General features: G+C 57.2%; 55 protein-coding genes, 1 tRNA gene and 1 pseudogene (2 of these 57 running past the window's edge). 26 read left to right on the top strand and 31 right to left on the bottom strand.

Features of this window, described 5'->3' with window-relative positions; translation table 11 throughout:
• Positions 1-1,216: the 3' portion of a leucine-rich repeat domain-containing protein gene (locus ACQY4M_RS02530; RefSeq protein ID WP_428540402.1), read on the top strand. The gene continues 53 nt to the left of window position 1, outside the view; 1,216 of the gene's 1,269 nt are visible here — the last part of the coding sequence; its start codon lies beyond the left edge, outside the window; the stop codon is at positions 1,214-1,216.
• 27 nt (positions 1,217-1,243) lie between these two features.
• On the opposite strand, the gene ACQY4M_RS02525 is transcribed toward ACQY4M_RS02530, so the two are convergent.
• From ACQY4M_RS02525 to ACQY4M_RS02490, 8 genes are all read right to left on the bottom strand, one after another.
• Positions 1,244-2,734, bottom strand: coding sequence for a replicative DNA helicase (locus ACQY4M_RS02525; RefSeq protein ID WP_428540399.1), 1,491 nt, complete (start codon positions 2,732-2,734; stop codon positions 1,244-1,246).
• Between the two features lie 149 nt (positions 2,735-2,883).
• Positions 2,884-3,561 (bottom strand): orotate phosphoribosyltransferase, encoded by a 678-nt coding sequence (locus tag ACQY4M_RS02520; RefSeq protein WP_428540397.1) that lies wholly within the window; start codon positions 3,559-3,561, stop codon positions 2,884-2,886.
• Between the two features lie 100 nt (positions 3,562-3,661).
• Positions 3,662-4,702, bottom strand: coding sequence for a dihydroorotase (gene pyrC, locus ACQY4M_RS02515; protein ID WP_428540394.1), 1,041 nt, complete (start codon positions 4,700-4,702; stop codon positions 3,662-3,664).
• A gap of 79 nt (positions 4,703-4,781) precedes the next feature.
• On the bottom strand, positions 4,782-5,126 hold the full coding sequence (locus tag ACQY4M_RS02510) for a hypothetical protein (RefSeq protein ID WP_428540391.1): 345 nt from the start codon (positions 5,124-5,126) through the stop codon (positions 4,782-4,784).
• Between the two features lie 56 nt (positions 5,127-5,182).
• The gene (locus ACQY4M_RS02505) at positions 5,183-6,169 is read right to left on the bottom strand and encodes a phosphoadenosine phosphosulfate reductase (protein ID WP_428540388.1); all 987 of its coding nucleotides are present in this window, start codon (positions 6,167-6,169) and stop codon (positions 5,183-5,185) included.
• A 278-nt stretch (positions 6,170-6,447) separates the two neighbouring features.
• Positions 6,448-7,068: a LysE family translocator gene (locus ACQY4M_RS02500; protein WP_428540385.1), complete on the bottom strand. Its 621-nt coding sequence runs from the start codon at positions 7,066-7,068 to the stop codon at positions 6,448-6,450.
• Between the two features lie 233 nt (positions 7,069-7,301).
• Complete coding sequence (locus ACQY4M_RS02495) at positions 7,302-8,519, bottom strand: acyl-CoA dehydrogenase (protein ID WP_428540382.1); 1,218 nt, start codon at positions 8,517-8,519, stop codon at positions 7,302-7,304.
• Between the two features lie 90 nt (positions 8,520-8,609).
• Positions 8,610-9,638, bottom strand: coding sequence for an AbrB family transcriptional regulator (locus ACQY4M_RS02490; protein WP_428540379.1), 1,029 nt, complete (start codon positions 9,636-9,638; stop codon positions 8,610-8,612).
• Positions 9,639-9,732: 94 nt separating this feature from the next.
• Here ACQY4M_RS02490 and ACQY4M_RS02485 point away from each other — a divergent pair, with 94 nt between their 5' ends.
• Positions 9,733-10,644: an AAA family ATPase gene (locus ACQY4M_RS02485; RefSeq protein ID WP_428540376.1), complete on the top strand. Its 912-nt coding sequence runs from the start codon at positions 9,733-9,735 to the stop codon at positions 10,642-10,644.
• 30 nt (positions 10,645-10,674) lie between these two features.
• Here ACQY4M_RS02485 and ACQY4M_RS02480 read toward each other — a convergent pair whose 3' ends face one another.
• Positions 10,675-10,836, bottom strand: a complete 162-nt coding sequence (locus ACQY4M_RS02480) for a DUF1289 domain-containing protein (RefSeq protein ID WP_428540373.1) — start codon at positions 10,834-10,836, stop codon at positions 10,675-10,677.
• Positions 10,837-10,891: 55 nt separating this feature from the next.
• Between ACQY4M_RS02480 and ACQY4M_RS02475 the strand changes: the two genes are divergently transcribed.
• Entirely contained in the window at positions 10,892-11,914 is a 1,023-nt protein-coding gene (locus ACQY4M_RS02475; protein WP_428540060.1) for an IS110 family transposase, read from the top strand.
• 265 nt (positions 11,915-12,179) lie between these two features.
• On the opposite strand, the pseudogene ACQY4M_RS02470 reads toward ACQY4M_RS02475, so the two are convergent.
• The 3 genes and pseudogenes from ACQY4M_RS02470 to ccmI form a co-directional block, all read right to left on the bottom strand.
• Positions 12,180-12,284 (bottom strand): annotated as a pseudogene (locus ACQY4M_RS02470) (DUF1289 domain-containing protein); the annotation flags it as partial.
• Positions 12,274-12,750: a Holliday junction resolvase RuvX gene (gene ruvX / locus ACQY4M_RS02465; RefSeq protein WP_428540370.1), complete on the bottom strand. Its 477-nt coding sequence runs from the start codon at positions 12,748-12,750 to the stop codon at positions 12,274-12,276. The pseudogene ACQY4M_RS02470 and the gene ruvX, both read right to left, overlap by 11 nt.
• Positions 12,747-13,973: a c-type cytochrome biogenesis protein CcmI gene (gene ccmI / locus ACQY4M_RS02460; protein WP_428540367.1), complete on the bottom strand. Its 1,227-nt coding sequence runs from the start codon at positions 13,971-13,973 to the stop codon at positions 12,747-12,749. Before ccmI ends, ruvX begins: the two co-directional genes overlap by 4 nt.
• Before the next feature lie 224 nt (positions 13,974-14,197).
• On the opposite strand from ccmI, the gene ACQY4M_RS02455 reads away from it, so the two are divergent.
• The 7 genes from ACQY4M_RS02455 to ACQY4M_RS02425 all read left to right on the top strand — a co-directional run bounded on the left by ACQY4M_RS02455 (position 14,198) and on the right by ACQY4M_RS02425 (position 22,028).
• A complete protein-coding gene (locus tag ACQY4M_RS02455) occupies positions 14,198-15,445 on the top strand; it encodes a sarcosine oxidase subunit beta family protein (protein WP_428540364.1) in 1,248 nt (415 codons plus the stop codon).
• Positions 15,445-16,077: a hypothetical protein gene (locus ACQY4M_RS02450; protein WP_428540361.1), complete on the top strand. Its 633-nt coding sequence runs from the start codon at positions 15,445-15,447 to the stop codon at positions 16,075-16,077. Before ACQY4M_RS02455 ends, ACQY4M_RS02450 begins: the two co-directional genes overlap by 1 nt.
• Positions 16,064-16,384 carry a sarcosine oxidase subunit delta gene (locus ACQY4M_RS02445; RefSeq protein ID WP_428540358.1) on the top strand — a complete coding sequence of 107 codons (321 nt, stop codon included), beginning with the start codon at positions 16,064-16,066 and terminating at the stop codon, positions 16,382-16,384. Before ACQY4M_RS02450 ends, ACQY4M_RS02445 begins: the two co-directional genes overlap by 14 nt.
• Before the next feature lie 70 nt (positions 16,385-16,454).
• Positions 16,455-19,466 carry a sarcosine oxidase subunit alpha family protein gene (locus tag ACQY4M_RS02440; RefSeq protein ID WP_428540355.1) on the top strand — a complete coding sequence of 1,004 codons (3,012 nt, stop codon included), beginning with the start codon at positions 16,455-16,457 and terminating at the stop codon, positions 19,464-19,466.
• A complete protein-coding gene (locus ACQY4M_RS02435) occupies positions 19,459-20,013 on the top strand; it encodes a sarcosine oxidase subunit gamma (RefSeq protein WP_428540352.1) in 555 nt (184 codons plus the stop codon). The genes ACQY4M_RS02440 and ACQY4M_RS02435 overlap by 8 nt, the downstream gene beginning before the upstream one ends.
• A gap of 499 nt (positions 20,014-20,512) precedes the next feature.
• The gene (locus ACQY4M_RS02430; protein WP_428540060.1) at positions 20,513-21,535 is read left to right on the top strand and encodes an IS110 family transposase; all 1,023 of its coding nucleotides are present in this window, start codon (positions 20,513-20,515) and stop codon (positions 21,533-21,535) included.
• Between the two features lie 130 nt (positions 21,536-21,665).
• Positions 21,666-22,028 (top strand): hypothetical protein, encoded by a 363-nt coding sequence (locus ACQY4M_RS02425; RefSeq protein ID WP_428540349.1) that lies wholly within the window; start codon positions 21,666-21,668, stop codon positions 22,026-22,028.
• A 196-nt stretch (positions 22,029-22,224) separates the two neighbouring features.
• On the opposite strand, the gene ACQY4M_RS02420 is transcribed toward ACQY4M_RS02425, so the two are convergent.
• From ACQY4M_RS02420 to ACQY4M_RS02370, 11 genes are all read right to left on the bottom strand, one after another.
• A protein-coding gene (locus ACQY4M_RS02420) for an IS3 family transposase (RefSeq protein WP_428539245.1) occupies positions 22,225-23,357 on the bottom strand; the annotation gives its coding sequence in 2 pieces (ribosomal slippage) (positions 22,225-23,105 and positions 23,105-23,357; 1,134 coding nt in all).
• Positions 23,358-23,389: 32 nt separating this feature from the next.
• On the bottom strand, positions 23,390-23,995 hold the full coding sequence (locus ACQY4M_RS02415) for a hypothetical protein (protein WP_428540346.1): 606 nt from the start codon (positions 23,993-23,995) through the stop codon (positions 23,390-23,392).
• A gap of 10 nt (positions 23,996-24,005) precedes the next feature.
• The gene (locus ACQY4M_RS02410) at positions 24,006-25,475 is read right to left on the bottom strand and encodes a dynamin family protein (RefSeq protein WP_428540343.1); all 1,470 of its coding nucleotides are present in this window, start codon (positions 25,473-25,475) and stop codon (positions 24,006-24,008) included.
• Between the two features lie 25 nt (positions 25,476-25,500).
• The gene (locus ACQY4M_RS02405; protein WP_428540340.1) at positions 25,501-26,148 is read right to left on the bottom strand and encodes a tetratricopeptide repeat protein; all 648 of its coding nucleotides are present in this window, start codon (positions 26,146-26,148) and stop codon (positions 25,501-25,503) included.
• Between the two features lie 12 nt (positions 26,149-26,160).
• A complete protein-coding gene (locus ACQY4M_RS02400) occupies positions 26,161-26,778 on the bottom strand; it encodes an AAA family ATPase (protein WP_428540337.1) in 618 nt (205 codons plus the stop codon).
• A gap of 16 nt (positions 26,779-26,794) precedes the next feature.
• Complete coding sequence (locus ACQY4M_RS02395; protein WP_428540334.1) at positions 26,795-27,571, bottom strand: hypothetical protein; 777 nt, start codon at positions 27,569-27,571, stop codon at positions 26,795-26,797.
• A gap of 89 nt (positions 27,572-27,660) precedes the next feature.
• A complete protein-coding gene (locus tag ACQY4M_RS02390; RefSeq protein WP_428540331.1) occupies positions 27,661-28,281 on the bottom strand; it encodes a hypothetical protein in 621 nt (206 codons plus the stop codon).
• A 610-nt stretch (positions 28,282-28,891) separates the two neighbouring features.
• A complete protein-coding gene (locus ACQY4M_RS02385; protein ID WP_428540328.1) occupies positions 28,892-29,440 on the bottom strand; it encodes a hypothetical protein in 549 nt (182 codons plus the stop codon).
• Positions 29,441-29,450: 10 nt separating this feature from the next.
• Positions 29,451-33,251 carry an efflux RND transporter permease subunit gene (locus ACQY4M_RS02380; protein ID WP_428540325.1) on the bottom strand — a complete coding sequence of 1,267 codons (3,801 nt, stop codon included), beginning with the start codon at positions 33,249-33,251 and terminating at the stop codon, positions 29,451-29,453.
• Positions 33,252-33,380: 129 nt separating this feature from the next.
• Complete coding sequence (locus ACQY4M_RS02375; protein ID WP_428540322.1) at positions 33,381-34,532, bottom strand: efflux RND transporter periplasmic adaptor subunit; 1,152 nt, start codon at positions 34,530-34,532, stop codon at positions 33,381-33,383.
• A 370-nt stretch (positions 34,533-34,902) separates the two neighbouring features.
• Positions 34,903-35,349: a hypothetical protein gene (locus tag ACQY4M_RS02370; protein WP_428540319.1), complete on the bottom strand. Its 447-nt coding sequence runs from the start codon at positions 35,347-35,349 to the stop codon at positions 34,903-34,905.
• A gap of 389 nt (positions 35,350-35,738) precedes the next feature.
• On the opposite strand from ACQY4M_RS02370, the gene ACQY4M_RS02365 reads away from it, so the two are divergent.
• The 4 genes from ACQY4M_RS02365 (at position 35,739) to ACQY4M_RS02350 (ending at position 40,307) form a co-directional block, all read left to right on the top strand.
• On the top strand, positions 35,739-36,854 hold the full coding sequence (locus ACQY4M_RS02365; protein ID WP_428540316.1) for an ABC transporter ATP-binding protein: 1,116 nt from the start codon (positions 35,739-35,741) through the stop codon (positions 36,852-36,854).
• A 73-nt stretch (positions 36,855-36,927) separates the two neighbouring features.
• A complete protein-coding gene (locus tag ACQY4M_RS02360) occupies positions 36,928-37,998 on the top strand; it encodes an ABC transporter substrate-binding protein (protein WP_428540313.1) in 1,071 nt (356 codons plus the stop codon).
• 83 nt (positions 37,999-38,081) lie between these two features.
• Positions 38,082-39,380, top strand: a complete 1,299-nt coding sequence (locus ACQY4M_RS02355) for an ABC transporter permease (RefSeq protein ID WP_428540310.1) — start codon at positions 38,082-38,084, stop codon at positions 39,378-39,380.
• Positions 39,381-39,386: 6 nt separating this feature from the next.
• A complete protein-coding gene (locus ACQY4M_RS02350; RefSeq protein ID WP_428540307.1) occupies positions 39,387-40,307 on the top strand; it encodes an ABC transporter permease in 921 nt (306 codons plus the stop codon).
• 9 nt (positions 40,308-40,316) lie between these two features.
• Here the strand turns inward: ACQY4M_RS02350 and ACQY4M_RS02345 are convergent, their stop codons facing one another.
• The 8 genes from ACQY4M_RS02345 to ACQY4M_RS02310 are packed head-to-tail and all read right to left on the bottom strand — an operon-like array spanning position 40,317 to position 47,354.
• Positions 40,317-40,925, bottom strand: coding sequence for a carboxymuconolactone decarboxylase family protein (locus ACQY4M_RS02345; RefSeq protein ID WP_428540304.1), 609 nt, complete (start codon positions 40,923-40,925; stop codon positions 40,317-40,319).
• A gap of 53 nt (positions 40,926-40,978) precedes the next feature.
• Positions 40,979-41,908, bottom strand: coding sequence for an AEC family transporter (locus ACQY4M_RS02340; RefSeq protein ID WP_428540301.1), 930 nt, complete (start codon positions 41,906-41,908; stop codon positions 40,979-40,981).
• Positions 41,909-42,706, bottom strand: coding sequence for an MBL fold metallo-hydrolase (locus tag ACQY4M_RS02335; protein ID WP_428540298.1), 798 nt, complete (start codon positions 42,704-42,706; stop codon positions 41,909-41,911).
• Positions 42,699-43,496 (bottom strand): TatD family hydrolase, encoded by a 798-nt coding sequence (locus ACQY4M_RS02330; protein WP_428540295.1) that lies wholly within the window; start codon positions 43,494-43,496, stop codon positions 42,699-42,701. The genes ACQY4M_RS02335 and ACQY4M_RS02330 overlap by 8 nt, the downstream gene beginning before the upstream one ends.
• Positions 43,497-43,505: 9 nt before the next feature.
• Positions 43,506-44,639 (bottom strand): DNA polymerase III subunit delta', encoded by a 1,134-nt coding sequence (locus ACQY4M_RS02325; RefSeq protein ID WP_428540292.1) that lies wholly within the window; start codon positions 44,637-44,639, stop codon positions 43,506-43,508.
• Positions 44,636-45,259: a dTMP kinase gene (tmk, locus tag ACQY4M_RS02320; RefSeq protein ID WP_428540289.1), complete on the bottom strand. Its 624-nt coding sequence runs from the start codon at positions 45,257-45,259 to the stop codon at positions 44,636-44,638. The genes ACQY4M_RS02325 and tmk overlap by 4 nt, the downstream gene beginning before the upstream one ends.
• Positions 45,259-46,428 (bottom strand): D-alanyl-D-alanine carboxypeptidase family protein, encoded by a 1,170-nt coding sequence (locus ACQY4M_RS02315; protein WP_428540287.1) that lies wholly within the window; start codon positions 46,426-46,428, stop codon positions 45,259-45,261. The genes tmk and ACQY4M_RS02315 overlap by 1 nt, the downstream gene beginning before the upstream one ends.
• A 17-nt stretch (positions 46,429-46,445) precedes the next feature.
• Positions 46,446-47,354: an SPOR domain-containing protein gene (locus ACQY4M_RS02310; RefSeq protein ID WP_428540284.1), complete on the bottom strand. Its 909-nt coding sequence runs from the start codon at positions 47,352-47,354 to the stop codon at positions 46,446-46,448.
• Between the two features lie 214 nt (positions 47,355-47,568).
• On the opposite strand from ACQY4M_RS02310, the gene ACQY4M_RS02305 reads away from it, so the two are divergent.
• The 12 genes from ACQY4M_RS02305 to ACQY4M_RS02250 form a co-directional block, all read left to right on the top strand.
• Positions 47,569-47,658 (top strand) — tRNA-Ser (locus tag ACQY4M_RS02305).
• Between the two features lie 239 nt (positions 47,659-47,897).
• Entirely contained in the window at positions 47,898-48,554 is a 657-nt protein-coding gene (locus ACQY4M_RS02300; protein WP_428539609.1) for an IS1595 family transposase, read from the top strand.
• Between the two features lie 27 nt (positions 48,555-48,581).
• Complete coding sequence (locus ACQY4M_RS02295) at positions 48,582-49,742, top strand: MFS transporter (protein ID WP_428539656.1); 1,161 nt, start codon at positions 48,582-48,584, stop codon at positions 49,740-49,742.
• Positions 49,743-49,766: 24 nt separating this feature from the next.
• Entirely contained in the window at positions 49,767-50,309 is a 543-nt protein-coding gene (locus tag ACQY4M_RS02290) for a YbhB/YbcL family Raf kinase inhibitor-like protein (protein ID WP_428539659.1), read from the top strand.
• Positions 50,310-50,367: 58 nt separating this feature from the next.
• Entirely contained in the window at positions 50,368-51,471 is a 1,104-nt protein-coding gene (locus ACQY4M_RS02285) for an alkene reductase (protein WP_428539662.1), read from the top strand.
• On the top strand, positions 51,468-51,821 hold the full coding sequence (locus tag ACQY4M_RS02280) for a cupin domain-containing protein (RefSeq protein ID WP_428539665.1): 354 nt from the start codon (positions 51,468-51,470) through the stop codon (positions 51,819-51,821). Before ACQY4M_RS02285 ends, ACQY4M_RS02280 begins: the two co-directional genes overlap by 4 nt.
• Positions 51,818-52,828: a zinc-binding alcohol dehydrogenase family protein gene (locus ACQY4M_RS02275; RefSeq protein ID WP_428539668.1), complete on the top strand. Its 1,011-nt coding sequence runs from the start codon at positions 51,818-51,820 to the stop codon at positions 52,826-52,828. Before ACQY4M_RS02280 ends, ACQY4M_RS02275 begins: the two co-directional genes overlap by 4 nt.
• Before the next feature lie 167 nt (positions 52,829-52,995).
• Positions 52,996-53,868: a retropepsin-like aspartic protease gene (locus ACQY4M_RS02270; RefSeq protein WP_428540281.1), complete on the top strand. Its 873-nt coding sequence runs from the start codon at positions 52,996-52,998 to the stop codon at positions 53,866-53,868.
• 73 nt (positions 53,869-53,941) lie between these two features.
• Positions 53,942-54,382 (top strand): hypothetical protein, encoded by a 441-nt coding sequence (locus ACQY4M_RS02265; RefSeq protein WP_428540278.1) that lies wholly within the window; start codon positions 53,942-53,944, stop codon positions 54,380-54,382.
• Entirely contained in the window at positions 54,295-55,440 is a 1,146-nt protein-coding gene (gene istA / locus ACQY4M_RS02260; RefSeq protein ID WP_428541096.1) for an IS21 family transposase, read from the top strand. The genes ACQY4M_RS02265 and istA overlap by 88 nt, the downstream gene beginning before the upstream one ends.
• A complete protein-coding gene (istB, locus tag ACQY4M_RS02255; RefSeq protein WP_428539322.1) occupies positions 55,437-56,168 on the top strand; it encodes an IS21-like element helper ATPase IstB in 732 nt (243 codons plus the stop codon). The genes istA and istB overlap by 4 nt, the downstream gene beginning before the upstream one ends.
• 37 nt (positions 56,169-56,205) lie before the next feature.
• On the top strand, positions 56,206-56,757 hold the 5' portion of the coding sequence (locus ACQY4M_RS02250; protein ID WP_428540275.1) for a PDZ domain-containing protein. It continues 21 nt past the right edge of the window; only the first 552 of its 573 coding nucleotides appear in the window; the start codon lies at positions 56,206-56,208; the stop codon falls past the right edge of the window.

Raw genomic sequence — 56,757 nt, 5'->3', positions numbered from 1 at the left:
GCTGCGGCTGGGCGGAATCAAGGGGCTTACTGTTATCCCCGAGCAGGTGCTGGATGTTGTAAGGCTGGATTCACTTGATCTGGGACGGCTGGAAATAACAGACTTGTCCCCATTGGCAAAAATGCCCTGGCTCAAAAACCTGAACTTGTCTGGAACGCCAGTAACCGATTTAACCCCGTTGGCAAACCTGAAGGCGCTTCGCACTTTGAACCTTAGCAACAGCAAAGTGGTAGATCTGTCGCCCCTTGCTGGACTGGCGGCGCTGCAAAAGCTAGACATCTCGCGCACCGAGATCACCGATATTTCCATATTAACCAAACTGGGCGCATTGGAAAAACTGAACCTTAGCCAAACTGGTGTCACTGACATTTCCGCATTTGTGGGGTTGGGCGCCCTGGAGGAGTTGGATATGCAGCGCGTGGCGGTCACCGATTTTGGTCCACTGGCAGGGTTGGGCGCACTGGAAGATCTGGATATTTCAAGGACGGACATTTCCGATCTGTCGCCACTATCCGGTCTGCCGGTGCTGAACAAACTGGATATCACCGAAACACAGGTCAACGATATTTCCCCGCTGGCTGGCTTGCGAATGCTGGCAACCCTTTCGGCGTCTTTTACCCCGATCAGTGATCTATCGCCGCTGGAAAATTCAAGAAATCTATATGGCCTTTACATCAAGGGAACGCAGGTATCCGACATTTCGCCTTTGGCCGGAAAACCATTTCTTGGCAATCTGGACATTAGCGAAACAGCGGTAACAGACATCAAACCTCTGGCTACAGATGTGGCGATGAAATCTCTGCAAATGAGCAAAACCGGGGTGACGGATATATCGACGGTTGCGGGTATGCCCCTATTGCAAACGCTGAATTTGAAAGAAACGAAAGTTGCGGATATTTCAGCAATCTCCAATTTGGAAAATATCTATAATGTGGATTTAACCGGCACATCGGTATCTGATATTTCGGTATTTGCAGGCAAGCAAAAACTAAGCAGCCTTACCTTGATAGGCACGGCTGTTTCCGACATATCACCCCTTGCCGGACTTGAAAAACTCTACGGTCTTGATCTGACGGGCACTCAGGTTAGTGATTTAAGTCCTCTGTTCGGTTCGCCGAAACTGCGTTCTGTGACGGTGAAGGATATGCCAAATCTTGACAAAACCCAAACAGACAAATTGCAAGAGGATGGGGTTAAACTGCGCGGTCTGGAATAATATGGGTATAGCAGATGAGGGCAGCTTTTAAAAGCTGTCCTCGCCGCCCTGCCACGGTTTGACCAGATTGCCAAAACGGGTGAACTGGCCTTCAAAGCTCAACTCGATATGGCCGATCGGTCCGTGACGCTGCTTGCCAATGATCACTTCGGCCTTGCCGCGCAGGGCTTCCATTTCGTCCATCCAGACCTGCATCTTGTCCAGCTCGTGATCGCCCGGTTTCTCGCGCTCTTTATAATATTCCTCGCGGTAAACGAACATCACCACATCCGCATCCTGCTCGATCGAGCCCGATTCCCGCAGGTCCGACAATTGCGGGCGTTTATCATCACGGTTTTCCACCTGACGCGACAACTGCGACAGGGCGACCACCGGAATGTCCAATTCCTTGGCAATTGCCTTCAGGCCTTGGGTGATCTCGGATACCTCGTTCACCCGGCTATCCTTGGCCGTGGCAGGGCGCACCAGTTGCAGATAGTCGATGAACAGCACATCCAGCCCGTGGGTGCGTTTAAGCCGCCGGGCACGCGCAGCCAACTGGCTGATCGGCAGGGCGGGAGTGTCGTCGATATAAAGCGGGCAGGCCTCAAGCTGTTTTGCGGCTTCGACAAATCGGCGGAATTCCTCTTCGGTCATGTCCCCGCGGCGGATCTGTTCGCTGGGCACTTCGCTGGCCTCGGACAGGATACGCGCGGCCAATTGCTCGGCGCTCATCTCGAGGCTGTAAAACCCGACAACGCCACCATTCACCGCCCCCTCGGTGCCATCATGCAGCGTGCCCTTTTGATAGGCCTTGGCGATGTTATAAGCGATGTTGGTCGCAAGCGAGGTTTTCCCCATAGACGGGCGACCGGCAAGGATCAACAAATCCGAACGGTGCAATCCGCCCAGCTTCTTGTCCATATCGGTTAGGCCGGTTGAAATCCCTGCCAGTCCACCATCGCGTTGATAGGCGGCGTTGGCGACATTCACCGCATCGGTCACCGCCTTCAGGAACGACTGAAACCCGCTGTCGGTTTGGCCCTGTTCCCCAAGCGCATAAAGCGCCTGTTCGGCCTCGACGATCTGCTCTTTGGGCTCCGAGGCAATATCGACCTTGCCCGCCTTGTCCGAAATCTCGCGGCCCAGCCCGATCAATTCACGCCGGATCGCCAGATCATAGATCATCTGCGCGTAATCGCGTGCGGCAAAACCGGAAATGGCAGCTCCTGCCAGACGCACCAGATAGGCGGCGCCGCCCAGTTCTTTCAGGCCCTCGTCATCTTCCAGAAACGCCTTTAGCGTGATGGGCGAAGCAAGATTGTTCTTGGCAATCCGGCTGGCGGCAACTTCGAAAATGCGCGCGTGGGTTGGCTCGAAAAAATGCTGCGGGCCGATGATCGCCGCGACACGGTCGTAAATATCGTTGTTGGTCAGGATCGCGCCCAGCAATTGCTGCTCGGCCTCGATGTTATGGGGTAGGGCATCGCTGATGCCTGCCTCGTCCTGACCTGAATTAATCGGCGCAATTTCGTTCATGTCCCACCTGTCTGTCCCACCGGCAATTGTTTAAACGCACCGCGCTGGCGGCGCAAATTGTATAAATCTGTGGATAGGATGAACTGTCCACATCTGGTAGGTTTCAATATTTAACCCTCAATATACACGAATTTTGGCCCGTTGGCGCGTTATTTTTTTCGCGCATCCTGCCAGACGCGCGGGGCGGACAAGAAGCTTTCGACCTCGCTCAAAGTGGCCGCATCAAAGGCACCGCTGGCTTTGGCCTCGGTTAGAACATCCCACCATGTGCACAGGTGATGCAATGTAACCCCATGATCCCCCAAGGTTTTCCCGGTTTCGGGGAAGATGTCGTAATAAAAGATCACAGCCGTATGGGCGCAGGTGGCTCCGGTTTCGCGAATCGCATCGACAAAAGACAGCTTGGATCCACCATCAGTGGTCAGATCCTCGACCAGCAAAACCCGCTGCCCTTCGGACATGTCACCTTCAATCCGTGCGTTACGCCCATAGCCTTTTGGTTTCTTGCGCACATAGCTCATCGGCAGGGCCATGCGTTCAGCCACAAGGGCGGCAAAGGGGATGCCCGCGGTTTCGCCACCGGCGATATTGTCAAATGCTTCGAAACCCGCGTTACGCATCACGGTGGCGACCATGAAATCCATCACGGTTGACCGGATACGCGGATGGCTGATCAGCTTGCGACAATCGATATAGGTCGGGCTGGGCAGGCCCGAAGCCAAGGTGAACGGTTCAATCGCATTAAAATGCACCGCCTTGATTTCCAGCAGCATTCTTGCGGTCAGGTGGGCGATTTCTTCTTTGGAAGGATAGGTCGAGGGGATCATCGGCAATGCCTATTTTGCGTTTCTTTTTCGTCCAAATATCCCCGCCGGAGGCATAAAACCTTCTTGCCTGCGGCGCGGATATTTATGGAACGGTAATATATCAGCCGGTGACCTGCCACAACAGATCGAATCTGGGGTCGAAAATGGTGACGTCGCCATCAATGGTGGCTAATTTTCTAGGCGCGGGGGCAGGGGTGCCTTTGGTCAGGGTAAGGGTGCTGTCGTTGACAGGCAGGCGGTAAAACGCGGGGCCATGCAGGGATGTGAACCCTTCCAGCCGGTCCAGCGCGCCGTCATCCTCGAACACATGGGCAAGGATCGGCATGGAGTTGGTGGCCGTGAAACAGCCCGCACAGCCACAGGCGTTTAACTTGTTGGTATCCGTATGCGGGGCGCTGTCGGTGCCAAGGAAAAACCGGGCATCCCCCGATGTGGCGGCGGCGCGCAGGGCCAGACGGTGGCTTTCGCGCTTGGCAACCGGCAGGCAATAGTAATGCGGTTTGATGCCGCCGACCAGAATGTGGTTGCGGTTGATGATCAGGTGGTGCGTGGTGATGGTGGCGGCCAGATCATGATCGGCACTTTGCACATACTCCACCCCGTCAGCTGTGGTGATATGTTCCATAACCACCCGCAAACCCGGTGTTTTGCGCCGGATCGGGTCCAGCACGCGGTCGATAAACACAGCTTCGCGATCAAAGATATCGATGTCTGCATCCGTTACTTCACCATGCACGCACAGGGGCAGGCCGGTTTCAGCCATGCGGTCCAGCACGCCGCGTACCTTGTCAAAATCGGAAACCCCCGAGGCTGAATTGGTCGTTGCCCCCGCCGGATACAGTTTCACCGCCGAGACCAAGCCCGAAGCATGGGCCGCGGCCACATCATCGGCATTGGTTTCTTCGGTCAGATACAGTGTCATCAGCGGGGTGAAATCCGCACCATCCGGCAAGGCGGCCATGATCCGCGCCTTATAGGCAGTCGCATCTGCCGATGTCACCACGGGCGGCACCAGATTGGGCATGATGATGGCACGGGCAAAATGGCGCGTGGTCTCGGGCAAAACAGCGGCCAGCATCGCGCCATCGCGCAAGTGCAGGTGCCAGTCATCCGGGCGGCGGAGGGTGATTTGATCGGTCATGATGGCCCCCGATTACACAATCCGGGGCCGTCAAGCTATGGCAAATTTCTTTGTAGGCAGGTTTTTATCAATGCCCCTGTTAATTCCACGCCTCGACCACGTCGAAATTATCCTGTGGGGCAATCATTCCTGCAGGACCAAATCCCAAAGGCAGGCGCGGTTCCTTGCGCTTGACCACCCGCACAACCGGGGCAAGGCGGATATCGAAATATTTCGGGTCATTGAGGATGTCGGATGGCAACCGGTTCTTGGCCAGAACGCGGCGTTTTTGGTATTTGACTTCGACATCATAATCGCAGCCTTCGAATACGCCATCGTTACATTCGTCGGTAAAGCATTTGCGCAGCTCGATTTCGCGGGCCCGCAGCGCCTGAATTTCCTTGCGAACATGGCCAAGTTCGTCGGCCGGCATCTGATGTAACATTTCAATCTCCCTAACTGTGTTCAAAGGGAGAATTATGGAAAATTCTAAATAAATTGCTAATCCAGAGGTTGAAAAGCAACATTTTTTCGGGTCCGCCGAATGTTGGGCAAGGTTTTACCGTCCGATTTTAAACGGGTTTCGATTTTTTCCAACCGTTCTTTGAACCGCGGCGCTTCCACCCGGCTGGCAGCATAGCGGCATAACATCCCTGACATGATGCAACGGTCGTCATCATCCAGATGGGTCAACACGCGCCCAAGGTAAGGGGGGTACTCATGCCGTGCGCGGTACAATTGATGGAACCGTTTTGCCACGTCCCCGTCTTCACAAACGGCGTCGACCAATGGTTTCAGGATATCCATCTGGATCATGGCCTTCATGATGTCGCGGCCCAGAAACCGGCATCGAAGTTTGGTCACATGCGAGCGTGTAAAGAGTGCCGCGTGCATGGCATCCATTTCCTCTTCTGGATCATACAGCAGGAAGACCTGATTGGCGGCGTCCACCATATCGGGGGCAAAACCATACCGGTCCGTGAACGACACCCGACGGCTGGATTTGAAACGGTGGTCCCATTCGGTCACGCGCGGATCCAGTGTGGCCTGCGGGTTGAACACAAGAACAGTGCAGCCGGGGGCCGCAACCGAATATGCCGCCGCCGCATAGCCACACATGCCGGCCCCCATGAAGACCACATGGTCGAATTCCTCGAACAACCCTTCATCCAGCAGCCCGTCAAAATAGTCATAAACAGAGTTGCTGCGAAACCATGTGCACCCTTCGGACAGGATCCCAAGATGGGACCAGCCTTTTTCGGCAATCAATTCGAACCCCAGCGGCATTTCATCCTCTGTGTTTTGGCGGATGCTTTCTATGGTTTCAAAGGTAACCAAAAGGGTCGACGATCCCTCGGTCAGGACCGCATAGTGGTTATTGTCCAGCGGTTTGAAGTATCCCGGTTCTTCGCCAACATCTTCCAGACGGGCAAGCCATTCCTGCTTGTCAGCATCATCTGAACCAGAGGGCGCGCGCGGGTCGTCCATGTTTTTGGGTGTTCCTTAGATATTTTGTATGGCTGATATTCCATTCAAATACGGCGAAAATATGAGGTAAATCGCTTGAAAAGCGGGTGTTTTCCATCCGTTCGTCACCAATTTACTTTATTGGCCCGCTTTGTTGACAGATTGTAAATAGTTGGGTTCGGTCCGCAACTGTTTCAAGACCAACCAGGATGTTAGTGATCAATAATCCGCGATGATTTTCAGGTGTTTACCTATAGTTGAAGCGAAATCCCGTGCGCCAATATACGAATTGGGGGTGATCAGTTCCGTTGCAGGGTTGCCGTTAACGCACCCATTGCAATCAATACCGCACCGCCTGTGCGGTTCACCCAAGTCAGCACTTTCGGGCTGCGAATGCGCTGCCCCAATTGATCCGCCAGCAGCGCATAGGCCAGCGCGTTTATCGCGCCCAGACCGACAAAGGTGGCGAGCATGGTCAGGAATTGCGGCATCACCGGCAGGTCGGCGCTCAGGAATTGCGGGACAAAGGCGAGAATAAAGATGATCCCCTTTGGGTTTAGTGCCGTGACCAACGCCGAATGGGCGAATATCCGTTTGGCCGGTGTTGGTGAGGGGGCTAGCACATCCTTTAGATGTGGCGGGCTGCGCAACAGTTTGATCCCCAAAAACACCAGATAGGCTGCACCGACCAACTTAAGCGCCGTAAACGCCCATGCCGATGTCAGCAGGATCGCCCCCAGTCCTGCCAATGACAGGGAAACCGCGATGAAATCCCCCAGCGCAACACCCAGCGCCGTTGCCACCGCCACACGCCGCCCTTGGGTTAGTGCATAAGACACCACCAGCAGGATTGTCGGGCCGGGAATGACCACCACCACAAAGGACGCCGCAGCAAAGGCAAGCCAGAGGTCCAGCGGCATGGCTTAGCTTATCCCGAAAGCGAATCCTGCGCCGATCAGGATGAAAGGCAGCAGAAACGGGGCAGGGACAAGGGTCAGGATAATCAGACCGATGGTTGGATCAGCTTCCATAATCGGGGCACCTTTAAAACAATTGCAATCAGGCCACAATAAACAGGATCACAAAAGGTTGCAACGGCTGCGGCGTTAACAAAAACAGCATGGCTGTTACAACTGTGATCATATCGCCCTCCTTAGAAAAACGCCTGCAACCCCGTCTGTGCCCGCCCCAGGATCAGCGCATGCACATCATGGGTGCCCTCATAGGTGTTCACGGTTTCAAGGTTGACCATATGTCGGATCACCTGAAATTCCTCGGAAATACCATTGCCGCCGTGCATATCCCGCGCCATGCGGGCAATATCCAGCGCCTTGCCGCAGTTGTTGCGCTTCATCAGGCTGATCATTTCGGGTGCGGCGTTGGCTTCGTCCATCAGGCGGCCAATCCGCAAAGATCCTTGCAGGCCCAGCGTGATTTCTGTCTGCATATCGGCCAGCTTCTTCTGGAACAGCTGCGTTTGCGCCAGCGGCTTGTTGAACTGCTTGCGGTCCAGCCCGTATTGCCGCGCGGCGTGCCAGCAGAATTCGGCCGCCCCCAACACACCCCACGAAATGCCGTAACGGGCGCGGTTCAGACAGCCAAACGGCCCCTTCAGGCCCTCGACATTGGGCAGCAGCGCGTCTTCGCCCACTTCCACCCCGTCCATCACGATCTCACCGGTTATGGAGGCCCGCAAAGACAGCTTGCCGCCGATTTTCGGTGCCGACAGGCCTTTGGCGCCTTTTTCCAGCACAAACCCCTTGATCTTGCCGCCATGGGCCTCGGATTTCGCCCAGACCACGAATACATCGGCAATCGGGCTGTTGGAAATCCACATCTTGCTGCCAGTCAGCTTGTAACCGGTGGCGGTTTTTTCGGCCCGTGTCTTCATGCCGCCAGGGTCCGAGCCCGCATCGGGTTCCGTCAGACCAAAGCAGCCGATCAGGCTACCGGCGGCCAGTCCGGGCAAATACTTAAGCCGCTGCTCCTCGGTGCCATAAGCATAGATCGGATACATCACCAGCGACGATTGCACCGACATCATCGAACGATAGCCACTATCCACCCGCTCGATTTCCCGCGCCACCAGACCATAGGTGACATAATTTGCCCCCAGCCCGCCGTATTCCTCGGGGATCGTGGTGCCCAGCAAACCGGCATCGCCCATCTCGCGGAATATGTTTGGGTCACTCGTTTCATTCGCATAGGCCTCGATCACCCGTGGCTGCAACACGCCTTGCGCAAACTCGCGGGACGCATCGCGCAACATGCGCTCGTCCTCGCTCAGCTGGTCCTCCATCCGGAAGGCATCTTCCCAGTCAAAGCGGGACAGATCGGGGGCATCTTTGGGCTTCAGCGCGGGCGTTGTCATGGCGGTATCTCTCCAGTCAGGGTTTCGCAGGGCCACTTGAAACGGTTTAGGTCAAGAGTCGCAAGGAAAATCATCGCAGTTGCAATGATATTATCGCCGGATCATACGGGCAATCACGGGGGCGCTGATAATCACGATGAATATCCGTAATAAATGATGCGCCACGACAAAACCGACATCAGCCTCGGCCACAATCGCAATCACCGCCATTTCCGATTGTCCCCCGGGTAGAAATGCCAGCATCAAGTCCAACGGATCGCGGTTGGTCAGCAGCATCACCGCCCAGATAACAGCAATGCTGACCGCCGCCAGTATTGCGCAATAAACCAGCCCCGCCCCCACATCGATGCGAATTTCCTTTGCCGTAATCCCCGAATATTTTGCCCCCACAGCAATGCCGATGAAAAACTGCGCCGCCCAGATCATTTCGGCCGGCGGGCGTGACTGGATGATACCGGCAAGCGACAGAATGGCGGCAACAATCAACGGCCCCAGTATCGAGGCCCCGAACAACCCGATGCGTTCGGCCAGTCGCCAGCCGATAATTCCGGCAATCACCATGATCACGATTTGCGACGCGGGCAGGGCGCTGGCCCGCACTCCCGGTGCCCGCGTCAGGTCCAGATCATATAGATGCGCCAGCACAAACGGCACCACCGCCACGATCACCAACACCCGTGTGGCATGGATCAGCGACATGGCCCGCACATCGCCGCCCGCTTCCTCGCCGAAAATCAACATATCCTGCAACCCGCCGGGCATCGCCGAATAGAACGATGTCGGATGGTTAAACCCCATCCCCCAGCGGAAAAACGGATAGCCCGCCATTCCGATCACCAGCACAAACAGCGGGATCAACAACAGGGTTGGCCCATAACCCGGCAATTCGTGCAACAATTTTGGCGTTACGGTTGATCCGATCACCACCCCCAAAAAGGTGCGCATCACCAGCCCCAGCGTGCCCATCCCCGCCAATGGCACCCCGGCCAGCGCAAACAGCAAACACCCCGCCATTGGCCCCAGTAACAGCGGCAATGGCAGATGCAACGCCCAGAACACCGCGGCCCCGATGCTGGCGGCAAATAGCGCTGTGGCGCGGTGTTTCCAAAGGCGGCTCATACCGGGCAACTTGCGTCATTGTGGTGGGTTTGGGCAAGTCTTGCTTGACGGGGGCGTTCTGCCATGCAGTCTATTTAAAAACGAAAGGGCAGTAATGGGCTACGACATAACCTCGATTGACGATGTAACGGCGCTACTGGCCGAGCAGGGCTATATCTGTGGCCGCGATCTGGCAACGGTGGTGTTTCTGGCGCTGCGCCTTGGCCGGCCGCTGTTTCTGGAGGGCGAGGCGGGCGTGGGCAAAACCGAAATCGCCAAAGCCATTTCTGCTGCCCTTGGTCGTCGCCTGATCCGCCTGCAATGCTACGAGGGGCTGGATGCTTCTAGCGCCGTCTATGAATGGAACTTTGCCGCGCAAATGGTGGCGATCCGCACCGCCGAAGCGGTCGAGGGCACGGACCGCGAGGCCCTGGTGGACGAATTGTTTTCCGAACGCTACCTGATCCGCCGCCCGCTGCTCGAGGCAATGAGCCCGCAACCCGGCGGCGCGCCTGTGCTGCTGATTGACGAGCTGGACCGCACGGACGAACCGTTCGAGGCCTTCCTGCTGGAAGCGCTGTCCGATTTTCAGGTCACCATCCCCGAACTGGGCACCATCAAGGCGCCGGAACCCCCCATTGTGATCCTCACCTCCAACCGCACCCGCGAGGTGCACGACGCCTTAAAACGCCGCTGCCTCTATCACTGGGTTGAATACCCCACGTTTGAACGCGAGCTGGAAATCCTGCAAGCCCGCGCCCCCGAAGCCAGTGCGGCCCTGTCACGCGAGGTGGTCGCCTTTGTCCAGCGCCTGCGCACCGAAGATTTGTTCAAAAAACCCGGTGTCGCCGAAACCATCGACTGGGCCAAATGCCTGCTGGCGCTGGACGTGATTGATCTATCACCCGATGTGATCGCCGATACCTTGGGCGCGATCCTGAAATATCAGGACGACATCCAGAAAATCGCCAGCGGCGAAATCGCCAAAATCCTGAACGACGCCAGGGCTTCACTCGATACGCCCTGACTTCTTCTTGCCGAAAATACCTGCCGCAATTCACGCCCGTTTCAATCGCGCTGCCCGTCCGCCACGCCGTTTGACCACCAATGGCTTGCGCCCCTCAAGCTCGGCCATAATCGACGCCCGCTCACCATCATCCATCGCAGACCAGCGCGAGATTTCATCCATGATGGGGTGGATGGCTCCACCCGCCGGCATCGCAATGTGCCATATTGGTGCTGTCGCAAACCAATAAGAGAAGGAGCCATCCACAATGGAGATTACAACACTCGGGATCGATCTGGCAAAGTCTGTTTTTCAGCTTCACGGCGTTGATGCTGCAGGACAGATTGTGCTGATGAAGAAATTGCGCCGCAATGCCGTTCTGGAGTTCATGAGCGCGTTGCCGCCTTGTCTTGTGGGAATAGAAGCTTGCGGTACCTCCCATTTCTGGGCGCGGGAGATTGCGGCGCTCGGCCATGATGTGCGGCTGATCCCGCCCGCCTATGTCAAACCCTATGTCAAACGGCAAAAGAACGACATGGCAGATGCCGAGGCGATCTGCGAGGCCGTAACACGCCCGAACATGCGCTTTGTACCGATCAAGACGCCTGGGCAACAGGGTGTCATGGTGCTGCACCGGACGCGAAAGTTGCTGATCCGGCAACGGACCATGATGCTCAATTCGTTTCGCAGCCATCTGGCCGAATTCGGCATCATTGCGCCACAGGGGCCGCAACATGTCGTAAGAATGGCGAAGGCCATGAAGGACGGAGAGCATGACGACCTGCCGGAGGTCGCGCGTACGGCGTTGCTGGGTTTTGCCCGTCAGCTTGAGACGCTCACCGTAGAAATCCGTTCGCTCGATAATCAGCTGCGTGCCTGGCATCGACAAAGTGCGGTGAGCCAGCGGTTACAGACGATCCCGGGCGTCGGGTTCATCACGGCAACCGCTATGGCCGCAAGCGTTCCGGACCCGGCTGCCTTCGCGTCGGGGCGCCAGTTCGCGGCCTTCCTCGGGCTCGTACCAAGGCAGAATTCGTCAGGAGGCAAGGACAGGCTCGGCCGAATATCCAAAATGGGCGATCCCTATCTGCGAACTCTGCTGGTAAATGGTGCCACATCGATCATTCGCAGAGACGGACGCGACGACAGCGCCACCGGCATCTGGATCCGCAGATTGCTTGATAAAAAGCCCGCGCGTGTGGTCACGGTTGCCATTGCCAACAAAACAGCGCGCATCATCTGGGCCGTGCTGTTGCGCGGAGATGTTTATCGCCGCCCGGCAGTCAACTGACAGGAATCGCAGCGACCGGGATACGGGTTCGCCGCACCGAGTTGCGAGGGCAAAGATGAATGATGATGATCAACGAAAGCCGCCGCCGGGACACCCCGTATCGGTAGCCCGGGCATAAAAGCTCGTCTCCATGATTGGGACCCAGGCGACGCGGACTTCATCAGGGCCAGCGGTCAAACGTACCGCGCCAACAGGCCGAACACATGACCGCAACCGCAATGATCAAAACTTCAAATTAACCCTTGCAAAAAAGGAGCCATCCACACATGCTACGATAACACCCCGTGCATAACCGTGCCTCGGGGTGGATCACGCATATATTGACGCAAGGCGACTGCACCTCGTCCCGTTTCCAGACCTCATCCGCCACGTTTCAAATGCCCCAAACGGTCCATCACCCCTTGCAGGATGTATCCGGCGGCCACATGGTCGATCACCTCGGCCCTTCGCGCCCGCGAAGTATCGGCCTCCAGCAAGGCGCGTTCGGCGGCCACCGTGGACAGACGTTCGTCCCAGAACCCGATCGGCAGATCGGTCAGGCGCGACAGGTTGCGGGCAAAGGCACGGGTTGATTGGCATCTTGGCCCTTCCGAGCCATCCATATTGCGCGGCAATCCCAACACGAATCCACCCAGATCACGCTCGGCGGCGATTACCAGCAGACGGGCTGCATCCACGCCGAATTTCTTGCGCTTGACGGTTTCCAGCGGGGTGGCGACAGTCAGAAATTTGTCCGACACCGCAACCCCGATGGTCTTTGTGCCCAGATCCAGCCCCGCAAGCGCGTGCATTGGCGCCAGAGCCCCTGCGAAATCCTCGATCGCGTCATAGATCATTCAACCACACCGGCCCGCACAGCCGCTGCGCGAATGGTGTCCACGGCGGCGGTATCACCGGCAAAGGCTTCGCGGGCCTTGGCCCAGGCCGTTGCGGCTTTGTCTTTGTCACCCAATACACCTAATGCGCCAATCAGTTGCGCCCATTCCTGCGGGCTGCCACCGTCTGTATCGAGTCGTTCGGACAGTTGCGATACCATGCTCTGGATCATCGCCTGCCGTTCTTCGGGGGTCATATCCGAGGCCGCTGATACGGCATCTGCGTACGGACCTGCCAATGCTGGGGCATTTGCCTGCGGTGGCAGACGGTAATTCACACCTGCAATCGCGGCCGCATCCTCGATCTGGTTGCGAATTGGCCGCACCCATGGATCATCCGGCGCGCTTTCCTCAAGAAGATCGCGCCATATGTTAAAGGTCACATCGGGACGCCCGTTCTGGGCAAACATCAGGCCGGTATAATACAGTGCCTTGCCGTTCTTCGGATCCATCATCAACGCCTTTTGCAACGCGGCTTCGGCTTTGGGGGAAACATAGCCACCGGCAGCCATAATCATAAGATCGGCCAGATCGGCATAATCATCGGCAGTGGCATTTGCCCCCTTGATATCGATTACCTGCTGATGGGCACGGTAAGCGGCGGCGTAATTGCCAAGGGCAGCCTCGTTTCCGGCCAGCAACTCATGCCCCTTCAGGTCATTTGGGCGTGCTGCAACAGCTGTGCGCAGCTTGGCCACCAATTCTTTCTGGCGCGGATCAACCTGCGCGGCCACAGGCGGCACCTGCGCTTCGATTTCGGCCTGCGAGGGGCGGTTCTCGCGGGCCTGTTCGGCCTGATCAAAGCGCAGTTGCAACGGTAAGTCCGGATAGCCGGGCGCCCCGATCTTCTGGTAGATCCCGACAGAAGCGGCCAGCAACACCAGTGACGCCAGAATGGCACCGTATGTCATGGCTTTGGGTGCGCGATGCACATCTTCGGCCACTTGCAACACCTTGTCTGTATCCAGAATCCGGCGCGATACTTCGGTCTTGATCCGTGCGGCCTCTTCCTTGGACACAACCCCGCGTTCCAGATCGCGTTCCACCCCGGCCAACTGGTCGCGGTAAACCTGCAAGTCATATTCGGCCGCCGCCACTCCGGTATCCTGCCCACGCAACAGCGCCAATGCCAGCAACGCAGCAACCACAAGGATAAGCACGCCAATCACAATCCAGAACGCCATAGGGTTTTTCGCCTTTCGTTAAATTCCGCCCCCCGTGTATCGCGAAACCGCCCTGCACAAAAGGGCGAAACCGCCGCAGGCAGATCACAGATCCGACAGCAGGCATAAATTGTGGATATGTCGCATATTTTCCCAATTGTGCCGCAAGCGTGCGTGGCTAGAATTGCCTTGCGTATCAATACTGTGGTGCAGGGGCTGCTTTGCCCCTTTAGGGGATTCGAAATATGAGACGTTATTCCGCATTTGCCATCGCCCGCGAGGCCCTGCGATATCACACCGGTTGGGGCAAGGCATGGCGTTCACCCGAACCGAAAAAATCCTATGACGTGGTGATCGTCGGGGCTGGGGGGCACGGGCTGGCCACCGCCTATTATCTGGGCAGGAATTTCGGCATCACCAATGTGGCCATTCTGGAAAAAGGCTGGCTGGGCGGCGGCAACACGGGCCGCAACACCACCATCATCCGCTCGAACTACCTGCAAGACCCATCCGCCGCGATCTATGAAAAGGCCCGCAGCCTGTATGAAACCATGTCGCAAGACCTGAATATGAACGTGATGTTTTCCCCGCGCGGCGTGATGATGCTGGCCCAGACCCAGCACGAGGTCCGCGGCTTTCAACGCACCGCACAGGCCAACGCCTTTCAGGGGGTTAAAACCGAATTCATCAGCCCGCAGCGGGTCAAGGAACTGGTGCCGATCATGAACATATCCGGCCCGCGCTACCCCGTACTGGGTGCCCTGTGGCAGGAACGCGCCGGTACGGCCCGTCACGACGCGGTGGCATGGGCCTATGCGCGTGCCTGCTCCGACATGGGCATGGACATCATCCAGAAATGCGAAGTCACGGCGGTGAACCAGTCAAACGGGCAGGTCACCGGCGTTGAAACCACACGCGGCACGATTGGTTGCAAGAAGCTAGGGATACTGGTCGCGGGCAACTCGGGCGATCTGGCGCACATGGCGGGGTTCCGTCTGCCGATGGAATCTGTCGCCCTTCAGGCGCTGGTGTCCGAGCCGATCAAACCCTGCCTTGACGTGGTGGTGATGGCCAACACCGTGCACGGCTATATCTCGCAATCGGACAAGGGCGAATTCGTGATCGGCGGCGGCACCGATGCGTTCAACAACTACACCCAGCGCGGCAGCTTTCACCATATCGAGGAAACCATTCGCGCGCTGATCGAAACCTTCCCGATGATTTCACGCATGAAAATGATGCGCCAGTGGGGCGGGATCGTGGATGTGACGGGGGACCGCTCGCCGATCATATCAACCACGCCGCTTGGCAATTGCTATATCAACGGCGGCTGGGGCACGGGCGGGTTCAAATCCATCCCCGGATCAGGCTGGGCCATGGCGGACATGATGGCCAACGGACAACCGGGGCCACTGTGTGCCGAATTCGGGCTGGACCGGTTCGCCGAGGGGCGGTTCATTGATGAAAGTGTCGCAGCGGGGGTAGCTCACTGATGTTAGTATATATCTGGGCCATTACCCGGGCCGCCACCGCGCATCTTTCCTTTGTCATGAGGCTTGGTCTTTGCCCCTGCGCGAATAAAAACGATAACTATGGCAATAAGCGCAAGCAAAGGGAGTATTTTCAAGAATGTTTCCATAGGCCCAGTATATGGCTTGCACCGGTAAATTACAAATTGTTCCAATACCATGGCGATAAGGTAGCAGCGATTTTATCGATTGCAGTTGGTTGGATAAACAATATTAGTGCACTTCTTTTATCGCCTATAACAGAACAATTGGGCTTTGTGATTGTTCTACGAGAACAAAAAAAGTGGAAAAAAAAGGAGATAGCCCAATATCGGATGTTTGTCCCATTTTCGTTTATTCCATTTCTGCTCAAGGTTTTGGCGATAAATCTCGGCTGCTTCGGGATCCGTTTTTTGCATCTGGCCATATTTCAGAGCGCAAAGAATAAAATACCCGACCCACAAAAAGTAAATGAGCACGATAGTATTGAAGATGAAACCTATGATCGCTTCGATGAATTCCATACACGCAATATGGAATTCACGAATTGGTTTTTCAATGCTTTGGAAATGAATAATAATTTTCAAATAATGGAGGTGCGTCATGCTAATCCTTGAATGCCCATACTGCGGCGTATCCGCCGAAGAAACCGAACTCCACGCTGGCGGCGAAGCCCACCTGACCCGCCATGGGGCCGGGGCCTCGGATGAAGACCTGCAATCCTACCTGTTCTACCGCAAAAATCCCAAAGGGGTGCATTTTGAACGCTGGCGGCACAGCAACGGCTGCGGAAAATGGTTCCATGCCGCCCGCTGCACCATGACGCTGGAAGTGTTCGGCACCTACAGCGCCCAGACCACGCAGCCCCCCGCCGACCTGATCAAAAAGATCAAACAAAAACGCCCCGATTGGGAGGGCTACTGATGCCCTATTATCGTTCCCCAAATATCCCCGCCGGAGGCTCCGGCCCCGCCACCATCGAAAGGGCTGCAAAATGAGCACCCGCATCCAAAACATGGGCCGTTTCCTGAACAAAAACGCCCCCGTCACCTTTACCTTCAACGGTCGGTCCCTTGGCGGTTATCTGGGCGACACGCTGGCCTCGGCGCTGCTGGCCAATGACCGGATGCTGATGGGGCGGTCCTTCAAATACCACCGCCCGCGCGGGGCAATGGCCAGTGGTGCCGAAGAACCCAACGCGCTGGTGAACATGGGACAGGGTGCGCGGTTCGAGCCGAACCAGCGCACCACCACCACCGAATTGTTCGACGGGCTGTGCGCCACATCGCAAAACCACTGGCCCAGTCTGGATTTCGACGTGGGTGTGGTGAACAACTATGCCGCCCGCTTCCTGCCCGCCGGGTTCTATTATAAAACCTTCATGTTCCCCCGCGCCGCATGGAAACATCTGTTCGAACCCATCGTGCGCCAATCCGCCGGTCTTGGCAAACCGCCAAAACAGCGCGATGCGGACCGCTATGAACATTTCTATTTCTTCACCGATGTGCTGGTGATCGGCGGCGGCATTGCGGGTCTGCAAGCAGCCCTTGCTGCGGCTTCTTCCGGTGCCAGGGTGCTGCTGATCGAGCAAACCGCCCATTGGGGCGGTCGCGCGCCGGTGGACGGGGCCGAAATTGACGGCAAACCGGCCGAAGACTGGGTCGCGGAAACGCTGGCCACCCTGCAAGCCATGGAGAACGTCACCATCCGTACCCGCACCATGGGCGCTGGCGTATACGATCACGGCTATGCGCTGGGCTATGAACAGATCACCGACCACGCCCCCGATACAGACGCCCCGCGCCACCGGCTGTGGCGGATCAGGGCGAAACAGATCATCACCGCCACCGGCGCGATCGAGCGCAGCCTGTCCTTTGCAGGCAACGATATCCCCGGAGTGATGCTGGCCTCTGCGGTGCGCGATTATCTGGTGAATTGGGGCGTGGCCGTTGGCAGGCGCACCGTGGTTGTCACCAACAATGACGATGCCTACCGCACGGCAATTGCGTTGAAACAGGCGGGGCTGGACGTGCCCGCGATCATTGACGCCCGCCCGCAGGTTGTGGGCGAATTGCCGAAACAGGCCCGCGCGCTTGGCATCGAAGTGCGCGAAGGCCGCGCCATTGCCAAGGTCAAGGGCGGCAAGCGGGTGACTGGCGTGGCCGTGTGCCTGCAAGACGGTGACGGCGGCGCGCGCGAGGAAATCAAATGTGATTGCGTGGCGATGTCCGGCGGCTTTTCGCCCGTGGTGCATCTGTGGTCCCATTGCGGCGGCAAGCTGAACTGGGTTGAGGATCAGGCCCATTTCGCCCCCGATCCCAAACGCCCGCCCACCGGCGATGACGGGCAGGGTTTTGTGTTGACGGCTGGAATCGCCAGCGGTGCGATGGACACACCCGAAGTGCTGAAAGACGCCCATGCAGCGGGCAAATCCGCCGCCAAAGCGGCAGGGTTCACCCCGAAGAGGGCAGGGCCGCCAAAGGCGCGCCCGACCGATGAGGCGCCGATGGCCCCCATCTGGATCATGCCCGCCAAAGCCACGCCGGACCTGCGGGCCAAGATGTGGCTGGATTTCCAGAACGACGTAAAGGTGTCCGATATTCAACTGGCCGCCCGAGAAGGTTACGAAAGCGTCGAACACACCAAACGCTATACCACCCTTGGCATGGCAACGGATCAGGGCAAGCTGAGCAACATCAACGGGTTGGCCGTGCTGTCGGATGCTTTGGGCCAACCGATTCCGCAAACCGGCACCACCACCTTCCGCCCGCCCTATACCCCCATCTCCATGGGCGCGATTGCGGGCGAGGCGCGCGGCGACATCTTCCAGCCCCTGCGCCGTTCCCCGATGCATGACTGGCATGTGGAGCAGGGCGCCTATATGGAGCCCGTCGGCCAGTGGCGCCGGCCCTATTGCTATCCCCGCGATGGCGAGAGCCACGAACAAGCCGTAGCGCGCGAGGTGAACAACACCCGCAATAATCTGGGCCTGCTGGATGCTTCGACCCTCGGCAAGATCATTGTCAAAGGGCCGGATGCGGGCAGGTTCCTCGACATGCTCTACACCAACATGATGTCCAGCCTGAAACCGGGCCGCTGCCGCTATGGGCTGATGTGTAATGAAAACGGGTTCCTGATGGATGACGGCGTAGTGGCGCGGATTGATGACGACACTTTCCTGTGCCACACCACATCCGGCGGGGCCGAACATATCCACGCGTGGATGGAGGAATGGCTGCAAACCGAATGGTGGGACTGGAAGGTTTATGTTGCCAATGTAACCGAGCAATTCGCTCAGGTCGCCGTGGTTGGCCCCAACGCCCGCAAGCTGCTGGAAAAACTGGGCGGCATGGATGTCTCGAAAGAGGCGCTGACCTTCATGGGCTGGGCGGATGGCACCATCGGCGGTTTTGACGCACGGGTCTACCGGATTTCGTTTTCCGGCGAGCTATCTTATGAAATCGCCGTGCCGGCCTCGCAAGGCCGCGCGTTCTGGGATACGCTGCACGCGGCGGGCGCGGAGTTTGGCGCGATGGCCTATGGCACCGAGGCGCTGCATATCATGCGGGCCGAAAAGGGCTTTATCATGATCGGGGATGAAACCGATGGCACCGTGATCCCGCAGGATCTGGGGCTGCATTGGGCGATCTCGAAAAAGAAGGATGATTTCCTTGGCAAACGCGCCCAGCAGCGTCCGCATATGACGGACCCGAACCGCTGGAAGCTCGTGGGGCTGGAAACGCTGGATGGCTCGGTGCTGCCGGACGGGGCCTATGCGCTGGCAGACGGTGAAAACGCCAACGGGCAGCGCAATATGCAGGGGCGGGTGACGTCAACTTACCTTTCGCCCACACTGAACCGCGGCATCGCGATGGGGCTGGTGCTGCACGGGCCGGACCGGATGGGCGAGGTGATCGAATTTGGCCTGGCGGACGGCACAACGGTGGCGGCGAAGATCGTTGATCCGGTATTCTATGACAAAGAAGGGGAGAAGCAGAATGTCTAATGCTGTCAGCGCGTTGCAGGGCGTTTCTTCTGCCGGATATGTGGATGTGCGGGAAATTGGCCTGCAAAGGATGATCACCCTGCGCGGCGATCTATCGATGGCGAAAATCGCCAAGGCGGTCAAGGCAGCGGTGGGTGTGGATATGCCCGCGCAGCGCGGGATAAACCTGAAAGATGGCAAAGGGGCGGCGTGGATGTCGCCGGATGAATTGTTATTGATGGTGGCCTATGAGGACGCCGCTGCGACCGTGGCCAAACTGCAAAAGGCGTTGGGGACCACCCATTCGCTGGTGGTCAATGTCTCGGACGCCCGCGCGGTGTTCACCCTGACGGGGGAGCGGGTGCGCGAAGTGGTAGCGAAACTGTCGCCGGTGGATATGGACACCTTCCCGACGGGCGAAATCCGCCGCACACGACTGGCGCAGGTGCCAGCGGCGTTCTGGATGTCCGGCAAGGATGAAATCACCCTGGTGGTGTTCCGCAGCGTGGCACAATACGCGTTTGACCTGCTGAAAACAGCCGCGGCCAAGGGCGGCGAGGTCTGGTAACCCGCCGCCGTTGTTTGCCTTATTGACCCAATGTCAGATGAAAACCTATCCGCAATTCCGGTGTCAGGGAGGAAACAGACAGATTGCCGGCATCCACACCTCCAAAATTGGCTAAGGATATGTTGCTTTTTCCAGTTTTGACGACAACGGCACTTGCCGACATCTGCCCCTTGTTACCAACATCCCTAAGATATCTTGACGCATGTCAACTTTTCGCATGCAATACCTTAAGACTATGATCATGAGGGCTTTTTCTTGCCTTTACCGCCCGTTATTGGTGTGTAATAATTCCCATGGGTAACAATAGGTTTAGTTATGAAATTGAATAAATGGTTTGCTGGAATTCTAATGGGTTCTTTTGTTGTCGCAACTTCCGCATCTGCAACAACGTATAAATGTAATGTTCGTCTGAATGATGGGGTGGATGGCTCCACCCGCCGGCATCGCAATGTGCCATATTGGTGCTGTCGCAAACCAATAAGAGAAGGAGCCATCCACAATGGAGATTACAACACTCGGGATCGATCTGGCAAAGTCTGTTTTTCAGCTTCACGGCGTTGATGCTGCAGGACAGATTGTGCTGATGAAGAAATTGCGCCGCAATGCCGTTCTGGAGTTCATGAGCGCGTTGCCGCCTTGTCTTGTGGGAATAGAAGCTTGCGGTACCTCCCATTTCTGGGCGCGGGAGATTGCGGCGCTCGGCCATGATGTGCGGCTGATCCCGCCCGCCTATGTCAAACCCTATGTCAAACGGCAAAAGAACGACATGGCAGATGCCGAGGCGATCTGCGAGGCCGTAACACGCCCGAACATGCGCTTTGTACCGATCAAGACGCCTGGGCAACAGGGTGTCATGGTGCTGCACCGGACGCGAAAGTTGCTGATCCGGCAACGGACCATGATGCTCAATTCGTTTCGCAGCCATCTGGCCGAATTCGGCATCATTGCGCCACAGGGGCCGCAACATGTCGTAAGAATGGCGAAGGCCATGAAGGACGGAGAGCATGACGACCTGCCGGAGGTCGCGCGTACGGCGTTGCTGGGTTTTGCCCGTCAGCTTGAGACGCTCACCGTAGAAATCCGTTCGCTCGATAATCAGCTGCGTGCCTGGCATCGACAAAGTGCGGTGAGCCAGCGGTTACAGACGATCCCGGGCGTCGGGTTCATCACGGCAACCGCCATGGCCGCAAGCGTTCCGGACCCGGCTGCCTTCGCGTCGGGGCGCCAGTTCGCGGCCTTCCTCGGGCTCGTACCAAGGCAGAATTCGTCAGGAGGCAAGGACAGGCTCGGCCGAATATCCAAAATGGGCGATCCCTATCTGCGAACTCTGCTGGTAAATGGTGCCACATCGATCATTCGCAGAGACGGACGCGACGACAGCGCCACCGGCATCTGGATCCGCAGATTGCTTGATAAAAAGCCCGCGCGTGTGGTCACGGTTGCCATTGCCAACAAAACAGCGCGCATCATCTGGGCCGTGCTGTTGCGCGGAGATGTTTATCGCCGCCCGGCAGTCAACTGACAGGAATCGCAGCGACCGGGATACGGGTTCGCCGCACCGAGTTGCGAGGGCAAAGATGAATGATGATGATCAACGAAAGCCGCCGCCGGGACACCCCGTATCGGTAGCCCGGGCATAAAAGCTCGTCTCCATGATTGGGACCCAGGCGACGCGGACTTCATCAGGGCCAGCGGTCAAACGTACCGCGCCAACAGGCCGAACACATGACCGCAACCGCAATGATCAAAACTTCAAATTAACCCTTGCAAAAAAGGAGCCATCCACACATGGCCACTATGGCGGCATATCGCCGGTTCTGGTTTTTTCGATCAATGATGATGAAACCGAAGCCATGGTTTATGATGCCTTTATCAAGGAAACATATGACAAGCCAATCGAGGCAAAGATCGTTGTGGCGAATACCAAACGGTATACCCTTAAATGGTCCGTTGCGGTTAAACGGATTCGGATGGGCAGCCGATGCCGCGGATCGACTATCGGGCTACATATCTGAAACGTACCCACCGAATTTCAGTGACGGGGTTTCCTGCCAGATATGACAACCGGTTCGAGGGAACCGGGAAGTGTGCTGTGGCGAAATAATACCGAAACATGCGGCGAGTTGGGGTATCTGGTTTAGATAGCCGATAAGAGGTGGTCCCACTTTTTTGACCAGTCAGCAGCCAGTTTAAGATGGATCAGGGTTTCATTTAGGCTGCCAAACTCATTGGTTTTGTTTTTCTGTCATAGGCTTCATCCGGGGTCAATATTCCGTGGGTGGAATGCGGGCGCTCGGTGTTGTAGTAAGCCAACCATTTCCCGATCCCGGCGCGGGTCTGCGAACCCGTTTCAAATGCGTTGAGGTAAATGCATTCGTATTTCAAGGATCGCCAAAGCCGCTCGATCATCCGGTTATCGACCCAGCGACCTTTGCCATCCATCGAGATTTTCACGTCGGCTTCTTTCAGCGCCTGCGTCCATTCAAACCCGGTGAACTGGCTGCCCTGGTCGCTGTTCATGATATCGGGCTTGCCGTATTTGGCCATAGCCTCTTTCAGGGCTTCAACGCAAAAATCTGCCTCCATGCTGTTTGACAATCTCCAGCTCAAAACCTTGCGGCTGTGCCAGTCCATGATCGCGACCAAATAGAGGAACCCGCGCTGCATCGGAATGTAGGTGATATCTACGCACCACACATGGTTTGGACGATCAATCGTCAGGTCTCGCAGCAGATACGGGTAGATCTTATGCTGCGGATGTTTCTTGCTCGTGTTGGGCGTCTGGTAGATCGGAACCAACCGCATCAGCCGCATCAAACGGCGGACCCTGTGGCGACCACACTTGTAACCTTGGCGCTGCATGTGCCGGGCCATTTGCCGTGATCCATACCACGGCGTCTGCAAGAATTGCTTGTCGATTATTGTCATGAACCGCAAATTTTCAGCACTTTCGCCTTTTGGCTGGTAATACAGGTTCGAGCGCGCCAGAGAAAGTAGCCCGCATTGTCGTCGCACACTCAGATCATGCTCACGGCTCACCATTTTTTGCCTCGCTTCCCGAGCAACTGTTGCGAGGCGTTGGCTAAAAAATCCCGTTCCACGACCAGCTGACCAATCTTGGAGTGCAGCTTCTCAATCTGGGCTTCATCAACCCGATCAGGATCACGGCCCCGTCTGGAAAATGCCGTGGCCATGTTTTCAATCGCTGCTCGTTTCCATGTGCCAATCTGGGTTGGATGCACACCATACTTCTTCGACAGCTCCGCCATCGTCATTTCCTCGCGGATTGCTTCAAGCGCAACGCGGGCTTTGAATTCGGGAGAATGGTTCTTTCGTTTCGTCATTTTGAATCGTCTTTCTCATAAGTCGATCCACCTTAACAACTGGTCCGAATTTCCGCGACCACCTCTCTATTTGCGGCCAAAGGAAAACAGTTTTTTTTTGCCCATGTTTCCTTGGGGGCGCGGGGGACGTATTTGTCCAGTTCGGCCTCGATATCGGCACCTTTGATCAGTTCCTCGCCCGCCTCGACCCGTTCGGCCAGAAAAGTGGCAATGGGGATGATCGCATCCTTGTATTCGGGTTTGGCGAAAATTTTCAGCGCGATATCTTCGAGTTCGAACATCACTGTTTCGGCGTCCTCTTCACCCTTCAACCCCGCGATCAGGCGCGACAGTTCATCCACACGGGCGATGTCGCCGATGCCGCAGGTGTTGCAGGAACAGGCGGTTTCCTCGGCAATCTGCCCTCCGAACAATTCGATCACGCGGATTTCCAGCGCCTCGATAAATGACACCCAGTCGTTGTTATTGAACGTCTTGTCGCTGCTTAAAACCGGCGGGCGGGGTAACATGCGGACCGACAGGATATGCAGGTTCAGCGCGCGGGCGGTCAGGGCGTGGCCTGCCTCGTAAACGGCCAGACGAAAAGCCAGATCGGCGCATTTGCCTTCGGGGTTCTGATGGGATGTTTCGGCATACATTTGCTTGGTCCTAAGTGATCTTTTCGGCCTTTGGCGTGTCGCCCTTGGGGATCGCGGTTTTGCCTGAGGGATCGGCATAGCGGTCGTTCAGGTTCTGGATGTGGGTGGCCACGGTTTCGCGCACGGTGCGCAGATGTTTGCTGGCGCGTTTGCTCCAGCCTGCGGGTTCCACGCGGAAAATCGACTGGAAGGCACCGGCGCTTTTCAGGAAGGCATTTTTCAGGTTCAATTCAACCTGCCCATAGGATTCCGACAGCGGTTTGGCGATGCGTTTGGCCACGAAACCGCGCATCCAGAAATGAAAGGCAAAGGCAAGGATGGCAATGGCCACCAGGCCAACAGTTGCGTCGATCCAGTTGGCTTTGATCCACGCGAAGGTGAACATTTCCAATGATGGCATCCATTTGAAGTAAACCGCCGCCCCGATGGCGGCAGCCACCAGCACGCCCAGTGCAATGCCATCGCCAATCAGCACGCCACGGCGCCATTTCGCCTTGGCGGTGCGCAGTTTGGGCAGCACGTCATGCTCCAATTCGTTCGCCACGGTTTCCAGCACCGAAACGATGCGGTAATTGCGCTGCAGCTCTACTTCGTCCATGCGTTCTTTGATCTTGGCCAGATCGGTGTCGCGTTTGGCGCGGAAGCGTTCGCGCAGGGCTTTATCTTCGATCGGGCTGGCGGCCTTTTCGTTGTAGATGGTGTAAAACTGTCCCGCCGTCAGACCGGCCTGCGCGATGGCACGCTGCCATGCACCCACCACTTCTTCGGGGTTGTCGTCCTTGGCGGCTGTGTCGATCTGGTTCAGCACATAGAGGAATTTCGAGGCATCCGTGCGCGTCACCGTGCGGGCGACCAGATGTTCCAGCGTGTCCTGCATTGCGCCCGGTTCGGGGTGGCGCGCGTCAAAGAACACCAGCACCAGATCGGACAGATCAAGGATATGATCGGTGATGCGCAGGGTCGAGGTGCGCTGATCGTCAGCGTCGAAACCGGGGCTGTCGATGATGATCTTGCCACGGATTGCTTCCTTGTCGGTGGTGCGCAGTTGCAGATAGCTTTCGATGTGTTTGCCTTCGCCCTGGGCCACTTTTTCGATCTCGTGACTGATGCGGTAAAAGGGAAAGCGCGGATCGGCATCAAGGGCCGAACCGGGCAGGGTCTGATTGCCGCCACCATCGGCCGAGCGGTGACAGATCACGGTGAATTTGTCATCCACCGCCTGATTGCCGGTGCTTTGCAATTCATCCCCGACGTAGGCATTGATAAAGGTCGATTTGCCCGATGAAAATGTGCCCAGAACCGAAATCAGCGGCCACCATGAAATCCGCGATGCCAATGATGTTTCGCGGTCCAGCAGGCCGGTTTTATACAGAAGCTTGTCGAATTTGTAATAAGTCGGCAGCACCTCGAGCAGTGCGGGATTTTCAGCCTTCAGGTGGCTTTCCAGACGGGCGAGGCGGGATTTCAGAAAGGTGCTCATATCGGTGTGTTTCCGGTTGTCGGCGTTACTGGGAAAGGCGCTGGCGCAAATCGGTGGCCTTGGCGGGCGCGATGGCCTGCAACACGCCGATCAATAGCATCACTTGTTGCGGGTTGCCATCTTTGATCAGTTGAATGCCGGCCTGATGGTACATTTCCGCCGCTTCCGCATTGCGGCGTTGGGCGTAGTACAGGTTGCCCAGCTCGCCCTTGATGTCGGCGTTGTCGGGGAAATCGTTGACCAGCCCTTTGTAGCGGGCCTCGGCACCGGCCATGTCGCGGTTCCAATAGGCCTGGCGGGCCTGTTTCAGACGGCTTTGCAGGTCGGTGTCGGGTTTGGACGCGGGGGCAGGTGCTGGCGCGGCGGGTTGTGCCGTGGGCGTGACGATCTGCGCGGTTTCGGCGGTGGGGTATTTGGGCGGCTGTTCAGCGGCGGGCGCCTCGGCGACGGGCTGTACGATGGCTTGCGGTTCAGGGCGGGCCACGGGTTTGGGCGCCTCGGAAATCGCTTCGGCCACGGGGGTGCCTGTGGCGGTATCGGTTTGTACGACGGGGGTGTCGTCATCCCCGCCAAAGCCCAGCAACGGCATCACTGTGTTGCGGTTGAAAAACAGCACGGCGGCCAGAATGACGACGATGTAGATGGCAACAAGTCGCAGGAAAGGCATGATCATCGTTTCTATTCCTTATTCATTGTGGATGGCCGCGGCCAGCGCGTCCAGCTCAGTGGCTGCTTTGCCGTTTGGTTCCAGTTCAAACACCGCCAGCCCCTCGGAGAACGAACGGCGAAAGGCCAGTCGCTGCACCATTTTGGCGTCCAGCGGTTTGATCCCCTCCAGCATTTCCAGCACCTCCATCGTTTCGGCGTTTTCACGCGAACGCGGGTGTGGATCGGCGCGGTTGATAAAGGCGAAAACGGGGGGCAGTTTGCCTTTGGGACGGGCCTTGGCGATGATGTCCAGAAATTGCTGTGTGGCCCAGATGTCGGCCTGCGAGGGGGTCACCGGAATGACGATCCGGTCGCTGATTTTGATCGCGGCCTTTAGCGCATCCATGTCGGATAGACCCACGTCGATCAGCCATTCGCCCTTGGCCTTGGCGCGGGTGGGCAGTTTGTGCACCACCTTTAGCGCGGGTTCGATCCCGTCCTCGGTGCGGATGGCCGCCACATCGGTAACTGTGCGTTGCGGGTCCAGATCACAGACGGTGACATCGTGGCCCTGTTCCAGCCGCCAGACTGCCATGTTGAACACAACAGTGCTTTTGCCGGTGCCGCCTTTGAAGTTGGCGTAAAGTGTCAGCATGGTGTGCCTTTCCTGATCAGTTGCCCGCGGGCGCATCTTGGCGTGTCCACCCCTGCGGCACCATAAAGGCGGCGGGGTCAACGTGGCCGGTTTCAATATTTTCCAGACGGCGGATTTCACCGCCGGGCATGTCTTCGCGCACCACAACGCGTAACTCGGGATCGAACCACCAACCGCCGGTGTTGGCGGGTTGATCGGGGGCGGTGAGCTGAATGGTCCAGTGTTCGGTTTTGCGCCCTGCGACGTCCTCCATCGCCTTAAAGGCCATCGACATCACGCGGCCATCGGGGAATTCCTGCCGCAAGGCGCGGCGGCGGGTGGAATCCCACAGGATCACCAGTGGCGGATCCTCCGGTTTAACGGCCAGTTCCCAGCGCTCGACAGAAATGCCGCTAACGGTATCTTTGCCGGTGCGCTTGCAACGGGCCAGCGGTGGCTGGTCGGGGCAGGGGCTGGTATAGCCTTCAGTTGAGGTGGCCGGCACAGCGGGGCCGCGAATTTCGACATATGTTTTTGCGGTAGGGTCCAGCAAATACATGATGCCATCGGCGGGGCGCAGGATCTGGATGACGGGTTTGCCATTTTGTTCAAACTCCAGCCGCAGGTTCTGGCCGGATTTGACGACCTTACCGGTTGTTTCGGGTTGGCCGGGCAGGCCGTGAATGGCGGTTGCGGAATAGGATTGGGGTGCGCTGGCCGTCGGGGCCTGAACGGTTTGGGCCGTTGGGGTCGTGACGCTTGCCAACAGGGCAAACACAGTGAAAGCCGCGCGAATGATGCTGTGCTTTGACATTTCGTTCCCCCATTTGGTTTCGCAGAATAAAAGTGTTGTCGCCCGCCCCGCGCATTTGCGGGGCGAGCGGTTCCTAGACAGGTATCAGCCTAGTTGCTGGCACCGTCGGCAGTGTCTGCTGTCGGTGTCTGCACTTCGGCAGCTTCGCCACCTTCAGCGGGGGCTGCGGGCGGCTGGCCAGCCGGTGCCGGAGCGCCATACGGGCCTTGCGGGCCAGGATACGGACCCCAGGCAGGGTTCCAGCCATTGCCGTTGTAGCCATAGCCGTTACCGTTTCCGTAGCCATAACCCTGACCTTGACCTTCGCCACGGCTTTCGCCCTGACCTTCGCCTTTAACGTCACCGTTAAAGCCAAAGTTGAACGAGCCATTGCCATTGCCACGACCGTTGTTATTGCTGCTGAACGGACCCCAGTTGTTGCCCCAACCGTTGTTATAACCGTTGTTGCCACCCCAAGGTGTCCAGTTGTTGCCGCCCCAACCATTGTTGTTGCCCCATGGGCCCCAGTTGTTGTTGCCGCCCCAAGGGGCCCAGTTGTTGCCACCCCAGCCATTGTTGTAATAGCCGGGAGGGGGACCATAGTAACCGGCGGGTGGGCCGTAATAGCCACCCTGGCCAGGGGCGGGGCCCCAGTTTTGGGCGCTGGCGCCTACGGCCATCAGGCTGCCCAGTCCGGCAGCAAGTGCGATTTTGAATACTGTTTTACGCATGGTGTATCTCCTTGTTATTGTTCCGTTTATTTCTTGAATGTGGCATTGGAACTTGTGCCGGCATCCGTCATTTTCTTATTGTTATTGCTCGTCGTTATTTTCGATTTACTCACCAGAACCCGAACGGGGAATAATTGTTACCGGATGGTCCACCCCAGAAACTGTTGCCGAGTGGTGGCGCGGGGTACCCGCCGTAGCCGCCGCTGTATGGCGATGTTCCCATCGGATAGGCGGGTGCATATCCAACAGGTGGCGGGCCGTAATATGCCGGTGGGCTGGCATATGGGGTGAGAGGGGCGCCCTGATATCCGTAGGGCGCAACATAAGGGGGGCTTTGCGGCGGCACCGACAACTGGCGGTCCAGATCGGGCGGGGCAAAGCGGCTGGGGCCTGCCGGTGCGGTCTGTGGGGCGGGCGGCGCTGCAGGCGGAGCTTCGTAATATTTTGGCTGCGGTTTGGGCGCAGGGGCCGGTGCGGGTGCTGTTTGCTGTGGATAGGGATTCCACGGGTTGGCCTGTGTTGTAATAGGCACAAGGCACAGCACTGCCACCACAGCAGTGGTGGCCGTTTGAAACCGTATATGTGCCCGAAATAGTGTCATTCGTATTCTCTATTGTCTTTGTGGTCGTTGTGGTCTGCCGTAACCGGGTTGGTAGCCATAGCCGTAAGGTGCGTTGTTACCCCAAGGCATGAACCCCTGTGGTCCCCAAGGTTGCCCCCCGTAGCCGTAGTTCTGGCGCGGATTGGGTTGCGCGGGTTGGCCGTAATTCGGGGCGGGGCGTTGTTGGCGGGATTGCTGACCATTTTGCCCTGTGGCATAGCCCGGAAAATACCCCGGTGTGGGTGCTGCGCCATACCCTTGCCGTGCACCTGCCCCTTGGGGCGGTTGTGACCAGTTCCAGCCGGATATGAATGGCTGTTGGGGCGCGGGGGCTTGAGCGGTCTGCTGCTGTGCGCCATTTGGCCGCTGCACCTGCATCCAGTAAGGCATCGGTTGGCTATAGGGTTGTTGTTGTGGACGCATGGCAGGGGCTGGCACCTGCGGGCGGATGATAATCTGGTAGGGGCCGGGAATGGGCGCGGGGGACATAGCCGTTTGCGCCACAAGTGGGCTTGTTGCCATGATCAGGCCGAACGCTGTTAGTGCCGATTTACGCATAAGTCGCCTCCTATTCCTGATTGTCGCTGTTGGGGGTCTTCAGCTGGATACCGCGCCGTCCCGAGGGTTTTGCCTTGCGGCGGGTGGCGGGTTTGCTGGCAGGCTTTGTTGCCGCTTTGCGGGTCGCCGATTTAGTTTTCGGTTTGCTTGCCGCAGGTTTGCTTGCCGGTTTGGCCGCTTTGGGTTTTGCCGCCTTTGGTTTGGCTGCCGGTTTTGCAGTGATTGCCGCTTTACGCGCTGTGGCCGGTTTGGCTGCTTTGGGCTTTGCTGCGGGTTTGGCGCTTTTGGGTTTGGCTGGTTTCGCTTCGGGTTTGACCGGTTCCTGCAAAGGTGTGCTTACCACAGTTGCAGGTGTCGGGGCGGATTTGGGCGTGGCCGGTTTTGTGCGCGTCCCTATAACCATTCGGCCCAATCCACGGGCCAGACCGAACAGGGCCGCACCGACAAACAGAACCGCATCCCACAGTCCGGCCAGTGCCGATTTCGTGGTGCCGATCACGCCCTTGCCATTGCTGTCTGATACATGCAGCGGTTTGGGTGCGGGTTCGGCAGGGGGCATGGGGGCACCGTTTGCAGTCTGCTCGTGGCCCAGTTCCTGCATCGCGTCGGCATATTTCACACACCCCAGCGGGATCACCACCAGCGTCAGCAATGTGGACACCATCCCGCCCATCATCAGCGAAATCGCCATACCCTCGAAGATCGGATCAGACAGGATCACGGACGAGCCGATCATCAGCGCAAGTGCTGTGATAATAATGGGCCGCGTACGTGTGGCACAAGCGTGGATCACCGCGTCTTTGACGGGCATGCCCTCGGCCACTGCCTGACGCGAGAAATCGACCAGCAGAATTGAATTACGCACAATAATCCCCGCCAGCGCGATGAAACCGATCATCGAGGTTGCGGTGAACGGAGCGCCAAACAGCCAATGGCCGGGCACGATGCCGATCAGGGTTAGCGGAATGGGCGCCATGATGATTGCGGGCAGGCGGAAGTTGCCAAATTCCCCGACCACAAGGATGTAGATCATGATCAGCGCCACACCAAAAGCGATGCCCATATCGCGGAAGGTCACATAGGTAACGGTCCACTCTCCGCCCCATTCCAGCGCCGATTGCAGGCTGGTGGTGGGTGGCCCGATATAGTTGGTATCGACCCGCACGCCGTCTGGCGCGGTGTAATCATCCAGCAGGTTTTCCATTTCAAGGATGCCGTAAATCGGTGCGCCCAGACGACCAGCAACTTCGCCGGTGACATATTCAACCGCGCGCAGGTCTTTGTGGTAAACCGGATCATCCACGCGGTATTGTTCAAAATGGCCCAGCGTTGTCAGCGGGATCATAACGCCGCTGGCCGATGGCACCGGCAATTGCCCCAGCCGTCCGAATTCACCGCGCAGTGCAAGGGGCATGTGCAGATAGATAAAGCGCGGCTCCAGCGCGTGTTCGTCTTTTACGTCGCCCAAACGATACCCGCCCAGTGTCATTTCCAGTTGGCGGTTTATCGTTTCGACCGACACGCCCAGCCGCGAGGCCTTTTCGCGGTCAATTACAAATCGCCAGCTGTCAAACGGCATTTGCAGATAGCTGTCGGCATCAACGATGTTTTCGGCCTGGTCAAACAGGCGTTCCACATCGCGGGCCACTTGCCTGCGGGTGGCATCATCGGGGCCGTAAATCTCGGCCACCATGGTTTGCAATACCGGCGGGCCGGGGGGCATTTCCACCACTTCAATCCGTGCGCCCAACTGATCGGCAAGCGGTTTCAGCGCCGCACGGGCGGCAACGGCCAGATCATGCGATGTGCGGTCACGGTCGCCCTTGTCGGTCAGTTGCACCTGAATATCCGCGCCCCATGCGAAATCACGCAGGTAGGTGTGGCGCACAAGGCCGTTGAAATTGAACGGGCTGGCGGTGCCGGTATAGCTTTGAAGGGCGACGACTTCGGGCATTTTCAGCAGTTCGTCGGACAGGCGGGTTACGGCATTGGCGGTGACGGGCAGGGCTGTGCCCTCGGGCATGTTCACCACCACGTTGAATTCCGGCTTGTTGTCATTGGGCAGCATTTTGACCGTGACGGTCTGGGTATAGAACAAGGCAAGGCTGAGGAAAAACACCAGCCACATGCCCAGCCGGAACAGGCGGGCTTTGGCGGGGCTGTCCAGCAGCGGATACAGCATGTGTTCAAAGAAATGGTGCAGGCGTTCGGACTGGCGGTGTTCGCTTTCCTGCATTTTGGCCAGTTTCTTCATCGAAGGTTTGATGCGTTGCGCCAGCCACGGGGTAAAGATAAAGGCGGCAAACAGCGACAGCAGCATTGCAACCGATCCTAACGCGGGGATCGGTCCCATGTATGGTCCCATCATACCGGTGACAAACCCCATCGGCAGCAGGGCCGAGATAACGGTAAAAGTGGCAAGGATGGTCGGGTTCCCGACCTCGCGCACCGCATCGACGCTGCAATCGTCGGAACATTCACCATTCAGCAGCCAGCGGCGATAGATGTTTTCCACCACGACAATCGCATCATCCACCAGAATCCCGATAGAAAAGATCAGCGCAAACAGCGACACCCTGTCGATGGTATATCCCAGAAGCCACGCGCAAAACACCGTTAGCAGAATGACCACGGGGATCACAATCAGCACCACGGTAGCGGCGCGCATCCCGAGGGCCAGCCAGATCAAAAGTGTCACCGCGCCCGTTACCACGAACAGTTTGAAGATTAGCTCGTTGACCTTTTCATTGGCGGTTTCGCCATAGTTGCGGGTGACTTCGACATGCACATTGTCGGGGATCAGACTGCCCTTCAGGCGATCCACATAGGCCAGCACATCATTGGCTACCGACACCCCGTTGGTACCGCTTTTCTTGGCTACGGAAATGGTGATAGCAGATGCCCCGATTGGCGCGCGGTCTATGACTTCATCCTGCCCTTCATGGGCACCATAAGCGGGGCCGGTGTAGTAAGACACAAGGTTGTTGGCGTCATCGGTGCTTTCGGTCACCAGTGCCACATCGCGGATGTAAATCACCTGCCCGTCCTGCGTGCCTATCATCAGGTTTTCAATATCGCTGGCGTTTTTCAGAAATGCGCCGGTTTGCAGCGAAAAGGTGGTTTGCCCCATCTCGACCGTCCCGACCGAACGTTCGGCATTGGCCGAGGATATGGTCTGTGCGATTTGGTCCAGCCCGATACCGAAACCGGCCAGTCGTTCGGGGAATATTTCAACCCGAATGGCGTCGGATCGCCCGCCGGTAATGAAACTTTGCGAGGTGGTGTCGATTTCCTTCAGCCGTTGCAGCACGTCCAGTCCAAGCGAGCGCAGGCCTGCTTCGTCCAGTTCATGTGACCACAGGGTCAGGGTGACGACCGGCACGTCGTCCACCCCTTTGGGCCGGATCAGCGGTTGCGACACACCGGGCGGGATGCGGTCAAGGTTGGACTGGATTTTATCGTTCAGTTTCACCAGCGAAGGGCCCAGCTCTTCGCCGACATCAAACTGCACCGTCACCATCGCGCCATCGCGGTTTGACACGGAATAGACGTGATCAACCCCCTGGATTTCCGACATCAGCCGTTCCAGCGGGTCGGTGGCAAGGGAAGCCACCTGATTGGCCGACGCCCCGTGATACGAGAAGAAAATATCCACCATGGGCACGGAAATCTGCGGGTCCTCCTGACGCGGAGTCAGGATCAGGCCCATAATGCCCAGCGCAAGGCTGGCAAACAACAGCAGCGGCGACAGCGGTGAATTGATGAACATTCTGGCAAGATTACCAGCCAACCCCAGTTTGGGTTGCTTCACGTCATCAGCACCGGACTCCGGTTGGATATTTTGATCCGTAGCTATGGTCTTACCCCTCCTTGTCGGGCGTATCTTGTGAGCGGTGCCGATCTGTCGCCGGTTCCCGCCCTGTATTCATTGCTATGCCTGCTATTCTCCTGAAATCAGATTGGCGGGCGGGTTCAGGATCACCTGTTCACCGCCGTTCAGGCCCGAAACGACCGAAATACGGCCATCGGGCAAAGGGTATCCAACACGCACCAGCCGCAGCGACGGTTTGCCGTCCTCAAGCACGAAAACCGAGGGCAGGCTGCCACGCCAGATCAGGGCCTCGTTCGGGATGGCCTGACCGTTGCGGGTGGGGATGGAGGCGTCGGGCACGGTGACCTCGACATACATGCCGGGGCCGCCGGGGGTGTCATAGGGCAGGTCGAACTTGACCCGCACGGTATGGCGCTTGGGGTCTGCCACCGGAAAAATCTGCGCCACTTTGGCATCAACCGTTGCGCCGCCCACATCCAGACGGGCCGGAACAATCATGCCCTCGGTCAGGCCGGCAGCCAGACGGACGGGAATTTCGGCGTCGATCCGCAGGTAATCGGTAAAGGCATAGGTGACCAGCGGCGTGCCGGGTTGGACGGTGTCGCCCACCTCGACCATTTTGTTGATGATGATGCCGTCAAACGGGGCCACCGAACGGGTGTCGCGCACGCGGGTGTCCAGGGCTTCCAGATTGGCCTGTGCCTGTGCCAGTGCACTTTGGGCCTGATTGATGCCAACGCCACGGGAATAAAGGTCGGCCTGTCGTTCGACTGTGGTGTTGGTGAAACCCAGCGAATCCGAAAAGCCGCGGGTGAAGAACTGGTCAAAGGTTGACGGAATGCCCATGCCGGGGATGCCTGTCATTGAATTGGTGCGGGGCGCATACAGCTCGCGCGAATATTGCATCTGTGCGTTGCGCAAGGCCGCTTCGGCCTGTGCGATCTGCGCCAGTGCGGCGCGGCGCTGGGCCTGAATGCTTTCATCGCCGATCTGCAGCAGAACATCGCCCGCCTTGGCACTGTGCCCTTCGGCACCGGCAAGGAAGGTCACGCGTCCCGGGCTTTGGGCGGTCAGGGTGACCTGTTTAAACGGGATCACGGTGCCGCCCACTGTGGCTTGGCCGCCAGTCGATGTGGTTGAAACGGGGGCGGTTTGATAATCGGTTTCGGATTGGGCCGAGGTCGGGGAGGTTACGATTGCACCCGCACACAACATGGCCAAAACAAGCAAAGATGGTTTTACCCTGTTTGATATTTGCATTGGCGCTCCCCGTTTTTATTGTCTTGGTATTAAGGTGACTAATAATTCCTGTCGCAATCAGACTGATATGGAAAGATATATCGCAAAACGCGCAATATATCAAAATATTCATATGTGAATAGAATGAGCCAAGGGAAACCGACCACTTAAGAAAGCCTGGGAAGGCGCAAACGCAAGGCGGTATATTTAATGAATCTGCCTATTTTATTGACTGAAAAGGAGGGTAGGCCAAAGATTACCCCAATGGACGAGACTCTTAACGGGTTAACTGTGATTTCAATGAATCCATGCATAGATTACCAGAGAATAAATTCGGACGAACACAATTGTCGCATTGAGTTTTGCGGAAATTTCCGAAAGTGATTCGCGCCTAAAACGGGAATGCATTGCCCCACATATAGGACATCGGGTTGGACAGGGCATAGGTTGCCTTGCCGATGTCATAGGTCATCCGGTTCATATTGCTGGCCATGTTCCCGACGGCGCCCGACAGGCCAACCATTGTCTTGTTCATCGTGCCGATGCTCTGGTTCATAGTTTCGACATTTGTTGTCATTGAACCGATGCTTTTATTCATGTTGGCGATGTTGACGTTCATCGTGCCCATACTGGTGCTCATATCGTGCATATCCTTGGCCATACTGACCTGGGTGCCGACCATGGTTTTGATGCTTTCATTCAATTCCTGAATGATGTCGGTCATGGTGAAAACCCGCTGCGCCATCCCGTACATGACCCAGGTGAACACGGCCATAACAACCACAATCAAAAAGGTGGTCAGTCCGATAAAGCGCCCGCTGTTAACACGTCTGTACATCAATAAGTTCCCGCTATGGGGGCGTGTGCGAATACGCCATGAAAGGATGCAAGGCAGGGCCACATTCAGCGGTCCCAAGCCCGAGATATTCAAATACTCATATTATAAAATGCGAATATTGTTAAGTGGTTCTGTTTTCATCACTGGTAAATCGGGACGATTTTGATTCGCGCAATGCAATACTGTGCGCGAATCGTATCGCTCGCAGGGATGTTAATTCAGTCCAAAACAACCTATGCACACGAAAGAACCGGTAAATCTGGTGGTTATGGTCGTATCCGGTCGAATAATTGTCGCCCCCCTGTTGCATTGCTGCGCTGCAACCGGTTTAGTCTTCTCCTGAAGAGTGCAGGATAACCTGCCGGATAGAGATAATAGGGAGCCGCTTTGTGGCCATGACCGACTCGGGTGCAGCGTTCGTCGAATTCGACCGTGTGCAGAAAAGCTATGACGGTGAAACGCTTGTCGTCAAAGATTTGAACCTGCAGATCGCCAAGGGCGAATTTGTGACCATGCTTGGCCCGTCGGGCTCGGGCAAGACAACCTGTCTGATGATGCTGGCCGGTTTCGAAACGGCCACCCACGGTGAAATCAAGCTGGGCGGCGTTTCGATCAACGACATTCCGCCGCACAAACGCGGCATTGGTATGGTGTTCCAGTCCTATGCGCTGTTCCCGCATATGACTGTCGGGGAAAACCTGTCCTTTCCGCTGGAAGTGCGCGGCATGGGTAAAGACGAGCGCGAAGAGAAAGTTAAGCGCGCGCTGGATATGGTACAGATGGGCGATTTTGCTTTGCGTCGTCCGGCACAACTGTCCGGTGGTCAACAACAACGTATCGCACTGGCCCGTGCATTGGTGTTTGAGCCGCAGGTCGTTTTGATGGACGAACCTCTGGGCGCGCTGGATAAACAGCTGCGCGAACACATGCAGTTCGAAATCAAACACCTGCACGAAAGCCTTGGAATCACTGTGGTTTATGTGACCCATGACCAATCCGAAGCGCTGACCATGTCCGACCGTGTGGCAGTGTTTGACGACGGTCGCATTCAGCAGCTTGCCCCGCCCGCCGATCTGTACGAGCGCCCCGAAAACAGCTTTGTGGCACAGTTCATCGGCGAAAATAACAAACTGCCGGGTACGGTTGTGGCGCTGGATGGCGACAATTCAAAAACCGAAGGCAAGATCGCCACGGTGCAACTGGAAGACCGCGCGACATGTGAAGCGCTGGCTGTTAAATGCGGCGGACCAGGGTCAAAAACGCTGGTGTCGATCCGGCCCGAACGGGTATCGGTTTCTGCCGAACCCGGACCAAATTCGACAACCGCGCAAGTACTGGAGCTGATCTATCTGGGTGACCACATCCGCTGCCGGTTGAACGTGCATGGCAACGATGAATTTGTGGTCAAGGTGCCCAATGCGGCTGGCCACAAGCATCTGGTTGTTGGTGAAACCACAAAAATTACATGGGTCGCCGAAGATGCGCGCGCCCTTGATCCGCTATAATTATCTGAATGACAGGGGCGATGAACGCCCGCACATAACAAGAGCAGTTCTTGAAAACTAGGGAGAAAACTACATGAAAAAGATACTTATCCTGACAACAGCCCTGAGTGGCTTTGCCTTTGCCGCTTCGGCAGCAGAAGTGACAGTCATGTCATGGGGTGGCGCTTATACCAAATCGCAAGTCGAAGCCTACCACAAACCTTTCACAGCCGAGACAGGGATCACCGTTAATTCGGTTGACGCCGACAATCCTGGCACACCGATCAAAGCACAGGTCGAAGCAGGCAATGTAACCATTGATGTTGCCGATGTTGAATTCTCGGATGCTGTACGCCTTTGCGACGAAGGCCTGCTGGAAGAAATCGATCCTTCCATCTTGCCTGCAGCCCCTGATGGCACACCCGCCACTGAAGATTTCATTGATGGTGCGATTCAGGATTGCGCCGTTGCAAACATCGTTTGGTCCACTGTTTTTGCTTACAACAAGGACAATGTGAACGGCACACCCACCTCGATTGCGGATTTCTTTGACACCACCAAATACCCGGGCAAACGCGGGTTGCGCAAATCAGCCAAAGCCAATCTGGAAATGGCGTTGATGGCCGATGGTGTACCCGCAGACAAGGTGTACGAAGTTCTGAATACACCTGAAGGTGTTGATCGCGCATTCGCCAAACTGGATACCATCAAAGGCGATATCGTCTGGTGGGAAGCCGGTGCACAACCACCCCAACTGCTGGCTGATGGCGAAGTCGTGATGTCGACCGCTTATAACGGTCGTATCTTCAACGCTGCCGTGGCCGAAAGCCAGCCGCTGGAAGTTGTCTGGGACGGTCAAATCCTTGACTTCGATTTGTTCGTAATCCCCAAAGGGGCACCGAACAAAGACGAAGCGATGAAGTTCATTGCATTCTCGACAGACACCAAGCGTCTGGCAGATCAGGCCAGCTATATTTCCTATGGTCCTGCCCGCAAATCTTCGGGTGCGCTGGTTGGTTTGTATCAGGACGGCAAAACCGAAATGGCACCACATATGCCAACAGCCAAGGCCAATCTGGCAAACGCGCTGGTCAACAACTATGAATTCTGGGTTGACCACGACGCCGAGCTGAACGAGCGTTTCAACGCTTGGCTGGCCAAATAAACACGATAATCGGGCGGCGCTGCAATTGCGCCGCCCCTTTCCAATTCCTTAGGCAAGGCGTATTGCGCAGATCTGGGTGACTTATGGTCGATGCGACGACAAATCCGACAAACACTGGTCTAACCACTGCGGATGGCAAACCGCTTAAGGCGGCGCTTGCCCATGCTCAGGCACGATCGCGCCGACGCGCGTTTTTGCTGGTGCTGCCGCTGCTGCTGTTTATTGTCATTACCTTTATTGTACCGATCGGGCAGATGCTGAAACGCTCTGTCTATAATGAAGGCTTCACTGTGCAGAAGAATCTGGCCACAGGTGAGAAAACACCGATCATGGTCAATCTGGCCAAATGGTTTGACGAAAACCCTGCCGGAACCGAGCCTGATGAAACAGCCTATGCTGCACTGGTCGAAGATCTGAAAGCATTGAAAGAGGTGCGGGCGGCTGGCCAGGCAGGGACACGGATCAATTATGAATTGCCCGGCTCGCGATCCTTGTTCACGCAAGGGGCGCGCAAAGCCAAAAAATTACAACCGCCGTTCAAAGATACCCTGATAGAGTTGAACCCGAAATGGGGCAACCCGAAGCTGTGGCAGGTGATGCGAAGCGCCTCGAGCAATTTTACCGGCACATTTTTTCTGGCGGCAACCGATCGGACAAGAGATGCTGACGGCAACATTATGTCGGTAGATGAAGACCACCAGATTTATCTGAAATTGTTTGGCCGTACGTTTATCCTGTCTGTGTTGATCACAGTTTTGACCTTGATATTGGCCTATCCGATTGCGCATCTGCTGGCCACGTTGCCGCTGCGCTACTCCAACTTGCTGATGATATTCGTTCTGTTGCCGTTCTGGACGTCGCTACTGGTGCGGACGACCAGCTGGATGATCCTGTTACAAAGTCAGGGTGTTCTGAATGACGCGATGGTTGCAATGGGGCTGATCGGGAATGATAACCGCATCCAGATGATGTATAACAAAATCGGCACTGTGGTGGCGATGACGCATATCCTGTTGCCGTTCATGGTTCTGCCGCTTTATTCCGTGATGCGCCCGATCAACCCGTCCTATGTGCGCGCCGCACGAAGCCTTGGCGCGACCAGCTGGACGGCCTTTCGCCGCATCTATTTTCCGCAAACCGTTCCGGGGATTGCCGCCGGTGGCTTATTGGTGTTCATCCTTGCGGTTGGGTATTACATCACGCCGGCCCTTGTGGGCGGATCGGACGGCACGCTGATTTCCAACCTGATCGCCTTCCACATGCAAAAATCGCTGAACTGGTCAATGGCGGCGGCGCTGGCATCCCTGCTGCTGGGCGGCATCCTGATCCTGTACTGGCTGTATGACCGGCTGGTGGGTATTGATAATCTGAAGTTAGGGTAACGTATCATGGCACTTCCGAATTACGCATCCCCCGCCGAAAGGATCTGGCATTACACCTATCTGGTGATTTGTGTGCTGATCTTTTTGTTCCTGATCGCACCGATCCTGATCGTGATCCCGCTGTCTTTTAACGCCGAACCTTATTTTACCTTCACCGAAAAGATGTTGTCGCTGGATCCGACCGGCTATTCGACCCGCTGGTATGATCTGCTGCTAACCTTTGGCATGAACGCCCCCGATGCGCCGCGTGACAGTTCGTGGTGGGCCGATGCCTGGGAAAATGCGGCCTGGATACGGGCGACGAAAAACTCGCTGATCATCGGCTTTTTCGCGACCATTCTGGCGACAGGGTTGGGCACGCTGGCCGCTTTGGGTCTGTCCAAATCCGACATGCCGTGGCGCCGCCCGATCATGGCGATTCTGATTTCGCCGATGATCGTGCCGATCATCATCACCGCGACGGGGCTGTTTTTCTTTTATTCCTATATCCGGATCGGCAGTTGGGGCATTCCCTATTTGGGGATCATTCTGGCCCACGCCACGCTGGGCATTCCCTTTGTGATCATCACCATCACCGCCACCCTTAGCGGGTTTGACCATTCCCTGACCCGTGCGGCCGCCAATCTGGGGGCCAACCCGCGCACCACGTTTTTCCGGGTGATCATGCCGCTGATCCTGCCCGGCGTGATTTCCGGCGCATTGTTCGCCTTTGTCACATCCTTTGACGAGGTGGTCGTGGTGCTGTTCGTTGGTGCGCTGGATGAACAGACTATCCCGCGGCAGATGTGGAACGGTATCCGTGAACAGATCAGCCCGGCCATCCTGTCGGTGGCAACGATCCTTGTGATCATTTCGGTTCTGTTGCTGGCAACCGTTGAACTGCTGCGCCGGCGCGGTGAGAAACTGCGGGGGATATCCCCGCAGTAATTCGGTGTCTTAGCGATGGCCCCAATCATCGGGGTCATCCGAGTTGTTCGGGGACAGGCCGATAACATCGCCTTCGGTATCACACCCCAGCCCCAGCACGGTGCGGTTGGCATAGTTGAAATAGGCTGTCACCTGATTGATCTCGAGTATCTGGCCATCTTCAAACCCGACACTGCGCAGCGCCTTTAAGGCCTCTTCCGGCACCTTCGAGGGCGTCAGTGTCAGCATTGCCGCATACCCCAACGCCATCTTTTCAGCGTCCGTAATCGGGGCCACGTCCACGTCGCCATCCTCGATCGCCTCGCGCAAAGTATCGGCGCGGGCGTCATCGTTCAGCAGGCGTTTCATGCCGGCGAAATGGTGCTCGACGCAGTAATCACATTCGTTCAGTGCCGACACCCAGACACCGATCAGTTCCAGAAACCATTTCGGCAATGTGTTGCCAGTGTGGTGCAGCACATTCTTGTAGATCGCCATATGGCCTTCCATCGTGTGCGGGCGCAGGGAATGGGACATCATGATATTGTCCACATTGTCATCAGGCCCCTTCACACGGTCATAGAGTTTCTTCAGCTTGCCGGTGGCCTCGGCATATGGAACGGTTTTGATCCAGCTCATAATTCACTATCCTTTGGTCCTGTTGCGCGGGCAGGCTAGCCTATGGGTGCAGATTACCCAAGCAATCCCAGCCATACCCAGGCGGTCAATATTGTCGCAGCCGTGGACAGCAACACCGCTGAGGCCGCCACCCGTCGCGCCACGCCATACATGTTGGCAAAGATATAGGCGTTGATGCCGGGCGCCATTGCGGATGTGATAACAGCCGAGCGAAAGGCGTCTTTGGGCAGGGCCAGCGCGGTGCCAAACGACCATGTGATCAGCGGATGCAGCAGCAGCGACACGGCGCTGATATACAGGATCACCCGCATGTCGCCTTCGGGTTTGTAACGCGATAACACCCCGCCCATGCCAAACAATGCGGCGGGCAGGGCGGTGCGTTTCAACAGATCCAGCGCATCGGTGGTGAATTCGGGCATCGGCAGGTGGGTCAGGTTAACGATAAACCCCGCCGAAATGGCCAGTACCAGAACATTGCGAAACATCGCACGCAGCACCGATTTGCCGGTTTGCAACACGCTGCTGCCCCTATTGCGCACCACCTCCATCACGGTGATGCCAAGGCCATAGCAAAACGGCGCATGCACCGAAATAATAGCGAAATTGGCCGCCAGTGCATCCGGCCCATAGGCGCGTTCGGTGATTGCCAGCCCCAGCAGCAGCGAATTGGAAAACAGCCCGATAAAGCCGATGGCAACGCTGTCTTCCCACGGACGGTGAAACAGAAACCGCGCGCCAAACAGGCCGGCGAGGAATCCCGCCGTTGCGCCTGAATAAAAACTGATCATCAGGCGCAGATCGAAACTGGCCCCCAGATCCAGCGTGGAAATGGCGCGAAACAGCAGGGCGGGGATGGCAAAGCTCTGGGCGAATTTCATCAGCCCGTCAATTGCCGCGTCACTCATCCAGCCGCGCCATACGGCGACATAGCCAAGGCCGACAACCAGAAAGACCGGCAGGATGACATCAAGAAGCGCCTGCATCTAGTCGGGAACCGCCAACTGCATCCCGTCATGGGCTGGCGTGATGTTGTCGGGGGTTTCAACTGCCACCGTGCTATAATCCAGATCAATATGCATATTGGTCAACACGGCACGTTTGGGCGCGGCGCGGGTTATCCATTCCAGTGACCGCTCCAGATGCACATGGCTGGGGTGGGGTTTGTAGCGCAGGGCGTCCAGCACCCAGATATCCAGTCCCTTCAGCAAGTCCCATGTATCTTCGGGAATATCCGACACATCCGGCATATAGGCCAGCCCGCCGATGCGAAACCCCAGCGCGCCGATTTGCCCGTGCTGGACGGGCAGGGGGGTCAGGGTAATATCGCCACCCTCGCCGGAAATAATAATATCCCCGACAATCGTGTTCATGTCGCAGATTGGCGGATAGTTTGACCCTTCGGGTGTGATGAACGCATAGCGAAACCGCGCATATAGGTCGTTTTGCGTCGGCATGTCGGCCCAGACGGGCATCCGCTGTTTGGTGTTGAAAACGATCATGCGGATATCGTCAAGCCCGTGCACATGGTCGGCGTGGGCGTGGGTGTAGACTACTGCATCAACCCGATCGATGCCGGTGGCCAGAAGTTGGCTGCGCATGTCGGGCGAGGTGTCGATCAGCACGCGGGTGGTGCCCGCCTCGCCAATCTTTTCAACCAGCATCGAGCAGCGCGAGCGGCGGTTTTTCGGGTTTTCGGGGTCGCAATCGCCCCAGATGCCGCCAATGCGCGGCACCCCGCCGCTTGATCCACAGCCAAGGATGGTTGCCCGCAGTTCAGTCATAGTTGGCCACCTTGGTGAACAGCCGTTCAAAGTTGGCCTGTGTCTGTGCTGCAAAATCGGCGTAGGCCATGCCGAACACCTCGGCCCCCACGCAAGCGGTCAGGGCGCTGAAGGCAGGCTCGTTCCGTTTGCCGCGATGGGGCGGCGGGGCCAGATAGGGGGCGTCGGTTTCGACAAGGATGCGGTCAACGGGTGCGGCGGCGAAAATATCGCGCAATTCCTGCGATTTTGGAAAGGCGGAAATGCCGGACATCGACAGGAAGAACCCCAGATCAAGCGCGGCTTTGGCCAGTTCAGCCGAGGAGGAAAAACAGTGCATGACGCAGGAATAGGCGCCGGCCTTGAATTCCTCGGTCAGTATCTGCGCCATATCCTCGTCCGACGCGCGGGAATGGATAATCAGGGGCAGGCCGGTTTCCCGCGCTGCCGCGATATGGATGCGAAGCGAGGTTTGCTGAATATCCTTGCTGTCGGCGGTGTAGTGGTAATCCAGACCGGTTTCGCCAATGCCTACGAATTTCGGATGATCCGCGAGTGCGACCAGGTCTTCAACACTCACCAGCGGCTCATCAGCCGCGCTCATCGGGTGGGTGCCGGCGGCAAAGAACACCGGCGCGTAGGTTTCCGCAATCGTGCGGACCTGATCCAGCTGGCGCAGTTTGGTGCAGATCGTCACCATGCGCGTTACCCCTGCGGCCACGGCGCGGTCCACCACTTGCGGCAGTTCATCGGCAAAATCGGGGAAATCAAGGTGACAATGGCTGTCGGTTATCTGCGGAATATCTGTCATGCCCTTGCCTTATCCGGCAGCGGTTTTCACTGCCATTGCGTCGATCTTTAGAACCATATCAAGGATCAGCGCAGCGGGGTCAAGGTTCACGGCCTTGCCGTGACGCACCCGCGCGCCCAGTTCCTGTTGCAACTCGGCCCATTGCCGCCCCGCATAGGCGGTCGGGGCAAGACGCGTCATCAGTGCGGCTTCGCCATTTGCGGCCTCGATCATATGCGGACCAGCGATGCCGGTGCGGGCCAGTCGGGCAAGGAACAGGTCCATCAGGCCCAGCAGCAGATCGTACCTCGGCTCTTTGCCCTTGCCAACAATACTTTCGGCCAGCCGCAGGGTGCGGGCGCGGTCCAGTTGCGGCCAAGTGCCAATCAGGTTGACGATTTCCTGATAGGTTTCCAGCCCGTCCAGATTGGTCAGGCGGAACGCTTCGCCCACCGAGCCACCGGCCAAAGCGGCCAGCGCCACAGGATTGCCAGCAGCGGAGGCACCTGCGCTGGTCAGGGCCTCGGCCATATCCTCGGGCGACAGCGGCGTACAACGCAATTCGCGGCAACGCGACCGGATGGTCGGAAGCAGGCGCGAGGGCTGGTGGCTGATCAAAAACAGGATGGTGCGTTCGGGCGGTTCTTCCAGCAGCTTCAACAGGGCGTTGGCTGCGTTGGGGTTCATTTCGTCCGCCGTGTCCACAATCACCACGCGGCGGCCCCCGTCGGTGGCGGACAGGGCAAAGAAATTACGCAGCTTGCGGGCCTCGTCCACGGTGATCACGGATTTCAGTTTCTTGGTCTTTTCATCCCACGCGCGGCGCAGCAGGAACAGGCGCGGTTCCGACAATGCGGCCATGCGGTGGGCGACCGGATGATCTGGGGAAATATCAAGGCTGACGGGTTTGGTTTCATCGCCAAACATCGACATGCCATCATCTGCCGGTTCGGCTAGCAGGAAACGCGCCAGTTTCCACGCCAGCGTGGCCTTGCCCACCCCGCGCGGGCCGGTGACCAGCCATGCGTGATGCAACCGGCCGGAATTATAGGCTTGCAAAAAGGCCGCTTCGGCCTTGCCCTGACCCAACAATTTCGCAGTTTCACGCGGATGCGGGGCACCTTCGATGCGGTCGGGTTCGGGCAGGGCTTCGTCAAGGCTCATGACGGGGCACCGTCGGCAATCTTTGCAATCTCGGCAGCGATCATCTCTATTCCGCGATTGCCGTCGATCACATGGCAACGGGCGGGGAAATCCTGCGCCAATGCCAGAAAACCGGCGCGCAGTTTTTGTTGTAAGCCAAGCCCCAGATCCTCGAACCGGTCCTCGCCAGATTGCCGTGCCAAACCGCGCGTCAGCGCCGTTTCAGGGTCCATGTCGATGATAAAGGTCAGGTCGGGTTCGCGGCCAATCATCAGGCTGTGCAACTGATCGACCACACCGCGTAGGTCAGCGCGTGCAGCGCCTTGATAGACGCGGGTGGAATCCGCGAAACGGTCGGAAACCACGGTTTTCCCTGCGGCAAGCGCCGGTTCAATCGTCTTTTCCAGATGGTCGCGACGGGCAGCGGTGAACAACAGGATTTCGGTTTCCGCCGACCAGCGGTCAGGGTCGCCTTCTACTAGTAAACGGCGGATTTCTTCGGCCCCTTCGCTGCCACCCGGCTCGCGGGTCAGCACGCAATCATGGCCGGCAGTTTCCAAATGATCGGCCAGCAGCCGCGCTTGCGAAGATTTGCCAGAACCGTCGATCCCCTCGAATGTGATGAACAATCCCTTTGCCATCACAACAGGTCCTGTGCGCTCCCGATGGCCTTTTGCAGCAGGATTTTCGAGGCGGTGCGCAGACGGGGCAAGAAGCCCCCGCGCGGGATGTCACGATCAGCCACCAATGGCAGGCGGGCATCCGGCAAACCAGCGCGCTTGATCACCAGTTCGGCCAGCTTTTGACCTTTTTCAATCGGGGCCTCGATCGGGGCTTTGTAGGAAACGGTGGCTTCAATGCCCTTATCAGACAGGGCTGGTACCAGCAGCAATAAATCTTTCGGGGCCACCAAACCAACACGACTGGCTTCTCCCATCCAGACATCGGCTTGTGCAATCATCTTTCCCTGCGGTGCGACCTTCTTTTCGACAAATTGCCGGAAGGCCCAGTTGACGATACGTTCGGCCTCTTCGGCGCGGGCCTGCTCGGAAGGAAGGCCCGTGATTAAAAAGATTATCCTGCGATCACCTTGTTTGGCCGAGCCAACCAGACCGTACCCGGCTTCGGCAGTGTGTCCGGTTTTCAGGCCATCCGCGCCGATATTAAGTTTTAACAATGGGTTGCGGTTGTTTATATTTTGCGGCGCACGCCCGTCAAACAGGAATTGTTTTTCGGAAAATAATGGATAGAAAGTCGGGAATTCGGTGATAATTCGGTTTGCCAGAATAGCCAGATCATGCACGCTCATCCGGTGGCCAGCCTGTGGCCAGCCGTTGGAGTTGGTAAAATGCGAATTGGTCATGCCCAGCTCTTTGGCCCGTTCGGTCATCATACGGGCAAAACCTGCTTCGGTACCATCTGGCGACAGGGCCTCGGCTAAAACGTCCGCAGCATCATTGCCAGATAGCACAATCACACCCCGCAACAAATCCTCGACCCGCACCCTGTCGGATGTATTCAGGAACATGGTCGAACCCTTATAATCCATCGCATGTTGCGATACCGGCAGTTTGTCATCCAGCCGTAAACGCCCGTCCTGCAAGGCCTCGAACACCATATTCAGTGTCATAAGTTTTGACATCGAGGCAGGTGGCAACGGCAGGTCGGCCTGTTTGCTGAGCAAAACCGTGTCGGTGGTGTGGTCGATCACATAGGCAGCCGTTGCCCGGGTATCAAACTGGGCCTGCGACGGTAGGGCCGCCATCAATGTCATCAAAACGGCAATCAGGGGCAGAATGCGCAATTTCATAAGTGGTATCCGTCCGTTTAGTTGCTCACAATATAGGCATCTTTGAAGCCCATAGACTTGACTTTCCTCAGCATAGCAGTCCGCTCCGCACGCTTTCCAGCGGGGCCAACCAGAACGCGCCAGACGGTTTTCCCATTACTGGTCTGTTCTTCGGCAGTGGCGAACAGTCCCACCTTGCGCATATCCTCGATAACCTTGTCGGCGTTGTCCTTGCTGCCGAATGTTCCCAGCTGGACATAGGGTTTTGCCAGTTTGGACGGTGCCACCGCAGGCACGGCTGCAGGTTTCGGGCTTGGTGCGGCGGGTCTGGCAACCGGCTTGCCCTCGGCCGCATCAATCGCGGCAGCGGCCGAAGCAATCGGATCCAGAGGTTTTTCTTCAATGGTCTCCGGTTTCTCCAGTGTTTCTTTGGTGGGCGCGGCCTCGGGGGCAGGTTCCGGTGCAGGTTCGGGCGCCGCTTCCTCTATCTTTTCACGGCGCAAGGCCACAATATCAAGTTTCACGGGCTGACCCGCCAGCATCTTAAGTTCAGATGCCGCATCGGACGAAACCTGAATGCGCGGCCCCGGATTTTCCCGCTCGCGACGGAACAAGGCACCGACAATGGATTTTCCGTTTGCCTCGTTACGTATGATAACACGCAGCGGTTCTTTTACATCCGGATGTGCAACCCAGACCCCACCCAAGGATGGTCGCCCATCCCAAAGCCCGCTTTCGGTTTTGTGGAATAACTCCGGTGCTTCGACATCGCGTTCGACGGATTTTCCCGGCCTTTGGCTGACTGCTGCTGTGCCGTCTGCCTGTGCTTTGGGTTTGAAAGGATTGAATGTTTTGCCATCTTCGCAGCCTGCCAATGTGATTGCCACAGTTGCCAGAATAGTTAGCCGCCCGATTTTTCCCCATGTCACGTCAACTGTTCGTTTCATGCCTTGCCCTCTTTATTTCTGCGCCCTCTACGTGGCGCTCAAATCCGATATTTCGGAAGCCCTACTCGATAATACACGCGTTATTTGACCGCGTTTTGCCTGCATATTAACGATACTGTTGTTTCAAGGGAAGGGCGCAGGTTGCCATAAGCGAATTTCCCCGCCATTTCAGTGCTTTCAGAATCACAAAAGCCGCATTATAGGTCGCCCGGTCGGAGGAGTGGCAGAGTGGTTGAATGCACCGGTCTTGAAAACCGACGTAGGTGAAAGTCTACCGTGGGTTCGAATCCCACCTCCTCCGCCACTTGCCTTCATTAAAACGCGGATATGCCCCGACGCGGGGGTGATTTTCCTTATGTTTCAAAGGGGTTTAGGCCTGGTGACCGAACCCGCGAGAATGCCCGATCACCTCATTACGCTCTCTAATCCCCGTTTCTCTCTATTCGACCGACCTTCGGGGCGTTTAAGGTCGGTCACGAAAACTCCAATAAAACAAGGATGGGGCTGACCCAGATAACCTAAAAAGAGGTTATGATGGGAAGCATGAGAAAGAGTCGCCTGAGCCACTACAAGCAAGACCGTCTTACGGAGCATTTTGTTTCGGGATCGACAGCACGAACAGCAGCCAGTTTGTGTGGTGTAAACCGCAAGACCGCAGCGTTTTATTTTCTACGCCTGCGCGAGATAATCGCCTATGAGCTGGAGGCGGAAAGCCAAGCTATGTTCGGCGGAGAAATAGAAGTGGACGAAAGCTACTTTGGCGGCAAACGCAAAGGTAAACGCGGGCGTGGTGCGGCAGGTAAAATTCCCGTTTTTGGTATATTAAAAAGGGGTGGGAAGGTTTACACCAAGATCATCCCGGACGCCAAATCCGCCACTCTGATCCCGATCATAGAGCGCAAAGTCGTGCCGGATTCCATCGTCTATTCCGATTGTTGGCGCGGTTATAATGTGCTGGATGTGTCAGACTTCCACCACTTTCGCATCAACCATTCCAAGCTCTTTGCAGACCGTCACAACCACATCAATGGCATCGAGAATTTCTGGAACCAAGCCAAGCGCCACATGCGCCGATTTAACGGTGTCCCCAAGGCCCAATTTGGGCTATATTTGAAGGAATGCGAGTGGCGTTTCAACAACAGTGACCCTTCAGCTCAGTTATTGCAGCTAAGACAATGGGTTAAGCGTTACTTGAAGTAGTTATCTGGGTCAGCCCCGAAAACAAAAATGCCGCTGCAGGTCTGGATACTGACCCTTGCGGCCTTCGCCATCGGCACCGCCGAATTCGTTATTGCCGGAATATTGACGCAAGTTGCCGACAGCCTGCATATCTCGGAAGGACAGGCCGGCAATCTGATCACCGCTTATGCGCTGGCCATCGTGTTCGGCGGCCCGGTCCTGACCCTGTGGCTGGCACGCTATGACAAGCGCAAAGTGCTGATCGGCCTGATGGGGCTGTTCGTGATCTCGAACCTCATCACCGCCTTTTCCACCGGATATAGTATGCTCTTGTTTAGCCGTGTAATGGCTGGCCTCACCCAAGGGCCGTTTTACGGGATCGGCGCTGTGGTCGCGACCCGGCTGGTGTCGGATAAAATGGCCGGGCGTGCCGTGGGGCAAATGTTTGCGGGATTGACGCTGGCCAATGTTCTCGGCGTTCCGGGCGGGGCCTGGGTCGGCAATGCGTTTGGCTGGAACACCACCTTTGTCTTTGTCGCGGCCTTCGGTGCCCTGGCTGCAATGTCGATCTACGCCATCATCCCGCGACAAGCTTTGGAGGCTCCCAAATCCCTGGCCTCGCAAGTCGGAGCCTTCCGCAACCCGCAACTGTTGGCCAGTCTGCTGTTTACCACATTAGCCTGGGCCGGGTTCATGACGTTCTACGGCTATATTGCCCCGATTGCCGAACAGGTTGCGGGCTTTGGCCGGACGGACCTGACCTGGATCCTGGTTATCGTCGGGCTTGGCTTGGTGATCGGCAATACGCTGGGCGGCAAGACGGCTGACCTCAACCTGCGCGCTTCGCTGATCCTGTGGCCGGCCGCGATGATTGCAGCACTGATACTTGTCGGTTTTGTCGCACCGTTCAAATGGCCCTTCGTCATTGCCGCCTTTGGCTTCGGGATCGTGGCCTTTGCCAATGTTCCCTCGATGCAGATGCGGGTGATGAACCACGGTGGCAATGCCCCCGAACTGGCTGCAACGGCCAATATCTCGGCCTTCAACATCGCCAATGCGCTTGGTGGATTCATCGGCGGCATGGTTGTGGATTCCCGGCTTGGTGCCGGTGCAATTCCCTTTGCCGCCATTGCCGTACCGTTCATTGGCCTTGGTTTCATCCTCTGGCTGGAACGCAGACCTGCCTTGGCACAATGCCCGGCTGAATAACCTGTAACAGAAAAGGAAAGCAAAATGAAACACTTGAAAACATCTCTCGCCGCACTGGCCCTGGCTGCGGTGTCCACGCAGGCCTTTGCCGGCGACTTTACCCTGACCAGCCCCGACGTGAGCGAGGGCAAGCCCATCACCGCGGCGCAATACTGGAACAATTTCGGCTGCACTGGCGACAATGCCCGCCCCGTCCTGGACTGGAGCGGCGCCCCCGAAGGCACCAAAAGCTTTGCCGTGACCTTCTATGATCAGGATGCCCCCACAGGCAGCGGTTTCTGGCACTGGGTGGCCTATGACATTCCCGCCGGCATCACCCATCTGGATGCCAAGGGCCTGCCCGCAGGTGTCAAGGAGGGCAATACCGATGTGGGCGTTCCCGGCTATCTCGGACCCTGCCCGCCGGTCGGGCGCAAGCACGTCTACACCTATACGGTTTACGCGCTCGACACCGATCATCTGAACCCGCCGGAAAACGCGACCGCCCCCCTGACCGGCTTTTTCATCCACCAGCACAGCCTGGGCACAGCGACGCTTTCGGTGACCGCCGGCCCGCGTTCAGAGTAACACCAGAGTAACACCAGCGGGCCAGATCATTGGCCCGCCAAACCCAAAGGAAAATCCCATGACCGACCTGTTCACCCCTGTAACCCTTGGCCCGCTCACCCTGCCCAACCGCATCGCCATGGCGCCGATGACGCGCGCGCGCACCACCCAGCCAGGCAATGTGCCCAATGTGATGATGGCCGAATACTACGCCCAGAGGGCCAGCGCCGGGCTGATCATCACCGAGGCCACGCAGATTTCGCCGCAGGGTCAGGGCTATTCCTTCACCCCCGGCATCCACACGCCCGAACATGTTGCGGGCTGGAAGCTGGTGACCGATGCGGTGCACGCCCGGGGCGGGCGCATCTTTCTGCAGCTTTGGCATGTGGGCCGGATGAGCCACGAGAGCTTTCACGCCGATGGCAAGCCGGTGGCCCCCTCGGCGCTTTCGCCAGATGCGCAGGTCTGGGTGGTCAACCCCGAAACCGGCGTTGGCGAAATGGTGGATTGCCCCCTTCCCCGCGCCCTGAGCACCGCCGAAATCAAGGACGTCATCGAGGATTTCCGCCGCGCCGCCGCCAATGCCCGGGAGGCCGGTTTTGACGGGGTCGAGATTCATGGCGCCAACGGCTATCTGATTGATGAATTCCTGCGCCGCTCCTCGAACCATCGCACAGATGAATACGGCGGAAGCCAAAAAAATCGCATCCGCTTTCTGGTCGAGGTGGCCGAGGCGGTAGCGGGCGAGATCGGCGCCGAGCGCACCGGCATCCGCATGTCGCCCTATATCACCCAGCGCAACATGGCCGATGATGAAATCATCGAGGTGATGCTGAAGGCCAGCCGCGAACTGGAGCGCATCGGCCTTGTCTATATCCACCTGTCCGAAGCCGACTGGGACGATGCCCCGCAGGTGCCCGAACAGTTCCGCCACGATCTGCGCGCCGCCTATACGGGGCGCATCATCGTGGCCGGCAAATACGATCTGGCGCGGGGCAATGCGATTGTCAGCGCAGGGCTTGCCGATATCGTCGCCTTTGGCCGCCCCTTCATCGCCAACCCCGATCTGGTGCGCCGCTACCGCGAAGACCTGCCGCTGGCAGAGTTCGACGGGGCGACCCTGTTTGGCGGGGATGAAAAAGGTTATTCGGATTATCCGGCGCTTGAAGGGAAAGGTGCATGAGCCTCACCCCCGCACAAATCGCCGCCGGGCGCGCAAATGACCGGATCGGCACCGTACTGGTGCTGGAAACGCCGCAAATGCGCGTCTGGCACCTGCGTCTTGCCCCCGGCGAGACCGCCCCGCCCCACCGCCACGACCGCCCCTATTTCTGGACGGTGCTGGGCGATGGCCGCTCGCGCTCGGATTACGACGACGGGCGCAGCGTCGAGACCACCTACAAGGCCGGAGATACCCGCCATTTCCCCGACCTGACCCCTCAAACCGGCTTTGTCCACAACCTGACCAACATTGGTGACAGCGAGCTTGTCTTTATCACCGTCGAATTCAATGCAAAAGGAGATGCAAAATGAAAGCTGTCGCCCTGAAACACTATCTGCCGATTGACGATCCGCAATCCCTGCTGGATGTCGACCTGCCCAAGCCTGCGCCCGAAGGCCGCGATATTCTGGTCGAGGTCCGGGCGGTGGCCGTGAACCCGGTCGACACCAAGGTGCGCGCGCCCAAGGACGGCGAGGAAAACCCGCCCCGTGTGCTGGGCTATGACGCCAGCGGCGTTGTCGCCGCAACTGGCCCCGATGCGACGCTCTTCAAGGTCGGTGACGAGGTCTATTACGCCGGCGACATCACACGCCCGGGCACCAACCAGCAATTCCACCTGGTGGACGAGCGTATCGTCGGGACAAAGCCGAAAACGCTTTCCTTCGCCGAGGCCGCCGCCCTGCCGCTGACCACCATCACCGCCTTTGAGAGCTTCTTTGACCGGCTGGGGATCGATCCGGACGGGGCAGGTGCTGGCCAGTCGATCCTGATCATCGGCGCGGCCGGCGGGGTCGGCTCGATCGGCATCCAGCTGGCCAGGCGCGCGGGACTTGTCGTTATCGCCACCGCCTCGCGCCCGGAAACCATCGACTGGGTGCGCGAACTGGGCGCCGATCACGTGGTCAACCACTGCAAACCGCTGGTCGAACAGGTGCGTGCGGAAGGCTTTGAAACCGTCGATCACATCGCCATTTTCAACGACATGACCCATTGGGAGGAGGCGGTCGAGCTGATCGCGCCCCAGCATGGCATCGTCACCATCGACGACACCGACAAGCCGATGCCCATGGCCGGCATGAAACCCAAGGCGGCCAGCCTGCACTGGGAATTCATGTTCACGCGCGCGATGTTCAAAACCCCCGACATGATCGAACAGCACCGCCTGCTGAGCCGCGTCGCCAGCGAGATCGACGCCGGTCACATCCGCACGACGCTGGCGCAAGTCCTCACCCCGATCAACGCCGAAAACATGCGCAAGGCCCACGCCCTGATCGAAACCGGCACCGCCAAAGGCAAGATCGTCATCGAGGGCTGGTAACCCCCCGCCCGTGGCCCGCCGCAAACCCGCGGCGCGGGCCACGGGCTGACAATGAAATACCGGATCTGTTTTCACAAGATTTGAAACACAGTAAATGGTCCCCCGAATGCCTGTCACGTCCACTTCCAAGAAGAAGTCTGAATTGTTACTGAAGAAAGAAAGCAGTCATGCCTAAGAAAAATGGAAAAACGAAATACTGTAATACGCTTGATAAACTTGCCAAAATGCACAATCTCCTGAGGCAAACCTTCGGTATTGCAACTGTAGTTTTCATGCCTTTGATGGTAAGCATTTCCCATGCGCAAAATTCTTCTTCGACCCCTGATGTCGGGGCGACAATGGTACATTCAGCGGTAAATGACTCCTGGCATATTGATAAGGATTTCTCGATTACAATCCCTTTTGAATGGGCCGGTGGTCTCCCGGTTGTAAAGGTGAATATCGGCGGAAAAGAGCACAAGTTCTTATTCGATACTGCGGCCCCTACAATTGTGCCGGAAGAATTGGTCAGTCAATTAAACCTTCAACCTGTTGGTGCGCCAAAAAAACTGTACGATTCTGCGGGCAGAGAACTGGACAAAACGCTTTATAGGCTCCCCCTGTTGAAAGTCGGGGATGTGGCGTTCAGGGATTTTGTTGTCGTCACAGGAGATTTCAAGCGTAATTTTCCTTTCTCCTGCCTTGGGTTCGATGGAATATTGGGTTATACTTTCTTCAAGGATCTGAATATAAAACTGGATTATTCGAACCAGAAAATCACACTGTCGGATAACGGGATTCCCCATGCCCGTTCAATCCCGGTCGAGATTAGCTTCGAGCCCGTTCGTGGCCCGTTGATAGAAGCCAACTTTCCTTTCGGAAATGCCTATTTCGAGATTGATACGGGCAAGAATGCAGGCATTCAGCTTGGTGATCCGGCCGTTATTCCCGAATTTGAAAAAATGGGGTACGTTTCAAGGGAAACCCGCGGTACATTTTCAAGCAGTATTGGCGGGGTTGTGAATCGGCGTGCAAAACTGACCCACTTGGGTGGGTTATGAGCGAGTAAAATTGACCCACCTGTTTCGTTAACATCCGCGCAAAATTGTGCGGAGGAAAGAGCAGGTGATATTGATGGAAAGCGTATCGAAGATCCGGCGCTGGGTGCTGGTTGAAGGGCGCAGCATCCGGTCTGTGGCGCGGGCGACGGGACTGTCGCGGAACACGATCAAGAAGTATTTGAAGGACGAGAATCCGCCGAGCTACCAGCGCCATGCGCCGCCAGTTCGGCACAAACTGTGCAATGGGTTTGATCTTCGGCTGCAGGAACTGTTTGATCAGGACTCGAGGCGACCACGCCGGGAGCGGCGGACGGCCCAGAAGCTATACGAGCAGCTTGTGGCAGAGGGCTATACCGGGTCCTATTCGCCGGTTCAGCGTTTTGTTCGTGAGTTGAAGCGCGCCGGGCCTGTTCGGGAGATGCGTTTATCCCGCTGCATTTTGCGGCGGGTGACGCGCTGCAATTTGACTGGAGCGAAGAACGGGTCGTACTGGGTGGTGTCGAGCAGAAGGTGAAGGTCGCTCATTTCCGCCTGTGTCACAGCCGCAAGCCTTTCGTGATTGCCTATCCCGGTGAAGCCCAGGAGATGGTGCTGGATGCTTTCGTGCAGGCGCTGTCCTTTTACGGAGGCGTTCCGCGCAGGGTGATCATCGACAACCCCAAGACCATGGTGACCTACGTTTCGCGCTCGAAGGAGCGGATATTCCATCCCCGGTTCCTGGCCTTGATGAACCACTATGTGATGGAGCCGGTGGCCTGCACGCCCGCTGCGGGCTGGGAGAAGGGACAGGTCGAGAACCAGGTCCAGTTCTTGCGGGGCCGGTTGTTCGTTCCCGAACCGGCCTTTGATGATCTCGAGGCGCTGAACGCGTGGCTGCGTCTGCGTTGCGAAGATCTGGCAGAGCGTCCCCATCCCGAGCAGCAGGATCGCACGATTACCGAAGTGTTCGAAGACGAGCGCGCCGAACTGCGCCCCCTGGGTCGGGCCTTCGACGGCTACGTGGAAAAGACCGTCCGTGTCCGCTCCACCTGCCTGGTTCAATATGCCAGCAATCGCTACAGCGTGCCCTCCCGCTTTGCCGGGCATCATGTGTCGCTACGCGCCTATGCCGGCCGGATCGTGGTGGTCTCCGGTCAGGATGTGATTGCCGAGCACAGGCGTCATTTTACCCGCAATATCAGCTATTTCGAGCCCTGGCATTACGTTCCCCTGCTGGACCGCAAGCCTGGTGCCCTGCGCAATGGCGCCCCCTTTGTGGGCTGGGAACTGCCCGAGGCCATGCATCGGATCAGGGAACATTACATGGCTGGTAAAGGCGGGGATCGGGAGTTCGTCGACCTGCTCCTGCTGGCACAGGATCACGGGATCGAGGTGGTCGAGACGGCCTGCAATCTGGCGGTGGCACAAAACACCCTGCGGCTGCCCGCCATCATCAATCTGATCAACCAGTTGGTGGAACCGGTCATCACACCGCTCAGCGATGCCTGCGCTTATCCGCAGCTGACCTTGCGGCCCGAAGCCGATTGCAAACGCTATGAGACCCTGTGCTCGGCTGAGGAGGTTGCCGTATGAATGCCTTGATCGACCAACTGACAGCCCTCAGGTTGCATGGAATGGCAGCTTGCGCCCATGATCTGCTGTCCGCGCGCAAGCCGCCAAGTCTGACCACAGCGATAAGGCAACTGATCGACGCCGAGACTGTAGAGCGCCGGGTGCGCTCCATCCAGTATCAAATGAGGGTTGCGAAGTTCCCCCATCACAAGGACTTCGCCACCTTCGATTACAGCGCCGCCGCCCTCACCCAGGCCCAGATCGAACCATTCTGCACCGGCCAGTTCACAGAGGAGGCCCATAACCTCATCCTGGTGGGCGGAACCGGCACGGGCAAAACCCACATCGCCATCGCGCTGGGAACGACGCTGATCAACAACGGCAAGAAGGCGCGCTTCTTCAACGCCGTCGATCTGATCAACGCCCTGATCAAGGAACAGGCCGACGGCAATGCAGGGAAGATCATCCGGCAGCTCTCGGCTTTGGACTGCGTCATCATCGACGAGCTGGGCTACATCCCGTTTCCCAAATCCGGTGGCGCGTTGCTCTTCCATCTGATCAGCAAGCTCTACGAGAAGACCAGCATCATCATCACAACCAACCTTGAGTTCGGTGAATGGGTCTCGGTCTTCGGGGATGCCAAGATGACAACCGCCCTTCTGGATCGCGTCACTCATCACTGCAACATCATCGAAACCGGCAATACCTCATACCGGTTCGCCCAGAGTAAACGCCGTAGAAAAAACTAGCCGTTCCGCAAGCAAAGCCCCCAGACGGACTCGCTACATGAAGGCGGCCCGACTGGGGGCTTTGCGCCACAAAGGGGGGGGCAAATTTAAATGCCGAAACCGGGTCAGTTTTAAATGCTCATTGACAGGCGGGGTCAACATCGACAGCCTTAAAGTAACCTATTTGGCGCAGAATTTTTCAATCAGCCCGGGCTTGCCGATCAAATCATTCCCGATCAGTGTGGATAAGAGTGGTTCTTTTTTGGTTGGAAATGATTTCCTAAAGCATTTTACCATCGTTCTGGATTTTCCCAACCAGAAGGCTTTTTTCCAAAACACCAACACGGACGTGGTTAATGATGGTTTCACAGATACGTTCGGGTTCACGCCGTATTGGACAGCAGATCATGGACTTACCATTTCCGCAATTACGGCCAAAACACCGGCAAGTTCTGCCGGTCTGAAAGTCGGTGATCGGATCCTGTCTTTGGACAGGCGTGATGTCTCAGCCATGAAAGCCGACGGCTTTTGCCAATTGTTACGGCATCCTGTGCTGGATAAACAAAGGTCGTTGACCATCATCTATCAGCGGGCCAATGAAAACCCCAAG

Source organism: Profundibacter sp. (assembly GCF_965277155.1).
Classification (GTDB): domain Bacteria; phylum Pseudomonadota; class Alphaproteobacteria; order Rhodobacterales; family Rhodobacteraceae; genus Profundibacter.
Note: the sequence above shows the minus strand (reverse complement) of the source record. Positions and strands in the feature narration are given on the sequence as shown.

Bases quoted from the DNA above. Each gene is read 5' to 3' on its own strand.
- ACQY4M_RS02525 (WP_428540399.1), bottom strand. From the start codon at position 2,734: ATGAACGAAATTGCGCCGATTAATTCAGGTCAGGACGAGGCAGGCATC.
- ACQY4M_RS02520 (WP_428540397.1), bottom strand. From the start codon at position 3,561: ATGATCCCCTCGACCTATCCTTCCAAAGAAGAAATCGCCCACCTGACC.
- pyrC (WP_428540394.1), bottom strand. From the start codon at position 4,702: ATGACCGATCAAATCACCCTCCGCCGCCCGGATGACTGGCACCTGCAC.
- ACQY4M_RS02510 (WP_428540391.1), bottom strand. From the start codon at position 5,126: ATGTTACATCAGATGCCGGCCGACGAACTTGGCCATGTTCGCAAGGAA.
- ACQY4M_RS02505 (WP_428540388.1), bottom strand. From the start codon at position 6,169: ATGGACGACCCGCGCGCGCCCTCTGGTTCAGATGATGCTGACAAGCAG.
- ACQY4M_RS02500 (WP_428540385.1), bottom strand. From the start codon at position 7,068: ATGCCGCTGGACCTCTGGCTTGCCTTTGCTGCGGCGTCCTTTGTGGTG.
- ACQY4M_RS02495 (WP_428540382.1), bottom strand. From the start codon at position 8,519: ATGACAACGCCCGCGCTGAAGCCCAAAGATGCCCCCGATCTGTCCCGC.
- ACQY4M_RS02490 (WP_428540379.1), bottom strand. From the start codon at position 9,638: ATGAGCCGCCTTTGGAAACACCGCGCCACAGCGCTATTTGCCGCCAGC.
- ACQY4M_RS02485 (WP_428540376.1), top strand. From the start codon at position 9,733: ATGGGCTACGACATAACCTCGATTGACGATGTAACGGCGCTACTGGCC.
- ACQY4M_RS02480 (WP_428540373.1), bottom strand. From the start codon at position 10,836: ATGCCGGCGGGTGGAGCCATCCACCCCATCATGGATGAAATCTCGCGC.
- ACQY4M_RS02475 (WP_428540060.1), top strand. From the start codon at position 10,892: ATGGAGATTACAACACTCGGGATCGATCTGGCAAAGTCTGTTTTTCAG.
- ruvX (WP_428540370.1), bottom strand. From the start codon at position 12,750: ATGATCTATGACGCGATCGAGGATTTCGCAGGGGCTCTGGCGCCAATG.
- ccmI (WP_428540367.1), bottom strand. From the start codon at position 13,973: ATGGCGTTCTGGATTGTGATTGGCGTGCTTATCCTTGTGGTTGCTGCG.
- ACQY4M_RS02455 (WP_428540364.1), top strand. From the start codon at position 14,198: ATGAGACGTTATTCCGCATTTGCCATCGCCCGCGAGGCCCTGCGATAT.
- ACQY4M_RS02450 (WP_428540361.1), top strand. From the start codon at position 15,445: ATGTTAGTATATATCTGGGCCATTACCCGGGCCGCCACCGCGCATCTT.
- ACQY4M_RS02445 (WP_428540358.1), top strand. From the start codon at position 16,064: ATGCTAATCCTTGAATGCCCATACTGCGGCGTATCCGCCGAAGAAACC.
- ACQY4M_RS02440 (WP_428540355.1), top strand. From the start codon at position 16,455: ATGAGCACCCGCATCCAAAACATGGGCCGTTTCCTGAACAAAAACGCC.
- ACQY4M_RS02435 (WP_428540352.1), top strand. From the start codon at position 19,459: ATGTCTAATGCTGTCAGCGCGTTGCAGGGCGTTTCTTCTGCCGGATAT.
- ACQY4M_RS02430 (WP_428540060.1), top strand. From the start codon at position 20,513: ATGGAGATTACAACACTCGGGATCGATCTGGCAAAGTCTGTTTTTCAG.
- ACQY4M_RS02425 (WP_428540349.1), top strand. From the start codon at position 21,666: ATGATTGGGACCCAGGCGACGCGGACTTCATCAGGGCCAGCGGTCAAA.
- ACQY4M_RS02415 (WP_428540346.1), bottom strand. From the start codon at position 23,995: ATGTATGCCGAAACATCCCATCAGAACCCCGAAGGCAAATGCGCCGAT.
- ACQY4M_RS02410 (WP_428540343.1), bottom strand. From the start codon at position 25,475: ATGAGCACCTTTCTGAAATCCCGCCTCGCCCGTCTGGAAAGCCACCTG.
- ACQY4M_RS02405 (WP_428540340.1), bottom strand. From the start codon at position 26,148: ATGATCATGCCTTTCCTGCGACTTGTTGCCATCTACATCGTCGTCATT.
- ACQY4M_RS02400 (WP_428540337.1), bottom strand. From the start codon at position 26,778: ATGCTGACACTTTACGCCAACTTCAAAGGCGGCACCGGCAAAAGCACT.
- ACQY4M_RS02395 (WP_428540334.1), bottom strand. From the start codon at position 27,571: ATGTCAAAGCACAGCATCATTCGCGCGGCTTTCACTGTGTTTGCCCTG.
- ACQY4M_RS02390 (WP_428540331.1), bottom strand. From the start codon at position 28,281: ATGCGTAAAACAGTATTCAAAATCGCACTTGCTGCCGGACTGGGCAGC.
- ACQY4M_RS02385 (WP_428540328.1), bottom strand. From the start codon at position 29,440: ATGCGTAAATCGGCACTAACAGCGTTCGGCCTGATCATGGCAACAAGC.
- ACQY4M_RS02375 (WP_428540322.1), bottom strand. From the start codon at position 34,532: ATGCAAATATCAAACAGGGTAAAACCATCTTTGCTTGTTTTGGCCATG.
- ACQY4M_RS02370 (WP_428540319.1), bottom strand. From the start codon at position 35,349: ATGTACAGACGTGTTAACAGCGGGCGCTTTATCGGACTGACCACCTTT.
- ACQY4M_RS02360 (WP_428540313.1), top strand. From the start codon at position 36,928: ATGAAAAAGATACTTATCCTGACAACAGCCCTGAGTGGCTTTGCCTTT.
- ACQY4M_RS02355 (WP_428540310.1), top strand. From the start codon at position 38,082: ATGGTCGATGCGACGACAAATCCGACAAACACTGGTCTAACCACTGCG.
- ACQY4M_RS02350 (WP_428540307.1), top strand. From the start codon at position 39,387: ATGGCACTTCCGAATTACGCATCCCCCGCCGAAAGGATCTGGCATTAC.
- ACQY4M_RS02345 (WP_428540304.1), bottom strand. From the start codon at position 40,925: ATGAGCTGGATCAAAACCGTTCCATATGCCGAGGCCACCGGCAAGCTG.
- ACQY4M_RS02340 (WP_428540301.1), bottom strand. From the start codon at position 41,908: ATGCAGGCGCTTCTTGATGTCATCCTGCCGGTCTTTCTGGTTGTCGGC.
- ACQY4M_RS02335 (WP_428540298.1), bottom strand. From the start codon at position 42,706: ATGACTGAACTGCGGGCAACCATCCTTGGCTGTGGATCAAGCGGCGGG.
- ACQY4M_RS02330 (WP_428540295.1), bottom strand. From the start codon at position 43,496: ATGACAGATATTCCGCAGATAACCGACAGCCATTGTCACCTTGATTTC.
- ACQY4M_RS02325 (WP_428540292.1), bottom strand. From the start codon at position 44,639: ATGAGCCTTGACGAAGCCCTGCCCGAACCCGACCGCATCGAAGGTGCC.
- tmk (WP_428540289.1), bottom strand. From the start codon at position 45,259: ATGGCAAAGGGATTGTTCATCACATTCGAGGGGATCGACGGTTCTGGC.
- ACQY4M_RS02315 (WP_428540287.1), bottom strand. From the start codon at position 46,428: ATGAAATTGCGCATTCTGCCCCTGATTGCCGTTTTGATGACATTGATG.
- ACQY4M_RS02310 (WP_428540284.1), bottom strand. From the start codon at position 47,354: ATGAAACGAACAGTTGACGTGACATGGGGAAAAATCGGGCGGCTAACT.
- ACQY4M_RS02300 (WP_428539609.1), top strand. From the start codon at position 47,898: ATGAGAAAGAGTCGCCTGAGCCACTACAAGCAAGACCGTCTTACGGAG.
- ACQY4M_RS02295 (WP_428539656.1), top strand. From the start codon at position 48,582: ATGCCGCTGCAGGTCTGGATACTGACCCTTGCGGCCTTCGCCATCGGC.
- ACQY4M_RS02290 (WP_428539659.1), top strand. From the start codon at position 49,767: ATGAAACACTTGAAAACATCTCTCGCCGCACTGGCCCTGGCTGCGGTG.
- ACQY4M_RS02285 (WP_428539662.1), top strand. From the start codon at position 50,368: ATGACCGACCTGTTCACCCCTGTAACCCTTGGCCCGCTCACCCTGCCC.
- ACQY4M_RS02280 (WP_428539665.1), top strand. From the start codon at position 51,468: ATGAGCCTCACCCCCGCACAAATCGCCGCCGGGCGCGCAAATGACCGG.
- ACQY4M_RS02275 (WP_428539668.1), top strand. From the start codon at position 51,818: ATGAAAGCTGTCGCCCTGAAACACTATCTGCCGATTGACGATCCGCAA.
- ACQY4M_RS02270 (WP_428540281.1), top strand. From the start codon at position 52,996: ATGCCTAAGAAAAATGGAAAAACGAAATACTGTAATACGCTTGATAAA.
- ACQY4M_RS02265 (WP_428540278.1), top strand. From the start codon at position 53,942: ATGGAAAGCGTATCGAAGATCCGGCGCTGGGTGCTGGTTGAAGGGCGC.
- istB (WP_428539322.1), top strand. From the start codon at position 55,437: ATGAATGCCTTGATCGACCAACTGACAGCCCTCAGGTTGCATGGAATG.